Origin of the sequence: uncultured Senegalimassilia sp., assembly GCF_902464545.1 — a bacterium.
GTDB lineage: Bacteria > Actinomycetota > Coriobacteriia > Coriobacteriales > Eggerthellaceae > Senegalimassilia.
The window spans coordinates 1-57,671 of sequence record NZ_CABQJR010000013.1 but is presented as its reverse complement, the minus strand read 5'-3'; the positions used below and the strand labels follow the sequence as shown (position 1 = coordinate 57,671).

Below are 57,671 nucleotides of genomic sequence, written 5' to 3'. Positions count from 1 at the left end.
CAGGCCCTCGCCGACGCCTTCGGGCGACAGCGAAGCGTGGTGGATGTTGGCCGGGATGGCGATGCGACCGGCGGCGACGCCCTCGCGGATGAATTCCGCGCTGCGGCCTTCCTTCTCAGCGACCACGAGCATGGCGGGCGTGATCTGCCCCGCGCGGGCGAAGTCGATTTGCGTGATGAGGTTCGAGGATTCGTTACCCATAGATGCTCCCTTCGTTGGCATTACCCATGCAGGTTCGGCGGGTCGAGGCTTATGCGGGGCCTCCTCTCAGCCTGCCCGGCGCACGGCGCTAGCAAGCTCCCCCGATATACGGTTGATGTGGCCGCTATTATATCCCCGGCTGCCCAGAAGTTTCCCAAGGCAAAGGATAAAAGACATAAAGCGTGCCCGACTCCACGGCGATGGTGGCCTCTTGGCCGATGAGCTCGTTGGAAAGGCCGAGGCTGGTTCGGTTGGTGAGAGGCTCATCGTCAAGCGAGTACTCCAAGCCGCGCTCGATGACGCCCTCGGCGCGATCGTTTGCCGCGAAAACCGAGACCGTGCCCTTCTCCACGTGATCGGGGAGGGTGAACACGTCGGGGCCGGTAACGCAGCGGATGGCGAAGCCCTCGCCGATGCCGGTGACGTAGAACCCGCGCTCGGAGTACGCGGCGAACAGCTGCAGGTTTGCCAACGTATGATCGAGCCTGCCGCCGATGCCGCCGTATATGTAGATGTCGGTGTGACGATAATTCGCCGCCCTTTGAAGGGCAAGCTCCATATCCGATGCGTCCTTGTTCACGGGGTGACGGGAAACACGCTTCGCACGGGGAACGTAGCCGAGGGAATCGAAATCGCCCACGGCCATATCGGGCGCGACGCCGAGCCGATCAAGCGGGGCGAAACCGCCGTCGACGGCGATGATGAAGTCGAAAAAACCCTCGTTGTAGCGTGCCATGAAATCTTGTTCGTTGAAATATGTGGCGCCAACCAATGCGCAGGTTGTCATGATGCTCCTTGTTTCGGTTCCGATATGGTAGAATACCACACTGCGAGCGGGCCAGACGATCGCGCGCCGCCTTGAGCGGCGTGAGGAAAGTCCGGGCTCCAAAGGGCAAGATGCCAGCTAACGGCTGGGCGGGGCGACCCGACGGAAAGTGCCACAGAAAAGTAAACTCCCCCGTGCAAGCGGGAGAAAAGCTGAAACGGTGCGGTAAGAGCGCACCAGCGCGTTGGCAACAACGTGGCTTGGAAAACCCCATCTGGAGCAAGCGCAAATAGGAATGCCATACGGCCGCCCTTCCGTGCATTCGGGTTGCGTGCTTGAGACGCGCGGTGACGCGCGTTCGAGATAAATGGTCGTCCAACGACAGAACCCGGCTTATCGACTCGCTCGCGGTTTCTCAAAAGGCTCCCGTTTGGGAGCTTTTTTGCTTTGTGCTGGCGGAACGTCTTCCCATTCACACGAAAGCGGGGATCAAGCTGATGCTTGATCCCCGCTTCATCGTACGTATTGCGCGAAAGCGCTGTACAAGGGCGAACAGCCCTAGCGGTCAGGCCGGGCGAAGGCGCTCGCCTGACCGTGAACCTGCAGGCGTTTACCACTGCAGATTAGTCGAGATCGTCGATCTCGAAATCATCGGCAGCATCGCCGAAGCCGGAGAAGTCCTTCTCCACGCTGGAAGCCACGGGAGCGACCGAACCGGTGACCGCAGGCGATGCAGCGGTCACGGCAGCAGCCGGAACGGCAGCCGGGATTGCGGGCGCGTCGTCATAGGCATCGGAACCGTCAACGGTGAGCGGAGCCTGCGGCGCGGTTGCGGCGGCCTCCTTCACCACGGGCTCGGGCTCGACATGCGTGGCGTAGCGGCCATGCTGGCCGGAAGCGAGCGCGCCTGCGGCCTTCGGGGCCTTCTCGCCGATTTCAGCAAGCTTGCGAGTGGCGTCGGTGATGAAGTCGTTGAGCAGGTCGCGATAATCCTCGCGCGCCTCCTCGCGATCATCCTCGAGCTTGTGAATGGCATCGATGACCTTCTGGCGATCGTTCTCGGCCTTGTCGAGGATACGGTCGGCCTCGTCCTCAGCATCCTTGATCGTGGCGGCAGCATCGGCCTTGGCGTTGGCCAGGATCTCGTCGGCGGAGCGCTGGGCGATGATGAGCGCCTGGGCGATGGCGTTGCCGTCGGCCTTCTTGGACTCGAGCTGCTTCTCGAGCTCGGCGATGCGGGCATCGCGCTCGGCGATGGCGGCATCTTTCTCGGCCAGGATGGTCGGGTCGATGGAGTCTGCGGGCTGGTCGTCCTGCTCGGCGGCATGCTCGGGCTCGGGCTCGTCGAACGCCTCGTCGTCGAAGGTGGCCGGGCGGTCGAAGCCGGCGAACGTGTCCTCGCCGATCTGGCTTTGCAGCGAGGCGATCTGCTGATTCAGGCCGTCGATCTCATCGGCGACGTGCTCGAGGAAGACATCGACCTCGTCGACGTCGTAGCCCTTGCGATCGATGGAGAAGCTTTGGTTATGGATTTCAGCAGAGGTGATAGCCATCTTTGTATCCCTTCATCTGATGTGCGGGAATGCGCAGGTGCGCACCTAGAACAAGTTTACCAACAAACGTACACCGAATTGTAGTACAAGCAGCGCGACGATGGGCGTTACGTCCACCATACCTCCAATAGGGGGGATCAGGCGCTTGAACAGGTTCAAATACGGGTCGCATATGCGCGCGAGCACGTTGTTGATGTCTGCGAGGATGCCCCGATCGGTCGGGAACCATGACAGCATGACGTATACGAAGATGATCATGCTGTACGCATCGGAAAGCGACACGATAAGGTACTTCAAACTGAGCATGCGGGGTGTTTCGCTCCTTGCTAACGCCCCGGGCGCCAAGCCCGGGGGTCGGTTTCAATACGTACGGTTACAAGATGCCCTGAGAACGCAGGCTCGCACGCTCGGCTTCGCTGAGAGCCGCCCCGCGCGCGATGACGAAAACCTTGTCGGCGATGCAGTCGACGCTTGCATCGAGGGCGCTCGAAACGCCGAACGAGAAGTCGAGCACGCGCTTTGCCAGCGCATCGGGGGTCTCCTTGAGCGCAAGCACAACGGCGTCTCCGGCTTTAAGGGCCTTTGCGACCTTCTCGCACTCGCCGTAGCTGGCGGGCTTGACGATGGTGACCGAACGCGTGGGGCTGTGCGTGCCCGTTGCGGTGCCCTCATAGGCCTTGTACGGATCGAACGAGGAGGCGGCGGAAGCGGCCTTCGCAGCTGCCGTGAACGCGCCCTCGATAGGCTTCGCAGCCGTTTGGGCGGCCGGGGCGGCGCTGGACTCGGCAGCCTCGGCGGCGGTGGTGCTGAACAGGGCGTTCAAGCTTTCCGAACGCTCCTGGTTAGCAGCTGCCGCAGCCCTGGCGTTGGGCGTGTTGGCCGGAGCAGTGAACGCCGGGTCGACCATGGTGCGGTTGCCGAAGGATGCCGAGCTGACCTTGCGCGGAGGCAGCGGGTCGCGGTTCAGGCTGTCGGGCACGGTGGTATGCGCGCGCACGTCGTCGATGGAGACGAGCTTGGCCGGGCGATACCCGCCCGAGCCGACCGAAGTGCGGGCATGATTGCCGCGCGCGGGACGCGTGGTGACCGAATCGTACGGATCGTAGTTCGAGCTGGGGGCAGCATCGTCCTCTTCGTAGTCGTCGTCGTAATCGTCGTAGTCGCCGGAATCGTAATCGTCGTAGTCCTTGCGGCCGCGATCGTAGTAATCGCCGCCATCGGAGAACCCGAGCTTGGACTTGATGCTGTCGAGCATGCCTTCGGGCTTGTTGAACTTGGGCATTGCCATACCGCTCTCCTGCTTCGTTTCCTAAGGACGGCGGTCGACGCCGCCGCTGCATGTTCGGTATTGCGGACGCGAGCCTTATGCCCGAACGGACTCGAAGGAGTCGCTGAACAGAGCTCGGCCTATCCGCACCATGGTAGCACCCGCGCAAACGGCCTCGCGCCAGTCCTCGCTCATGCCCATGGAAAGTTCATTGAAGCGTGCGGCCTGCTCAGAGGGAAGCTGGCTGCGCAGCGCGTCGCGCAAGGCGGTCAGACCCTCGAAGCACTCGCGCGCCACATCCAGGTTACCCTGCGGGGCCATGGTCATAAGACCGCGAACGGCGATGTGGGGGAACGTCTCGGCAAGCTGCAGCGCATGAATCGCCTCATCCGGGGTGAAACCGCTTTTGCTTTCCTCCCCCGACACGTTGACCTCGAGCAAGATGTCCTGCACCTTGCCAAGGCGCTCGGCCGCTTGGTCGAATTTAGCGAAATGCTCCTCTTTGCAAACCGAGTGCACCAGCGTTGCGCAGGCGACGATCTCGGGGATCTTGCGCGACTGGACGTTTCCGATGAAATGCCAGGTTTGCTCCGGCAGCTGCGCCACCTTGGCGGCAAGCACGTCGGGGCGGTTCTCGCCGAAATCGTGGGCTCCCGCGGCGATGGCCGCAGAGATGGCAGGCACATCGACCGTCTTGGAAACGGCGATGACCTTCACTTCGCGCGGGTCACGTCCGCACGAAGCGCACACGCGGGCAAGCTCTTCGAGCGTTTGCTGATAATGCTGAGCGAATGGCATGGCTATGCTTCCTTTCGAAACGCGATGGCCCCGTGGCGGCCGCAGGTGCCGCCGGATGCCCGATAGGAGAAGTACCGCTGCGGATTGCATTGGGTGCAGATGCCCGCATCGCAGATGCGCGCAGGGTCGACGCCTACGGCCGCAAGCTGGACACGCAACGCATCGAGCATGCTGACGTGGCGCGATGGGCGAACGCAGCCCTGCCCGAACAGCTCGGCGAAGCGCTGCTCGACCTCGCTTCCCACCTCGAAGCAGCAATCGTGGATGTGAGGGCCGATGTAAACGTTGTAGCCGGCAGCGATTTCGCGCTGCCGATCAGGCGTGTTCGCGCCATCTTCGAACGCTAGGCGCTCGACGCAGGAAGCCGCTATGCCGCCGACCCCCCCGCGCCAGCCCGCAGGGGCCACGGCGAACCGCCCCGTAGGCGACACCGCGATGACGGGCGTGCAATCGGCGAAGCACAGCATAGCAGCCACGTTGGGCACGGTAACCACGAGCGCATCGGCAGCGGCTTGCGCTCGCTGCTGGGCAGCAACGACACTGGCAGCGTCGGAGTCGTGAATGCAGACGATTTCCGTGCCGTGCACCTGGTTGGGCACGACGATCGGAACGCCTTCGCCGTCGAGCGCCTGCATGGCAAGGCAACGGTTCTCCATAACATGATCGAGGTTGTCTTGCACGTGGGCACCGAGGTTCAGCGAGGCGAACGGCCCCTGGCTTGCTCCCCCATCGCGCCCGGTGAAGGCGATGCGAACGCCGCACGCCTGGAACAGCGCGTCATCGGTGAGCACCGAAATGCGACGCGCGCCGCAAGGGCGCGCGTCGAGTTTCGGTGCAGGCAATGTTTCGCACACGGTATGCAAAGCTTTTACTCCTTAGCGCTGGCGCTTCAGAAAATCGGGGATGTAATCCTCGTCGGCGAAGCGGCCGGGCGTGCTGGTGAGCGTGGAATACGTGGACGGCTGAGGCGCCGGTGCCGGCTCGGGAGCGGCCGTGGAGGCGAACAGGTCCTTGCGGTTGAAGTCCATAGCGGACTGCTGGGGCGCATTGACCTTGAAGCCGGTGGCGATGACGGTGATGCGCACGCTGTCGCCCATGCTCTCGTCGATGATCTGGCCGTAGATGATGTTGGCGTTCTCATCGGCGCAGGCCTCGACGGTGCGGGCGGCCTCGTCGACCTCGGTAAGCGTGAGGTCGGGACCGCCGGAGATGGAAAACAGCACGCGAGAGGCGCCGGCGATGGATGCCTCGAGCAGCGCCGAATTGGTGGCCTGCTGAGCGGCGTCGAGGGCGCGGTTCTCACCGGAGGACAGGCCGATGCCCATCATGGCGGTGCCGGCGTCCTTCATGACGGTGCGGATGTCGGCGAAGTCGAGGTTGATCAGACCCGGGATGGTGATCAGGTCGGTGACGCCCTGGATGCCCTGACGCAGCGTGTCGTCGGCGATGCGGAACGCATCGAGCATGCTGGTCTTCTTGTCGACGATCTCGAGGAGACGGTCGTTGGGGATGACGATGAGCGTGTCGACCTTCTGGGACAGCAGGTCGATGCCCTGCTCCGCCTGGTTGCGGCGAGTGCGACCCTCGAAGGAGAACGGCTTGGTAACGATGCCCACCGTCAGCGCGCCGATTTCCTCGCGGGCGATCTCAGCGATGATGGGAGCGGCGCCCGTGCCGGTGCCGCCGCCTTCGCCGGCGGTGACGAAGACCATGTCGGCCTCGGCCAGCGCCTCGCGAATCTCCGCACGGGACTCCTCGGCGGCCTGGCAGCCGACCTCGGGGTTCGCGCCGGCGCCCAGGCCGCGCGTGAGCTCCTCGCCGATGTGGATGGTCTTATCGGCATCCGACATCAGAAGGGCCTGACGGTCGGTGTTGACGGCGATGAACTCCACGCCCTTGACGCCCGCCTCGACCATGCGGTTAACGGCATTGGTGCCGCCGCCGCCGACGCCGACGACCTTGATGACCGCCAGATGCTCGCCCGTATTGTTTGGCATTGTATTCCTCCACACTATTACGCTTGCTTTGAGCTGCGTTTCACACACTCGTGGTTGTATTCACGTGGGATTATTTTACACAAAGAGGGTGGGTTTGCAACGCTTCGCCCCCCAACGGCAACCACATGCACATATCAGAGCGGCCCGAACGCCTGCGCGCACGGGCCGCTTGAGGTTACAAAGAACGCCACGTGGGCCTATCGGGCGTGCGCACGTTGATGTACGTGACGCCCTCGGGATGCTCCTTCATGATCTGCAGGCACACGCGCTCCTTCTCGCGGATGTTGTCCGCCGTGCCGAAGACGATGTCGGGACCGTCTTTGATGGTGAGCGTGGTGGATGCGGTTTCGGTGGCCTTCACCGAGGTGACGCGGTCGGCGAGCTCGGTGGTCATGCCAGCCACGATGGCGAGCGCGTTGTTGACGTTGGCGTCGGTGCAGTACGAGCCGACGGCGGGCTTGGTGCCGTAGGGCACGTCGGTGATGTGCAGCACCGATTCGGCGTCCTCGTACACCTTCGAGTTGGTACGGCGCCCCGCCTCGGAATCGCGATCGGGGATGGGCATGAGCCACATGCCGTCCGACGCGATGGCCCACTGCGTGGAGTTTTGCGCGTTCTCGTTGGGGACCTCCACCACCGCCGTGATCGTGCGTTCTGTGATGTCGATTTGCAAGGTGTTGGGGAACACTCGTTTGATCTTCGCATCGGCGACCCATGCGTCCTTTTTCAGGTTCTCCTTGATGCCCGCGGCGTCCACGCGCAGAAGCGTGGTGCCGGCGGGCACGCCGGCTAGCTGCTGCATGTCAGAGGCGGTAAGGTGATCGGCACCCGAAACCGAAACGCTTTCGATGGTGAACAAGCTGGAGTTGTACACGATGACGGCCGCGATGGCGAGCGCCGCCACCGCGGCGGCAAGGGCGCCGAGGCGCACCAGGTAACGCTGGTAGGTCCGTCGCGCCCGCGAGCCGTGGTCGCTCTGGGGAAGGTCGCCTACGCGCACCGATGTGAGCCGGGCGCCGGGCGCCGGGCTGTATGGACGCTGCGGGCCCCGCGGAGGACGCGACCCGCCGCGGGGCGCCTGAGCGCGCCTATGCGAACCCGAGGAAGCGGACTTCCGGTTGTAATTCGATGCCATACGCCTCGTATACCTTCGACCTTGCCATGTTAATGAGTTCCAACACGTCCTGAGCGGTAGCATTATCCCTGTTCACGATGAAGTTCGCGTGAACTTCGGATATCTGCGCGCCGCCAACGCGCTCTCCTTTGAGCCCCACCTGCTCGATGAGCCGGCCCGCAGACGACCCTTCGGGATTCTTGAATACGCTGCCGCAGCTCGGAAGCGTGAGCGGTTGCGTCTTCTTGCGACGGGCGTGGGCGGCCTCCATCTTGCCCCGCAGCAGATAGGGGTCGGCGGGCTTGACCGCAAGCTCGCACTCGACGATGACCTCGTCGGGGGCGAACGAGCTTGAGCGGTAACCCCATTGGATATCCGCCGCTTCGCGGCGCACGAGCCCCGAGCGCGGCGATAACGTGGTGACCGAGACTACCCTGTCCGCTATCCCCTGCTCGCGGGTGCCGGCGTTCATGCGCACGGCGCCGCCGACGGTGCCCGGCGTTCCCACCGCGAACTCAAGCCCCGAAAGGCTACGGCGGAACGCCTCCTGCACAACGCTTGACAGCGGCACCCCGGCGCCCACGATGAAGCTGCAGGTTTCCTCGTCGAAGCGGCATGCGCGGAAATCACGCCCGAGGGCGATGACGACGCCCGGGAAGCCCTCGTCGGAGACGAGCAGGTTCGACCCGCGGCCGACCGCAACCCACGGGATGGCGCACTCTTGGCAGGCGGCAACCAAGCGCTTGAGCGCGCCGATGGAACCGACCTGCACATAGAAGCGCGCAGGCCCGCCGATGCGGTACATGGTATGGCGGCGCATGGGCTCGTCGGGATAGACGTCGGCGTCGAAGGCGCTGTCGACGAGCAGCGCCTCAAGCGGCGAGCATGCGTGACGCGCGCACATGGCAGCCTAGCCTCGCGCCTTGAGGAGCGCGTCGATGATCTGCGGGCCCATGGCCGTCACGTCGCCGGCGCCCATGGTGATGACCAGGTCGCCCGGCTGGAGCTTATCCATGAGATGCGGGACGACGTCGACGCGATGGGCCACGAAATCGGCCTGGGGATGACCCTCGTGCTCGAGTACGACGTTGAGGAACGTCTTGCCGGAGACGCCGGGCACCGGTGCCTCGCCTGCCGGGTAGACGTCCATGAAGGTGACGCTGTCGGCCTTGTCGAAGGCGGCGCCGAATTCGTCGTGAAGCACCTGCGTGAACAAGGGCGCGCGGGAATAGCGATGCGGCTGGAAGAGCACATGGACGTGCTTATAGCCAAGCCCCGCAGCGGCGGAGATGGTGGCGGCGATCTCGGTGGGGTGATGCGCGTAATCGTCGACGACGGTGACGCCTCCCACTTCGCCGACCAGGTCGAAGCGACGGCGGACGCCGGCGAAGCCCGAAAGCGCCTGGGCGACCTTGGCCGCGTCGAAGCCGAGCGCCCACAGCAGCGTGATGACGCCCGTGGCGTTCAGGACGTTATGACGGCCGGGATTCTGCTTGATGGTGCCCTCGACCTGCGTGCCATCGGGCATGACCGCCGTGTAGCGGCTGCCGATGCCGTGGGGCTCGTAGGCGGTGATGCGCGCGTCGCAGCCCTCGTTGAAGCCGTAGGTGTACATGCGTCGACCCTCGGAGCGGGCGATATCGACCACGTGGGGATCTTCGCCGCACGCCACGATGACGCCGTCTGCGGGGACCAGGCCCATGAAGTCGTGGAACTTGTCGTAGATCTCGTCAAGGTCCTTATAGTGGTCGAGGTGATCGGCCTCGATGTTGGTGACGAGCACCGCCTTGGGAGACAGGTACGTGAAGGACTTGTCGGACTCGTCGGCCTCGACCACATAATGGTCGCCGGTGCCGGAGTGAGCGTTGGTGCCGTAGGCGCGCACGATGCCGCCGATGAGGAAGGTGGGGTCGGCGCCCAGCGCGTCGAGCGCGCTGGCGAGCATGGACGACGTGGTGGTCTTGCCGTGCGTGCCGGCCACGGCAAGCGTATCGAGGCCCACGCCGAGATGCGCGAGCATCTGGGCGCGATGCCAGATCTCAAGACCGCGACGTCGCGCCTCGATGAGCTCGGGGTTGTTCTCGAGAATGGCCGTGGAGATGACGACGACCGGGTCGCCCTCGGGGATGTTCTCCGCCTTCTGGCCGATGAACACGGTGATGCCGGCCTCGCGCAGTTGCTTGGTGTAACGGCTTTCCTTGATATCGGAGCCCGACACCTGCATGCCCTGGTCGTGGGCCACGCGGGCGATGCCGCTCATGCCCACGCCGCCGACGCCGATGAAGTGCACCTGCTTGATGCGCTCTTCGCTCATGTTGCCTGCCTCCTGAAGCCTATGCGCCGAAGCCTTAGCCGCCCGCGGCGCGATGATGTGAAACCCGGGCGCACCCGGGAAACGGGCGGCGCCAAGGCCGCCCGTGCTTGCTCAAACTCTATTATCTTACCCTATTGCGCCGACTTGGATTCGCACGCCTTAAGGACTACATCAGCGAGCAGCCCCGCCGCATCGCGCGTCTTCGCCGCGGCCGCTGCAGCCGACATGCGTTGACGGGCCTTTTCATCCTCGACGAGCGTTTTGAGGTAGTCGGTGAACTGCGCGCCCTCGACGTCGGCGTCGGCCACGAGGAAGGCCGCGCCCGCCTCCACGCATGCGCGGGCGTTCATGGTCTGATGGTCTTCGGTGGCGTACGGGAACGGCACGAGCAGCGCCGGGATATGGCGGGCCGAGATCTCGGCGAGCGACGTGGCGCCCGCGCGGCTGACGATGGCATCGGCGGCGGCCATGGCAAGGCCCATCTGGTCGGTGTAGCCCATGAGGTGCCAGCGCTTTGCCTGCTCGTCGGTCAGGGCCAGCTGCTCGGTGACGCTATCGAGCTCCTTGGGGCCCGTGACGTGCACGATATGCAGGTCGGGGTAGCCGAGCAGCATATCCTTGCGCTGAACGATGGCCGCGTTGAGATGGCGTGCACCCAAGCTTCCCCCGGTGACGAGAAGCATGCGCGCATCCTCGGGGACGCCGAACGCGGCACGGCCCTCGGCGCGCGTTGCGGCGAACACGCTTGCGCGCACGGGGTTGCCGGTGAGCACCACATGGCTTTTGTCGGAAAGCGCCCGAGCGGCATGGTCGTAGGTCAGGCACACGGCGCGGGCCCTACGAGCCAGGTACTTGTTCGCCATGCCCATGACCGAGTTCTGCTCGTGGACCACCACGGGGATGCCGCATTGCTCGGCAGCACGGGCGACCGGGATGCATACGTAGCCGCCGAAACCCACCACGCAGTCGGGATGGACTTCGGAAAACCACTTGCGCGCCAGCTTCGTGGAACGCTGGATCTTCATGACGGCCTTCGGCAACGTGAGCGGATGATTGCGGTTGAAGCCTGCGGCCTCGAAGGCTTTGTACGAGATGCCCGCCGCGGGGACGAGGCGCGACTCGATGCCGCCGGGCGTGCCGGCGAACAGCACCTCATGCCCGCGTTCGCGCAGCACGTCGGCAAGCGCGAGGGCCGGATTGATGTGGCCGGCGGTACCGCCGCCGGAAAGGACTATGCGCATGATGTCACCTCCGGGATGAAGAATGCGTTTGGCGGCGCCGCGCACCTTGCGGGGCGCGCGTGCGCGAATCTGCGCGGCCACGGCCGCGCGGTACGTTGCGGGAGCTGCCGGAATCGTCGTCGACCGCGCGCACGACGCGCAGGTTCGCACGACGTCGATCGTAAACGGTGGTGGCGTCGGCGTTTCGCGCAACGGCCATGATGATACCGACCATCATGAGCGACGCGATAAGCGACGAGCCGCCTGCGGACACGAACGGCAAAGGCTTGCCCGTGGTGGGCACGAGGCCGATGACGCAGCCCATGTTCAGAAACGCCTGGAACACGAGCATGATGGTGACGCTGCCCGCCACGATGCGCTCGTTGGGCGTTGCCGCGGCGCTCGCGATGCGCATGCCGGCGAACAGGATGCAGCAGAACAACGCGATGACCACGAGAGCACCGAGCATGCCGAACTCCTCGCCGATGATGGAGAACACGAAGTCGGTCTCGGCCTCGGGGAGGTAGTCGTACTTCTCGCTGGAGTTGCCCAAGCCCACGCCGAACAGGCCGCCCTCGGCGAACGCGTAGAACGAGTGGATGGTCTGGTAACCGTTGCCCCTGCCGCCTTCGCCGTCGTTCCAAGGGTTGTACACCACGAAGCGGTCCTGGCGATAGCCCGAGCCGAACAAGACGATGGCGATGACCGCAAGGACGGCGACGCCGGCGATGGCGAGCATGAGCTTACCGGGAGCGCCGCCGAACGACAGCACCGCGTATACGCCCACGAAGATGATGATGGTGGTTCCCAGGTCCGATTGCGTGAACAGCAGGAACAACGTGGGGGCGGCCACGTAGATCGCAGCCCTGAGCATGGTGGCGTTGAACTCAGCCCCTTCGTTGAGGTCGTCCATAAGATTGGCGGCCATGAGCACGATGGCGATCTTGGCGAACTCCGAGGGCTGCAGCGAAAACGGACCGATGACGATCCAGCGCTGGGCGCCGAGCGCCGCGGCTCCGAAGAGGAACGTGATGACGAGCAGCGCTACGCATACTCCCCAATAGCCTTTGACGATGGCGCCCTTCCAACCGCTGCGCGGGAGCATGAACCAGATGGCCACGGCGATGAAGATACCGGCCAGGGAGTAGATGAACTGGCTGATGAGCTTCGCCGAAGGGTTTTGCTGTGCGATGTAGTCCGAATATGAAATGGTATCGCGCAGGTACTGGCCCGCCTCGGTGTCGGCATAGTAGTTCGTGGCGGCCTCGGAAAGGATGGTCACCTGCGAGGCCGAGTAAATCATGACGAAGCCGATGAGCGTGAGGGCCACCACGGCCACCACAAGCAGCACCTGGGGCCAGATGACCGATTCTGCATCGGAGCGCCTATTGCGCGCGGAAACCATGTAAAACCGCCCTTACACGCCAAGCTTGGCCGCGCGAGCGGCCACGAGCTTCTTGAAGACCTCGCCGCGCTCCTCGAAGGAGTGGAACTCATCGAACGATGCGCAGGCGGGCGAAAGCAGCACCACTTCCCCGGCCTTCGCCTGTTCAAGGGCGACATCGAGCGCGGATTCCATGTTCTTCGCCGAAAGCAGCTGGAAATCTGCCGGCGCTTGCTCCCCGCGCTCCTGGAACGCCTGGAAGAAGCGAGCGCCTGCCGCGCCGAAGCACACCACGGCGCGCGTGTGGGCATGGGCCGCCGCGACCAGGTCGGCCAGATCGGTGCCCTTGTCGTCGCCGCCGAGCAGCACGATGGGACGGGTATGAGGGAACGCCGCCAGCGCCTTGAGCGTGGCGTCGACGTTGGTGGCCTTCGAATCGTTATAGCATTCGACGCCGCGCACGGTGCCGCAAGGCTCGATGCGATGCTCGAGCGGGCTGAACGTGGCAAGCGCCTCGCACACGGCCTTGTCGGAAGCGCCGGCGGCCAGCGCCGCCGCGGCGGCGGCAAGCGCGTTGCCGGCGTTGTGCGCACCCTTGATCTTGAGGCGATCGGCGTTGATGAGGGCATGCTCCTGCCCCTTGAGGGCCACGACGAGCTCGCCTTCGCCGCTGATGAACGCAGCGTTGTCGGCACCGCAACGGGCGCGCATGTCGCCCTGCAAGCCCTCTGCCGTGCCCATGGGCACGATGGCGAAACCGCATCCGCCATCAATGCTGCGCAGACGGCGGACCTCGGCGCGGACGACGTCGTTGGAGGCGTCCATGACCGCGACCGAGCCGGGGACCTGAGCAAGGTTGTCGAGCACCTTCATCTTGGCGGCGGCGTAGTTTTCCAGCGTATGGTGCCAATGCAGATGGTCGGGCGTGATGTTGAGCAGCACGGCCACATTGGGCGCGAACAGCTTCGTGGATGCGAGCTGATACGACGACACCTCGGCCACGTAGACGTCGGTTTCGCCGGCGGCCACGGCGGAGATGCACGTGTCGCCGATGTTGCCGACGGCGGCGCTTGCCATGCCCGCGGCGCGAAGCAGATGGTTGGTCAAAGCGGTGACGGTGGTCTTGCCGTTGGTTCCCGTGACGGCGACCCATGTGCTGGAGCTATCGGACTCGCGCCATGCGAGCTCGACTTCGCTGACGACCTCGTCGCTTACGGCAGCGGCCGAGCGGTACAGGTCGGAGAACTCGGAGATGCCCGGGCTTGCGATGCACAGCTCGAAACGCCCTCCGCACGCTTGCGCCAAGCGATCGACCGCGCCCTCGCCGAACTCGACGATGGCGCCGCGGTCGCGCGCCTTGCCCGCATACGCATCGGAAGCGGCATTGGGCTGCCCGCCGAACACGGCCAGCTGGGCCACGCGGCCGCCGAGCTGCGCCATGAGGTAATCGACGGCATCATGGCCGGACTTGCCCAGGCCGAGCACGAGGACGCGGCCCAAGCTTTCGGGAGCATGTTTCTTGCCTGCAAGCATCTTCTGGTTCTCCATAGCCTATGCCACCGCCATCAAGGTTTCTGCGAAGTACACGGCGAATCCGAGCGCGGCCAGCACGCCGGAGACGATCCAGAAGCGCACGACGACCTTCGTCTCGGACCAGCCCTTCTTCTCGAAATGATGATGAAGCGGGGCCATCAGGAAGATGCGCTTATGGGTTTTCTTGTAGTAGAACACCTGGATCATGACCGACAGGGCCTCGGCCACGAACAGGCCGCCGATGACGAGCACGATGAACTCGGACTTGGTGAACACCGCAAGGCAGCCGAGCGCCATGCCGAGGGCAAGGGAGCCCGTGTCGCCCATGAAGATGTCGGCGGGAAACGAGTTGAACCAGAGAAAGCCCACGCAGGCGCCGGCGAGGGCGGCGGCGAAGATGGCGGAGTCGAGCATGTCGGAGCGATATGCGATGGCCGCCATGACGATCATGACGATCATGACCGTGCCTGCAGCCAGGCCGTCAAGGCCGTCGGTGAGGTTGACGGCGTTGCACATACCCATGAGCAGGATGTCCACGAACAGGATGTAGAGCCACGGCACCTCCACGGCGCCGAAATGCGTGGTGAGCACGCCAAGGTCGAACGTGTAGACGAACGGGATCTCGACCGTGGGGGCGATGCCCATCACGTTGACGGCCACCAGGCCGAACACCGTGGCGATGACGAACTGGCCCACCAGCTTGGCTTTCGGGGTAAGGCCCAGGCTGCGCTCCTTGACCACCTTCTCCGCATCGTCGATAAGGCCCAGGCAGCCCGTGAGGACGGTGGCGATGAGCAGCGCGAACGTTTCAGGCGTGGGATGGCCCACCACGAGCGCCGTGAGGATGACGGAGACGAGCATGATGACGCCGCCCATGGTGGGCGTGCCCTGCTTCACCAAGTGGCTTTCAGGGCCGTCGGCGCGGACCTGCTGGCCGATATGGCTAGATTTGAGGAACTTGATCCACGCAGGCATGAGCACCATGGTGACCGCGATGGCGACCACGATGGCCACGAACACCAAAAACGTGGGGTATGACTCGAAGATATCCAACATAGCTATTCAACCAATCCTTCTACCACTTTCTCAAGGGCCATGAAATGCGAGGCCTTCACGAGCACCGCGCTGCCGGAGGTGACGTGTTCGCGAACGTCCGCAAGGGCGGCGGCGCCGTCGGCGACCATCGCGATGCGGTCAGCCGGCATGCCGGCCTTTTGCGCGCCGGCCGCGATGCCCTGGGCAAGCTGCCCGACGCACACAAGGCGGTCAAGGCCGCATTCGGCGGCGAAGGAGCCCACTTCCTCGTGAAGCTGCGGCGCGAACGAGCCGAGCTCGCCCATGTCGCCGAGCACCGCGATGCGCGCTCCGGCGACATCGAGCGCGGCGAACGTGGAAAGCGACGCGCGCATGGAATCGGGGTTCGCATTGTAGGCGTCGTTGATGACGGTGAAGCCGCCCGGAGCCTCGATGACCTCTTGGCGTCCCGCCTCGGGCTTGGCGCCCGAAAGCGCCGCTGCAACCTGCGCGGCCTCCATGCCGGCGGCGAATCCGACGGCGGCGGCGGAGCAGGCGTTGGACACGTTGTGCATGCCGCGCAACTCAAGGGCGCATTCCACGCGCACGGGCTCGGGCATACCGTCGAACCCGCAGGCGCACAGCGCAAAACGCGGGCAGCCCGACGCATCGAGACGCACATCCTCGGACCACACGGCAGGACGCGCCGCGTCGGCGGCGGAAAGGGCCGCACGACGCTCGGCGGCCTGAGCGGTGCCATCGTAGAGCACGCACGTGACGCCACGGGAGCCTAGGTTGGCGAACTCGAGCAGCTTCGGGGTCATATCGTTCGCGGCGTTGACGAACGCCATGCCGCCTGCGGGCAACGCCTCGAGCAGCTCGGCTTTGGCGCGCGCGATGTTCTCGCGGCTGCCCAGAAGCTCGATGTGGCTTTCGCCGACGTTGGTGACAAGGCCCCATTGCGGGCGCACGAACCCGCACAGCTCCTCGAGCTGATGAAGGCCGCGCATGCCCATCTCGACGATGACGTTTCGCGTGTCGGCCTGAGCGGCCAGCACGGTGTTGGGGACGCCGAGCTCGTTGTTCTGGTTGCCCTTCGTGGCGCACACGCTGCCGGCGGCGGCGAGCACGTCGCGCACGAGGTTCTTCGTGGTGGTCTTGCCCGTGGACCCGGTGATGCCGATGACGCGGCCCTCGAGGCGATCGCGCCATGCACGCGCAAGCGCCGTGACGGCGGCCTGGGTATCGGGGACCTGGATAACGGCGGCCCCGGCGGCCGCGATTTTGTCGTCCGAAGCCTGGTCGAGCGCGTGCTGCGCGAGCACGCACACCGCGCCCGCCGCCACGGAGGAGGCGGCGAAAGTATGCCCGTCCACCCGCTCACCGGGCAGCGCAACGTAGAGCGCCCCAGGTTCGACGTTGCGGGAATCCCAGGTCAAGCTGGTGATCTCCGTCTGATCGTTTACAGGGTCGATGGAAAAGGAGCCGCCCGTGGCACGGGCGGCTTCGTCGATGGTGAAACGCATTGGTTACTCACAAGCTCCTTCGCCGAATGCACGTTCAAGCTCCTCGCGGGCGACGACGCGGTCGTCGAAGGAGAGCACTTCCTTGCCTACCAGCTGATAGTCCTCGTGGCCCTTGCCGGCCACCAGGATGGAATCGCCCGGCTTTGCAAGCTGGATGGCGTGCGCGATAGCGGCGCGGCGATCGGGCTGCACGTCGAAGCGGCCCTCGCCCTGCCCCATACCCGCCACGATATCGGCGATGATGGCATCGGGATCCTCGGTGCGGGGGTTGTCGGACGTGACCACGGCATGGTCGGCCGCAAGCGCGGCGCGGCCCATGATGGGGCGCTTGGATGCATCGCGGTCGCCGCCGCAGCCGAACACGCAGATGGTGCGACCGGGCGTGAGCGCCATGATGGACCCGAGGGCCTTCTCCAAAGCATCGGGGGTGTGCGCGTAGTCCACGAACACCGACACGCCGCCGTCATGCGGCGTATGCACGCGCTCGAGGCGGCCCGGGATCTGCGGGGCCTCGCGAAGCGCATCGATGATGGTGGACACGCCGATGCCCAGCTGGATGCCGATGCCGAACGCGCACATGATGTTCTCGACGTTGAACTTGCCGACGAGCGGGTAGTCGAACTCATAGTAGGAGCCGCGCACGTTGAGCGTGATGGAGGTGTGCGTGGGATAGTACTGGACATCCTTGGGATGGATGAGCGCCGAGCGGTCAAAGCCCGTGGTGACCACGCTGTCGCCGGCCTCCGAGCAGCGGCGCAGCAGCTCCTTGCCCCACTTGTCATCGATGCAGATGACGCGGCGGGCAGGGTAATCCTTGCTGAACAGGCGCGCCTTCGCCTCGAAGTAGGCCTCGAAGGTGTGATGGTAGTCAAGGTGGTCCTGCGTCAGGTTGGAGAACGCCGTGACCGCGAACGACGAAGCGTACGTGCGCTCAAGGTCGAGCGCGTGGCTGGAAACCTCCATGGCCACCACGTCGCAGCGCGCGTCGCGCATGCGGGCGAGCAGATGCTGCAGGTCGGGCGATTCCGGCGTGGTGCGCGAAGATTTCTCATGCACATCGCCGATGACGGTGCCCACGGTGCCGATGACGCCCGTTCGCTTGCCCGCCACGCGGGCGATATGCTCCACCAGGTAGGTGGTAGTGGTTTTGCCGTTCGTGCCCGTGACGCCCACCAGCGAAAGCGCGCGCGACGGATCGTCGTAGAAGCGCGCCGACGCCTCGGCCATGGCCTTACGCGTGTCGGAAACGACCACTTCCGTGACGTCGGTGGCGTCGGCCAGGTAGACCTTGCGCTCCACCACGAGCACCTTCGCGCCATGGTCGATGGCGTCCTGGGCGAAGGTGTGGCCGTCGGTTTTCATGCCGACGATGCAGAAGAACGCGTCGCCGGGCTTGACTTTATCACTTCGATAGGCGATGCCCTCAACCTCATCTTGCGCGTTGCCGATGATGGTGCAGTCCATGCCTTCAAACAGTTCGGTGCAGGTCTTACCCATTTGGATACCTCACTCAGACGTAATCCCGAATCGATCGATTGCTGCAGTCATTATATCCTTAAAGATAGGCGTGACGACGCCGTCCCCAGGAACCTCATTTGCGCCCACAAAGCACACCAGTTTGCTTGACGAATCCGCCAAAAAGCCCGTGAACGCCAAGTTGTACACGTTCTTGCGGTAGCCGCCGTTCTCCTCATCGTAGATCTCGGCCGTGGAGGTCTTGCCGGCCACGTTGAACCCGTCGATGGCGGCCTTTGCGCCCGTGCCATCGGTGACGACGGTCTTGAGCATCGACTGCATGTCCCCGAGGGCGTCGGTGTTCTCGATGACCTGGGTGGTGCCGTAGGCGGGCGTGGTGCCGCTTTGCGGCATGCCGATGAGGAAGTGCGGCACGCACTCGACGCCGTTGTTGACGATAGCGCCGTAGAAGCGCGTCATCTGCAGCGGGGTGACCGACACGCCCTGGCCGAACGAGACGTTGTACGCCTGGACCGCCGACCACTGGTCGTAGGGCGCGAGCATGCCGAGCACGTCGGTGCCCTCCTCCCCTTCGCCGGGATAATCCACGCCGGTGTCCGAGTGCAGGTTGTAGCGGACGATGTGGTTGTACAGCTCCTCGAAGCCCATCTTCTCCGTGGCAAGCGAAATGCCGACGTTGGAGGACTGGTCGAGGATCTGGCGCAGCGTGAACGTGGCGTCGCCGCGCTCGTGGGCGTCGGAGATGGTATAGCCGTCCGCGGTGATCGAAGCCGGGCAGAACAGCTCGGAATCGGGTGTGAGCGTGCCCGTCTCCAAGATGGCCATGGCCGAGACCGACTTGAAGATGGAGCCGGGCTCGAACAGGTCGGTGACGCACTTGAGCTGCATGGCGCCTTCCTTGACCTCGCTTCGGTCGGCGGGATTGAACAGCGGAAGGGATGCGGCGGCATAGATCTCGCCGGTGGAGCCGTCCATGAGCACGGCAGAGCCGCCCGTGGCGTTGAGGCCCTTGCAGCCCGATGTCAGCGAATCCTCCACCTGGCGCTGCAGCTCGATATCGATGGACACGACGATGTCCTGCCCGTCGATGGCGTCCACCTTCTCGTGCGTGCCGCTGGGGATGAGCTGGCCGGTCTGACCGTATTCCTGCTCCATGTAGCCCGGCGTTCCGGACAGCACGTCGTTGTACTGCGCCTCAAGGCCGCAGATGCCGTAATAGTATTCGCGGTTCGTGTCCGAATCCACGCCGATGCTGCACGCGCCGACCACCTGGCCGCCCACCTGGGCGTTGGGATACTCGCGGCGGCTTTCGGAGACATAGTGGATGCCAGAGGCGATGGTTTCGGCTTTGCGACCCGCCGCCTTGGCGTCGGCCGTCTCCTTGTTCTGCGCCTCCTCGACGCGCTCGGAGGCCAGCTGCTTGACCTCGTCGCCGACTGAGGTGTCAGCCTTGCGCTTGATGATCGAATAGTACGTGTCGCTGGCGGTGACCTTTTCCAGGTAGTCCTTCGCCTCGCCGCCGAGAACCTGCGCCAGGATGCCCGCGGTCAGGTTGGGGTCGCTCACCTCGACGGGGTTGACGTAGATGGTGGTCGCGTCGACGCTGGTGGCGAGCACTACGCCGTTGCGGTCGTATATGGTGCCGCGGCGCGGCTCGAGCACGATCTTGGACGTGCGCTGCGCCTGGGACTGCTCGGTGAACTCGGGGGCCTTGATGACCTGCAGCCACACGAGCTTGCCGAAGAACAGCGCCACGACAAGGCCGAACAGGAACAGGGGCGCAAGCGCGCGCTCGGCATTGAGGAACGCGATGAAGCCCGCAATGCCCGATTTGGGCTGGGCGGGCTGACGGCGGGATTCGCCGTTTCGCGAGCGGGACGTGCGCGCATCGCGCTCGGAGCGCGCGTTGCGGGAACGGCTCTGCCCCGAAGCGCCGTGACGCCCGGAGCGGTATGCGCTGCGGGCGTCGGTGCGGCTTGCGTGTTGGCCTGACGAACGGCCGGATCTGCTGTTGTTCGCGCGACGCTGGGCATCGCGGGCGCCGCCGTCGTTGCGAGGCGGGCGGTTTCGATTCTGCATAACGGGCTACTCCCCGGCGTTGGTGGCGGTCTCCACGCTGCGGGACAGGGAAAGCGACCCATCGTCGTTGGTGGAAACCACGTCTTCGGGCATGTTGATGGTACCCACTTCCGCAGGCGCCGCCATGCCGAGCTTCTCGGCCTGCATGCGCACGCGGGTGGAGTTGGAAAGCAGGCTTTGCGTGACCTCGAGCGAGCTGCCCTGCGCACGGGCGTCGTCGATCTGGCTGGAAAGCGCCTGGGATTGCATGGAGGTGGTCACAGTGGCCGCCGAAAGGGTGAGGCTTGCGATGCCCACCAGGGCCAAAACCGCCATGACGATGATCGCCGCCTTCAGCACGAGGCCGGGCGTGACGGTGGAGGCGGGAGCGGCGGAGCGGGTGCGCTGACCGGGCACGACGGAGATGCGCGTGCGCGGGGCGCGCTCGACGGCGCGTTCGGGATACAGGGAATACGCAGGCTGGGCGCTCATGCTCCACCTCCTTTCGTGTTTCTGCTTCGTTTACGGTGGCACGTTGCGCGAACGGGTTCGCTCGGTTGTCGTGTTGTTGCTATCGTCGTGCTGCGCTACAGCTTCTGCGCCACGCGCAGCTTGGCGCTGCGGGCGCGGGGGTTGCGCGCTATCTCATCGGCCGTGGGAACGATGGGCTTTCGGGTAAGCACCTTGAGTATCGGCTCCTTGCCGCACATGCACACCGGAAGATCGGGCGGGCAGGTGCAACGGTTCGCGAAGCTTTGGAACATATCCTTGACGATGCGGTCCTCAAGCGAGTGGTAGCTGATCACGCAAATGCGCCCGCCGGGGTTCGCCCAGCGGATGGCAGCTTCCAAGCCGCTTTTCAGAACGTCAAGCTCGCCGTTGACTTCGATGCGCAGGGCCTGGAACGTGCGCTTGGCGGGGTGTCCGCCGGCGCGGCGCGCGCTTGCCGGGATGGCCGCCTTGATGACGTCGACCAGCTGCGCGCTCGTTTCAAGCGGGGCCTTCTCGCGGGCGCGGACGATGAAATCCGCGATGCGGCTGGCCCACCGCTCATCGGAGTAGGAGCGGATGATCCGAGTGAGGTCTGCTGCGTTGTAGGTGTTCACGACCTCTGCTGCGGTTAGGGTGTTTTTCCCCGGATCCATCCTCATATCAAGCGGGCCGTCCTCCTTGAAGGAGAAGCCCCGTGATGGCGTGTCGATCTGAACGGAGGATACGCCGATGTCGAACAAGAACGCGTCCACACCGGGAACATCCACGCTCAGAAGCGCTTCGTCCATGTTGCCGAAGTTGTTGCGCACCAGTTCCAGATGCGGGCGCAGCTCATCAGGCAGCGAGCCGAGTTTGCGGGCGGCCGCGGCAAGCGCCACGTCGTCCTGATCGATGCCGATGAGGGTGCCCCCGCATCCGATGCGCTGGGCAACTTCGAAGGAATGCCCTGCCCCGCCGAGCGTTGCGTCCACGAACGTCTGCTGCGGTTTGAGGTTCAAGTGCTCGAGGCACTCGGGGAGCAGGACCGGTATATGCCGAAACTCTTGGTTTGCCAATTCGCTCACGCCTTCCGATTAGCTGAACAACACGCTCAAGTCGATGTCGTCATCCTGCTCATCGAAGCGCTTTGCGTCCCAGATCTCGAAGTAGCCCGTGTTGCCCAATGCGACGACGTCCTTGTCGATGCCGGCCTTCTGGCGCAGCTCGGCGGGGATGCCGATGCGCCCGGCGTTGTCGACGCTGACGTTGTTGGCGCGGCTCTTCAGCTTGCGGCGCAAGCCGACATGGGCCTTGGACGTGGGGTCGTAACCGCCGAACTTGCTATCGAACAGCGACACGATCCAGTCCTCGAACGCCTGAGGCTCGAATGCGTACAGGCACTCGTCATCGGGGCTGAGGGTTACCACCAGATCTTCCGAAAGGACCTTGCGAAACGCGGCGGGCAGGGACATACGGCCCTTGGCGTCTACCTTGTGTCGGTAGGAGCCGTTCATGTCGATCGGCTTGTCGACGCCTTCTGCCATGCCTTCCTTCCGCTGCTTTCCGTTTGTTCCGTTCGGTGTTTGGGATTCTACCCCACTTCATCCCACTTCGCAACATCTTGCGGCACGTTTTGGGCGGTTTTGCACAGGCGTTGACCCCTTGTAACCTGCCTGATTCATTCGTAAAACAGGTGTTTTCAGGGGTGGTTTCCATATGGTGCGCAAGGTGGTTCGCCAACCACAATATATAGATTTGCGCTTGGGCAAAAATGGGGTGGGATGAAGTGGGATTGCATTTGTGCGGATTCGGTGGCGTGGGGCGATGTGGGGCGAGTGGGACGAAGTGGGAGGCGTTGGCACGACGGCTGCCGCCGCGCTGCGGGAGACGCTGCCCGTTGTCCGCCGGTTCATTGTGAAAGATGGTACCGGTTACCGTCTTTAACCGATAGCGGGACCGGTTGAAGACGGTTGCGAACGCTTTCGCTCCCCAACCTTTACGCGCGCGGGTGCGCGTGCAGGTACTCCTCGCGCAGGTGGCTGCGATCGACGTGGGTGTAGACCTGCGTGGTCGAGATGTCGGAATGCCCCAGGATGTCCTGAATGACGCGCAAGTCCGCCCCGCCCTGCAGCATATGCGTGGCGAACGAATGGCGCAGCGTGTGCGGATGCAGGTTGTCCACGCCGATGGCAAGGCCCGCGCGCGCCACCACCTTGAACACGCTTTGACGCGTCAGGCGGCCGCCGCGGGCGTTCAAGAACACGGCGTCGGTGGGTTTGGCGTAAGGCTTGGTCAGCTGCGGGCGCGCATTCTCCAGGTAGTCGGCCAAGGCGGTTGCCGCCGCACCTGATATCGGGGAGATGCGCTGCTTGCCGCCCTTGCCGAGCACGAGCAGATACCCTTGGTCGAGCACCACGTCGGGCAGGTCGAGGCCGCACAGCTCGCTGACGCGCAGACCGCATCCGTAAAGCACCTCGAGCATGGCGCGGTTGCGCACGGCCGCGGGACCGCCCTCCTGCCCCTCAAGCTCTTCGAACAAGCGTTGCACCTGGTCGATGGACAGAACGTCGGGCAGGCGCTCCGGGGTTTTCGGCAGCGGCAGCCCTGCCGCAGGGTTGCTTTCGGTGTAATCCTCGGCCACGCAAAACCGGTGAAAACCCTTCACCACCGACACTCTTCGGCACACCGTCGAGGCGGCATAGCCCTGCGCGAACAGATGCTCCTGATACGCCACGATGGACTCGCGCGACACCTGCGAGAGCTTCTCGATGTCCTGCGAAGACAGGAAATCCCGGTAGGTTTCCAGGTCAGCCTCGTAGGCCTCGATGGTGCGCGGCGAGCTGCCGCGCTCGATGCGCAGGTAGGCGATGTACTCCGCCGCCAAATCGATCAAATCGTCGGTATCGATGCTCTCGTCCACTAGCGCTTCCTTCCCTATCGGTCCATCTTTATATACCCCACCACGCGGAAAAGGCCGCCCAATACGGCGACCTTTTCGCAACAACAACATTATGTAAACCTTCAACCGGTTTAGTCCGAACCCCGGAACCTGCCGGATTACTCGCGATGATCCAGCGCCGCGGCGACGAAGTCGCGGAACAAGGGGTGTGGCCTGGTCGGACGGCTTTTGAACTCAGGGTGGCCCTGGCTTGCCACGAACCACGGATGATCAGACAGCTCGATCATCTCAACCAGGCGACCATCAGGGGAAACACCCGAGATGACCAGGCCCGCCTCCGCCAAGCGGTCGCGGAACGCGTTGTTCACCTCGTAGCGATGGCGATGGCGTTCGTAGATGAGCTCCTCACCGTAAGCTTTGAAAGCCATGGATGCAGGGGCGACTTTGCACGGGTAGGCGCCCAATCGCATGGTGCCGCCCTTGTCCTCGACGTCCTCCTGCTCGGGCATCAGGTCGATCACGGGGAACTCGGCGTTCTCGTCGAACTCCGCAGACGTCGCGCCGGGCATGCCCGCCACATCGCGCGCGAACTCGCACACCGCCGCCTGCATGCCCAGGCAGATACCCAAAAACGGCACGTCATGCGTGCGGGCGTAGCGTACCGCGCAGATCTTGCCCTCGAAGGCGCGCTGGCCGAAGCCGCCGGGCACCAGAATGCCGTCCATGGACCCCAGCACCTCTTCGACGTTGCCGTCGTTGAGCTCTTCGCCATCGATAAGATGCACGTTAACCTGGGTGTTGTTGTATACACCTGCATGATGCAGCGCCTCGATGACCGAAAGATACGCGTCGGGCAGGCTCGTGTACTTGCCGACGATAGCCACGTCGCAGTCATGCTCCACATGGGCGGCCGCGTCCACGAACGAGCGCAGCGGACTCAAGTCGATTTGGCGCTCGGGAAGGCCCAGGCGTTCGAGCACCTTCACGTCGAAATGCTGGTCGTACAGGCCGAACGGCACCTCGTAGATGGACGGGCTGTCAGTGCACGCAAGCACCTCGTCGGGCCGTACGTCGCAGAACAAGGCGATCTTCTCGCGCACCTTGTCCGAGATCTCGTGGTCGCTGCGGCATACGATGAAGTCGGGCTGCACGCCGATGGAGCGCAGCTCCTTGACGGAATGCTGCGTGGGCTTGGTCTTCACCTCGTGGGCTGCGGCGATGTACGGGACCAGCGTGACGTGAATGAACAGCACGTCGCCGCGCTCCTTTTCCTTCCTGAACTGACGCGCGGCCTCGATGAAGGGCTGGGACTCGATGTCGCCGATGGTGCCGCCGATCTCGGAGATGACGATGTCGGCGCCGGACTGGTCGGCGATGCGGCGCAGGCGCTCCTTGATGGCCTCGGTAACATGCGGGATCACCTGCACAGTGCCGCCGAGGAAGTCGCCGCGACGCTCGCGGGCGATAAGGGTTTTGTAAATGGAACCCTGCGTGAAGTTCGATTCGCGGGACAGGTTCTCATCGATGAATCGCTCGTAATGTCCCAAGTCAAGGTCGCCTTCGTGACCGTCTTCGGTAACGAAGACCTCACCATGCTGAAACGGGCTCATGGTGCCCGGGTCCACGTTGAGGTACGGATCCATCTTCTGCATGGTCACCTTGTAGCCGCGGGCCTTCAGCAAATGCCCCAGGGAGGCTGCCGTGATGCCCTTGCCCAAAGACGACACGACGCCGCCGGTTACGAAAATATGCTTGGCCATAGTTCTCCTTCGCGCTTAGAAACCGGTGTATTCCCCACCGCCGATCGCGCTGCGCCCAGGCCGATACGCCTGCAGCACGCCAACGGCAAAACTCCAAACGTTGGTTTATTGTACGCGCCGCGCAACTTCTCCCCCAGCGCCACGCGAGCCTTTTAACAGAGGGGAAACGAAACCGAAACGAGATGGACGGCAAGGACGACGGTGCCGCATTTCCGGCTTTTGCGGAACCGGCCCAGCGGAGCCGAACGGCGACATGCCGGGGCCAAGGACGAGCCGTTGCGCTTTCCTTCGCCCTCTTCGTCGGGCGCAGTCGATAGGACTTCGTTCGCTTTTCGCGTGATGATGTGCGCTTGTCTTCATGCTTTCGCGCGCGAGCCTTATACTGGTTCGGTTAAACCTACCGTCATGGAAAGGGGTTGCGCCCATGCGCATCGGTTTCGACAACGATAAATACCTGGCTTTGCAGGCCGAGCATATTCGAGAGAGGATCGGCCAGTTCGGCGGCAAGCTGTATCTGGAGTTCGGCGGCAAGCTGTTCGACGACTACCATGCCTCGCGCGTACTGCCGGGCTTCCAGCCAGACAGCAAGATCCGCATGCTGCAGCAGATGGCCGAAGACGTTGAGATCATCATCGCCATCAACGCCAACGATATCGAGAAGAACAAGGTGCGCGGCGATCTGGGCATCACCTACGACGAGGACGTGCTGCGTCTGCTGGACATCTTCCGGTCCATGGGCTTCGCCACGGCCGGCGTGGTGATTACCCGCTTCGAGAACCAGCCTAACGCGCTGGCGTTCCGCCATCGCCTGGACAGCCTCGGCATCAAGAGCTACCTGCACTACCCCATCGCCGGGTATCCCTACGACACGGCGCGCATCGTGTCATCGGAGGGCTACGGCAAGAACGAGTTCGTGGAGACCACGCATCCCTTGGTAGTGGTCACCGCCCCCGGCCCCGGTTCGGGCAAGATGGCCACGTGCCTCTCCCAGCTCTACCATGAGCACGAGCGCGGTGTCGAGGCGGGCTATGCGAAGTACGAGACCTTCCCCATTTGGAACCTCCCGCTAAAACATCCGGTGAACGTGGCGTACGAGGCTGCAACCGTCGACTTGGACGACGCCAACACCATCGATCCCTTCCATCTTGAGGCGTATGGGGAAACCACCGTCAACTACAACCGCGACGTTGAAATCTTCCCGGTGCTCAAGGCTATGATGGAGCGCATCCTGGGCACGAGCCCCTACCAGTCTCCCACTGACATGGGCGTGAACATGGCAGGTATGGCCATTGTTGACGACGACGCGTGCCGCGAGGCCGCGAAGATGGAGATCGTGCGCCGCTATTTCCAGGCCGCGGTCGACGAGCGCCGCACCGGTTTGCATCACGAGTATGTTGAGCACCTTGAGCTGCTGATGAACCAGGTTGGCGTGGACACGAACTTCTCGCCCGCACGCTCGGCCGCCTTGCTTAAGGCCGAGGCAACCGGCGCACCCGCCGGCGCCATGGTGCTGCCCGATGGCCGTGTGGTCACCGGCAAGACGTCGGACCTGCTGGGCGCTGCCTCCTCGCTGCTCATGAACGCGCTCAAGGGCGTGGCGGGCGTCGACGAGGACCTGTTCGTCATCTCCGACGAAGTTATCGAGCCCATCTGCGACCTGAAGACGTCCACGCTGCACGCGAAGAACCCGCGTCTGCATTCCGACGAGACGCTGCTGGCGCTTTCCGTGTCCAGCGCTACCGATCCGGTTGCCAAGCAGCTGGTAGATGCAGCCGACCAGCTGCGCGGCTGCGATGCGTTCTTCAGCGTGATTTTGAGCCCCACCGACGAGAAGCTCTACCGCACGCTCGGCATCAACACCTGCTGCGAGCCGAAATATGAGCAGCGTAGGTACTTCCACAAGTAAGCCTTAGCTACATAGTTGCTTGGCGTTCATCGCCAAAGTACTCACGCCCCGCGAGGTTGCTCGCGGGGCGTTTTTGTTTGAGCAAGCGCTCGCGCGCAATGAAATGCTTCCGGATAAGGGTGCATAAGGATGCGTTCGAGGGCTTTTGCGGCATTGTATGCAACGCAAGCGATTTTAGCCGATTGCTTACCGAACCTGTGCTTTACCTGGCGCGTATCGGTTATTCCTTTTGTAGACATCTACACATCGGTTCCTCCTATTTGTGCAGATTAATGGCTAGTTTGTTTGGAAATACCCTTGCAGCGGGTCCCATAGAGCCCTCAAAGCAAACAGGCGAATGCAAAGGGATGACGACACCGTGTACCGGCAACCAACAAGGCATGCAGAAACTAGCACGCACGATGATGCGAGGACGTGATGATAGGTCGCAACATGACCTACATGAAGGTATGCACCGCCAATCGAATACAGCGGTAAGGACAACCAGCAACAAGAAAGGATTGGAGTAGAGGCTGCACAGCACATCCGTTTGACCGACTCGCTCAAAGAGTGCCTGAACGCATACAGCGCACGGCAGAAGCCGTGCAGATAAAAGCCCGCAAAGGTTTCGCAACAACCCATAACGAGCATCAAGCCGAATGCAAGAAGAATGGGCGACCAACCCCAGAGCCCAAAAAAAACGTGCCCTGCGCTCTTCAAACAGCGCAGGGCACGTCAGGAATCACGGGAATCAGAAACCGGAAAGCAAAGCGCACCGCCCTATCGAAGGCGGAACGACTACCGACCCAGCTTCCCGCCGATCTTGCGAACGATGGTGTTGATGAAGGCGGCCTCGGGCACCTTGAGCTTGCAAGCCGGCACGAACGTGACGGCCAAGGCAACCAGCCCACCCGCCATGACATACGCTAGAGCCTGCACGATAGAACCGGACAGCGGGGAAATCAGCGTCTGCAGCAACCACAGCACAGCAGCGCCGGCAGCGGCACCGGCACCGCCGAGCAACACGGCCGTAGCCAAGGCACGTGCCACGGAACGCAGACCGAACGGGCCCAGGGTTCGTCGCAGATACCCGAACAAGCACACGTCCAAAACCAAGTAGAACAGCGCCTCGGCAACGGCGATGGAACTAATGGGCATAACATCGGAATGGCTTGCGGCGAACATGGTCAGGCCGATCTGCACGGCACCCGCAACGAAATTGAAGCCGGCGAACACGCCCATACGACGAAGGCTGGAGAACGTCTTCTGCAAGTAAGTGTTCACGCCGTACAGGGGCAAGGCAACGGCCCACACTGCCAGATACGTGGCGATAGCGGAGACGTTCTCCATGGTGAAGGCACCGGCATGATACAGGGTAACCAGCGGCATGCTGAACACAGCCAGGTACATAGCGAACGGGATCATGAAAAACAGAATCTGATTGGTGCCCGACACAATGCCGCGTTTCACGCCCTCCATGTTCCCTTCCGCTTGCATATCCGAAAGCTCGGTGAACATGGCAGTGGTGATGGGCACGGCGAGGAACGAATACGGCAGCGTGAACCACAGTCGCGCGTAGGCTAGGATGGAAGGACCGTTGTCGGCGAAGTTGTAAGAAGCGGCGTTTTGCACCGACACGATGGCGAAAGAGCACAGCATGACGAGAACCGCGGGAACGCCGATGCCCAACGTCTCGCGAAGCGCTGGGTCGCGCAGGTTCACACGCGGGCGGATGCGGATGCCGTTACGTTTGAGCGCAGGCAGCTGGATAGCCATCTGGACGAACACGCCGGCAGGATTGCCGATGGAGATGATATACAACGCAAGCTGCTGGTCGTACGGGGCCACGAACGAGTACGCCAAGAACGTGACGATGACGATCAGGTTGTTGGCCACCGGCGCTATGGAAGACCACAAGTAATCACGGCTTGCGTTAAGCAAACCCGACACAATAGCCGAACAGCCATAGAACACGATCTGTATCGCGAAGAACTGGAAGAAGAACACCGAAGTGGCCATCTGCGACTGATCGGAGTAGAAGCTTTGCGTATAGATGACCGCAGAGGGGAACAACATGCACAGAAGCGAAACCGCTCCGAGCAGCAGCACCACCAACGTAAGCAAGTTCGAAGCGTATTCGTTACCGGCGCGCTGCCCCAGCTTCTTCTTCACCGAAACGTACACCGGCAAAAACGCGGTGACGATCATGCCACCGCACACCAGCTCGTAGAGCTGGTTGGGAAGGTTGTTCGCCACTTGATAGGAACTTGACAGCAGCGTGGAGCCGAGCGCGAAGGCCATGGCCCAGGTGCGGGCGAAACCGGTGATACGGGAGACGATGGTGCAGATGCTGATAAGGGCCGCAGACCCGCCGATGGCAGCAGTGGAGCCTTGGTCGGCGCCACCCTGAGAGGGGCAAGATTCACCAGATGCGGGATCCGTCACATGCGTGTCGGGCTGGGTTTGCGGGGAAGCGGCCGAAGCCGCGAGATCGGCAGAACGAGTGTGTCGAGCTCGTGCGAGCTTGTCGGACATGAAAATGCGCTTTCTCGTGATGGTATGATTGCTCATCATAGCAAACACGGAAAGAGGCCCCGCATGCACATCCTCATCGTGCGTAATAACTCCAACTCGCAGGCGATCGATGCATCGTTGCTGCTGGTAACGTACCTGGCCACACAGGGAATCGACTACACCGTGGTGGACTCCTCGAACCTCGCCGCCCCCCTGGCGGCCCCCGAGCTTTCCGAGCTGTTCGAGCACGGCGTGGACATGGCGGTGGCCTTGGGCGGGGACGGGACCATCCTGCGAACGGCGCGTCAGGTGGGCTTCCACGGCACGCCTATCCTGGGCATCAACTACGGCCGTCTGGGCTTTTTGGCGAACCCGAATGAATCGGGAGTCATGGAACCGCTGGTTGCGGCGCTTTCCGGCGACGCGGCCCATGAAGTGCGCACGAACCTGGATATACGGGTGGTGTGCGAAGGCGAGGCCGACCCCTACGCCGATGACGGCGCCGGCGCCGAACCCGACGAGCCGCGTGAGTTCTTCGCGTTGAACGAGGTTGCCGTCACCCGCGGCGCCAACGGCCGCATCATCGATTTCGGGTTGGGCGTTTCGGGATCGCACCTGGCGAACATGCGCGGCGACGGCTTGGTGGTGGCAAGCGCCACGGGCTCCACAGCCTATGCGCTGTCGGCAGGCGGACCGCTGATGGCACCGGGCTTCACGGGCCTAGTAGCCGTTCCCATAGCGCCGCACACGCTGCACTCCCGCGCCGTGGTCACTGCACCGTCCGATGTGGTTGAAATGGACCTGTCCGAAAACCAGGACGATCGCGACGCCACCCTGTTCATAGACGGCGAGCTGGTGGAGCTCGACAGACCCCTTCGACGCCTGTACGTACGCCGGGGCGACGTACCTACCACCCTGCTGCGTTATAAGGACGAAGGGTTCTATAACCACGCAGCGAAGGTGTTCTTCTAGGAAGCGCGTCCCATAGAAAGGACAAAGGGCTCGCAGGCCTCGAATAGGCTTGCGAGCCCTTTGCAATAGAATTCGGAAACGCAAGAAGCGAACCACATACCGTTGACGGATCCCGTGAAAAGGCTTTTCCAATAGCGCACGGAAACATCCTGAGCAGGCATATGCAGAAGAGCGCGCAATCGAACATCCGCGATTTCGGTGGCAACCAACCTGCTGGCACGATGCATCCAATCGCTTTACTAGGGAAGACGGCAAGAGCGCTTGACCAAACAGGAAAACGAACCCGAAACCTTACAGTTCAACTCGCTCGAAGAACTCTTTGCCAACGCCGCAGACGGGGCAAACGAAGTCATCGGGCAGTTCGTCGACGTACTCCATATGCCCGCAGATAGTGCAACGCCAGGCAATTTTGGGCTGCTCGGCACCATTCGACTCGGCCGGCGCGGCAGCGGGTTGTTCATCACCCAGATAGCTAGAAGCCTTCGGAGGCGTCTTGCCGCCCTTGACCTGATGATAGAACGCATACGTCATCGGGGAACCCGCATCGGCGATCTTGGCGCACTCCTGCACCTCCCCCACGAACAGCACGTGCGTGCCCAAATCAAGCTCGGAGACCACCTTCGCGGAAAACCAAGCGCAGCATTGCTCGGCCACATAAGGCATGCCGGCTTCATCGCGCGCGCTTGCATGCTGGGCAAACTTGTCAAGCTCGGTGGAAGTATGGAATCCGAACGTACCGATCAGCTGCATGTCGGCCTGCTCGGACAAGCAAGACGCCGTGAACCGACCGGCCTGGCGCACGGCGGCCGTGGTGGCGTTTTCCTTGTTCAGTGCCACGCTCACCTGCAAGGGAGATGAAGTGACCTGGGCGAACGTGTTAGCTACGCATCCGTAGTCCTTGTCGCCGAAACGCGTGCCGATGACATACATGCCGTAACTGAGCGAATGGAACGCCTGCTTATCGAACATAGGAGCCTCCTTAGTCCCGCTTTGCTCGTTCGAGTATAAATAATAATGGTTCCTAATAGTGTTAGCTTATCACTCCTGCGCCAATAACAGGAAGGGCGGAATGACGAAAATCGGAAGGTTGAAACGCCCAGAGACAATGCCACTAAATAGAAGAGCCGAAAGCAACCAGAAACGCAAAGCGATCTGATGCGGCACGGCCCCAGCCGCGCCGTCGGCTGCACGCCGCACAGCGCGCTTCATCCTCCGTATCTTCGACTATACGCCGCTCAGCACCCCGATTGCGGCGCAACAGCAAAGCGTTACCGACATGCTGCATACGTGCAACGCCACCGAAATGCAGGAAGACCCGCTTTCGCGGGCCTTCCTGTTGCTTTTTGTGCAGTGCTTTTTGTGCTTGGTGCTGTGGTGCTATTCGGCAGCGGTCTCGGCAGCAGCCTCAACCTCGGCCTCTGCGGGAGCCTCGACGGCCTCGGCAGCGGCGGTAGCGGCCTCGATCTCGGCAGCCTTCTCAGCCTCAGCAGCGGCCTTCTTGGCGAACTCCTCGGCACGCTTTGCCTTAGCGGCGGCCTTAGCCTCGCGCTCGGCCTTCTTTGCAGCCTCGATCTCGGCGGCCTTAGCGGCGCGCTCGGCCTTCTTGGCAGCCTCGCGAGCAGCCACCTGCTCCTTGGCGGAACCGAACTTGTCGGCGAAGCGCTGGACGCGTCCGCCGGTGTCGACGAAGCGCTGCTGGCCGGTGTAGAACGGATGGCACACGTTGCAGATGTCGACCTTCAGCTCGGACTTCGTCGAGCGGGTGGTGAAGGTGTTGCCGCAGCTGCACTTGACGGTGCACTCCACGTACTCCGGATGGATTCCTTGTTTCATAGTCTGGTACTCCTTTTACCGTGCCTTGGTTTCCGACCAAGGCGGAAGACAAGCCTTTGCATTATAGCACGGAAAACGCCGCACGCGATGATGTTTGCGCGCGGCGTTCACATGTTTTCCGCGAATGAGAGCCCCGGGAAAGATTGCCCATGCCAATCGCAAGCCGGCACCAGGCCAACGCTCCCCCGCATAGCCTCGCCCGTGACCGATGTTGCGCCCTATTCGGCCTTCTCGGCGGCAGGCTCCTCGGACACGGTGATGTCGGCATGCTCGAGCAGCCAGCGGTTTGCCTTCAAGCGGCCCGCGGTCTCACGCAGCACGAAGGCCTGACCGTTGCCCTCCATCTGACGGCGCGCCGTGGTGGGGTCGGCAGGGTTCATGGCACGGCAGGCTGCCATGATGTCCTCGTCGTCGAGCGTCATCTTCTCGTGGCGGAACACCGCGTCGAGCGCGTAGCCCTGCACGAGCATCTGACGGGCCTGTATCATGAGCATCATGCCGAACTGCTGGTCTCCGCCCTGGGCCTCGACGAACTGCTCGAACGGGATGCCCTGCTGGGCAAGGGAGCCGCGCACGTTCTGCATGAGCGTGTCGCGCATGGACTCATATACCTCGTCGGAGATGGTGCCCTGGAAGCGGCGGGAAAGCTCGTCGGCCACCATGGTCAGCTGCATCTCCTGGTACTGGGCGCGCTGCTCGGCCTGCAGGCGCTCGGAAACAACCTGACGCAGGGATTCCACGTCGCGGGCCATGGGCATGTTCTTCTCGATGAACTCCTGGTCCACCTCCGGCACGCGCTTCTCCTGGCACTCGATCACCGTGACCTTGCAATCAAGCGGCGCCTCACCCTCGGGCGCGCCGGGCATATCGAAAGCGAACTCCTTGACGTCGCCCTCGTTCATGCCGATGAGGCTCTTCTCGAACTCGTCAGGCATAAGGCCCATGCCCAGGATGTAGGTGCGCCCGTCGGTGCACAGGTTGTCCAGGCGCTTGCCGCCCTGGGAGACCTCGAGGGCGATCTTCGCGGCGCCGGAAGCGTCGAGCGGCTTGGCGTCGCACTTCTCGTAAGTGGCGAAGCTCTCAGCGAGCTGCTGGATCTGCTGATCGACCAGCGACTCGTCGAAATTCAGCGGCGGGACGGTGATGGACACCGGCTCGTAGCTGGTCAGCTCGTAATCGGGCTTGGGGGTCACCTGCACCTTGAACTCGAAGACCTGGCCGCGCTTGATGGGCTGGTCGACGATGGGCGTGGGCGGGAACGCCGGGCACAGATTGCGCTTGTCCACGGCAAACGGCACGAGGTAGTCGATGGCCATCTGCTGGGAAACGGAATCCAGGTCCTTGATGCCGAGCTTGTCCTCAGCGGCCTGGGCCGGCGTCTGACCCTGCGGCACTTCCACGCCCATGCTCGCGCAGAACGAATAGTGCGCCACGTTGAACGCCTGCGCCACCTCGGCGGTTGCGGCGGCGGCGGTGAGCTCGATAAGGCCGTCCTCGAGCTTCTTCTCGGTAACCTTCATGGGATCCCCTTCTGATTGATGATGAAACGCTCACATTGTAGCGCAACCCGACGCGGCGCCAGCCGCTACTCGTTGGACTTCAGGCTTTCCACCATGTCGATGCGACGCAGCTTTCCGCGCATGGCAAGGGCCACGATGCCCGAGAACACCATGGTGAGCGCGAACGCGATGGCGAAGCTTGCCGCATGGATGTCGCGGCCGAACATGACCTGGTCTACCTCTGCAGTGGTGATGACGAAACCTTCCATGAAGATGCCGAGCACCAAGCCGATCGCGGCGCCAATGACCGACAGCAGGATGGTTTCGCGGAAGATGTACGCATCCACCTCGCGCGAGGTGAAGCCGAGCACCTTGAGCGTGGCGATCTCGCGAGCGCGTTCGGTGATGTTGATGTTCGTGAGGTTATACAGCACCACGAATGCCAGCAGCGCCGCGGCGACCACGAGCACCACCACCACGCTATTGACCGACTTGAGCATGGTGCGATAGCTGTCGATGGTCTCGTCGCTGTAGGTGACGGTTTTCACGCCGTCCATGGAAAGCAGCTGGTCGGAGAACGCATCACGGTCGACGCCGTTCCCAAGATCGACGTAGACGGTGGCGAACTCGGCCGGCTGGCCCATAGCCTGCTTGTATACATCGGCGGTGACGTAGACGTACTGCGCCACGTAGTTCTCCATAATGCCTGCGACGGTCACCGCGCGCCCATCCCCCACCAGGTTGCCGATGTCGTCCTCGTCATAGAACGTCAGGGTATCGCCAACGGAAACCCCCAGCTGGCTGGCAAGTTTCTCGCTGATGACAGCACCGCTCCCGTCGAGCGTGAGGGCCTTGCCCCCGACGCGCTCGCGCATCTGCACGAAGCGCTGCAGCTGCTCGGGATCCTGAGCGCATACCAGCTCAAAGCGATGCTCCGCACCGTCATCAGGGGCGCACGCGATCTTGTTCTCGGTGGAAACCCAGGCAAATTCCTGCCCATCCGAGCCCACCGCATTCGAAACCGCATCCTTTGCTTTCTGGTCGGCCTCGTCGGCATCCATGCGCACGATGGTGTTGAAACTGTACACTTCGCCGTACTGCTTGTCGATGATGTCGTTGATGGCGTTTTGCAGCCCCAGGCCCGTGAGCAACAGCGCAGTGCAGCCGGCGATGCCGATGATGGCCATGAAGAAGCGACGCTTGTAGCGGAACAGGTTTCGCGCCGTCACCTTCCAGCTGAACGTCATCCTGCTCCACAGCGGGCGGATTCGCTCAAGCAGGATGCGCTTGCCGGCCTTCGGCGCACGCGGCAACATGAGCGACGCCGGGCACTCGCGCAAGGTGGCCGCCGCTGCGAACCACGTTGCAGCAACGGTGATGCCCACACCCAAGGCGGCGGCGCTTGCGGCCACGCCCGGGTTCACGGGAGTAGGCATGCAAGGCACCATGTACATGATGGAATACGCTTTCATGATGAACCATGGCAGGAACTGTGAAAGCAGCACGATGCCCACAGCCGCGCCCACGCCCGATGCCACCACCGCATAAACGAGGTACTTCGACGTGATGCGGGCGTTGGAGTAACCCAACGCCTTGTATGTGCCGATGAGCACGCGCTCCTCCTCCACCATGCGGGTCATGGTGGTAAGCGACACCAACGCCGCCACCAGGAAGAACATGAGCGGGAACACCGCGGCGATCTGGTCCATGCGGCCCGCATCGCTGCGGAAGCTCTCGGCACCCAGGTTCTTCGAGCGGTCAAGCACGTACACGTTGGCGTCCTTGTCGGCGATGGCGTCGATCTCGGCCTGCGCATCAGCCAGCTGCTGCTCGGCATCGGCGAAGCGCTGCTGCGCCTCGGCGCGCTTCCCGTCAAGCTCGGATTGCCCGCTTCGCTGCTCTGCCAGACCGCTTTCGTACTCGGCGCGACCCTGCTCGTAGCTTTGCTGGCCAGCAGCATATTGCGCACGACCGGTCGCCAGACGCGCCTCGGCGTCGTCAAGCTGGGATTGCGCGCTATCAAGCTGAGCCTGTGCCGCGGACAGCTGCGCTGCGGCCTGCTCGCGCTGCGCATCAAGCTCGGCCCGTCCCGCGGCCAGCTGATCGGGTGCGCCCGCGGTTTGCGCGTCGATTTGCGCGATGGCGGCCTCCAGCTGCGCTGCCACGTCGGCAAGCTGAGCCGCGCGCGCCAGCTCGAGCTGGGCCTCGAGCTGGCTGCGCTGCGCCATAGCCTGATCGTACTGCGATTGCGCGGCGTCAAGCTGAGCCTGGGCCTGCGCTATGGCCGACTGAGCCTGTTCGCGCTGCTCGGCAAGCTGGGCCGCGCCGCTGTCATGCTGCGCCCGGCCGCTGGCAAGCTCCGCCTCGCCCTGGGCAAGCTGCGCCTGGCTGCTGGAGAGCTGTGCCGCCGCGGAGGAAAGCTGCGCCGAAGCGCTATCAAGCTGGGCGCTCGCATCGTCGAGCTTCGCTTGGGCGTCGTCCATCTGCGCGACGGCGTCGGCCTTTTCGCGCTCGAACTCCGCACGTTTATCATCGAGCTCGGCCTGCGCATCGCGCTGCAGCTGCTCGATGCGCGATGCTGAGAGCTGCGGGGAAAGGTCGTTCAACCGCTGGGCCACTGCGTCGATGCGCTGCTGATAAGCGTCCTCAGGCCACGCTTCCCCAACCGCCCCGTCGACGGTGAGGAACGCTTCCGTATAGGGATAATCAGCCGCAAAGGCCCCTTCGGGCACGAAGACGAAGGACGAAAGCTCGCCCGACCCAAGGGATGTGGCGCCGGTATTGGTGGTGCACGTGTAATACGAGGACCGCACAAAACCCGTCACAGTGAAGGTTCGCGTGGTGAACACGCCGTCCAGGTCCTGCGTGCCCTCGAGCAACTCGACGGTGTCGCCGATCTGCACCGGCGACGTCCATACGTTGTCGGCGGAAAGCAGGCACTCGTCGTCCGATTCCGGCCAGCTACCCTCAACCAAAATAAGCCGGTTCACGTAATCGGCATTGTCGGACTCCACGCGCAGGCCATCCGAGCAGCTGCTCGCCTTCGCAGCGTCCATGTCAAGCGAGTGGTAACGAAGCGTGTACTGCGTTCCCGCCAGCTGCGATATGGCATCCGCCTCGTAGGCGGGCATGACTCCCGAAACGCCCTCGACGCCGCGCAGCATATCGACCTGTACATCGGACATGCCCAAAGACGACACCACGCGAAGGTCGCACAGCTCGGTAGCATCATAATATTCATCACCTGCCAAACGCATATCGGGGCCGGTCATGCGCAAGCCCGCGTAGAAACCGCAGCCGAGCGCCGCCATCACGGCGATGGCAAGGAACCTCCCCCACGAATGCGTGATGGAGCGCAGGACCTCTTTGCGAAAGGCTCCCATGGCTACCACTCCAAATCTTCGGCGTTGCCCGGGTTCGGATTGATGAAGCAGCTGGCGACACGGCCTTCGCGCACATGGATGACGCGATCGGCGATATCGGCGAATGCGGAGTTGTGGGTGATGAGGACCACCGTCTTGCCGGTGTTGCGGCACGTGTCCTGCAGCAACTTCAAGATGGCCTTGCCCGTTTTGTAATCCAAAGCGCCGGTAGGTTCGTCGCACAGGAGCAGCTTAGGGTTCTTGGCAAGCGCGCGAGCGATTGCTACGCGCTGCTGCTCGCCGCCGGAAAGCTGCGCAGGGAAGTTATCCATGCGATGCGCAAGGCCCACCTGGGCAAGCACCTGCGCCGCATCAAGCGGATGTGGGCAGATCTGGCTGGCAAGCTCGACATTTTCAAGAGCGGTGAGATTCTGAACCAGGTTGTAGAACTGGAACACGAAGCCGATGTCCAAGCGGCGGTACTGCGTGAGTTGACGCTCGGAGAAACGGCTGATGTCGCGCCCATCAAGCATGATGGTGCCGGATGTGCACGAATCCATGCCTCCGAGCATGTTGAGCAGCGTGGTCTTGCCGGCGCCCGAAGGGCCCACCACCACCACGAACTCACCGGCTTCAGCGGTGAAGGTCATGCCATCGGCAGCGGCAACCTTCACCTCGCCCATCTTATACACCTTGCGAACATCGTTGAATTCCACGAACGCCATGTCCCCACCTTGCTCTTCGGGTGCTTTCCTTCCCCTGATTATACAAAAGAGCGCCCCGGCATAGATGCCGGGGCGCTCTAAGCGGTTCAAGCGTTAGCTTGGTGTAACGTCAACCTTAGTTGGCGCCGAACAGCTCGATGGTATCGCCTTCCTTCAGCGTGACCATGGCCTTCTTCCACGTGCGGGTCTGACCGACCTGGTAACGCACGCGCTTGGGCTTCGGCTTGACGTTCAGGGTGTTCACCTTGACCACGGAGACGTTGAAGATAGCCTCGATGGCCTGGCGGATCTCAACCTTGTTGGAGTCCTTGGCCACCTCGAAGGTGTACACGTTGTTCTCCATCTGGTCGTAGCTGTGCTCCGTCACGATAGGACGGATGATGACCTCGCGGGGATCCTTCATTATGCGAGCACCTCCTCGATGCGCTTCAGGGCCTCAGCGGTGAACACCAGCTGCTTGTTGTCGAGCAGCTCGTAGGTGTTGGCCTCGGCGACGGGCAGGATGTTGACCTTCTCCAGGTTGCGGAAGGACAGCCACGTGGTGACGTCGTCGTTGCCGATGACCAGCGTGGTGCGCTGGCCCTCGAAACCCATGGCCTTGATGAACGCCTTGGCGTCCTTGGTGCAGGGCTTCTCGAACTTGAACTCGTCGACAACGGTGAACTGACCGTCGGCCACCTTAGCGGACAGAGCGGAGCGCATGGCAAGCTTGACTTCCTTGTTGTTCACGCGGAAGGCGTAGCTGCGCGGATGCGGACCGAACACGGTACCGCCGCCAGCCCACTGAGGGGAGCGGATGGAGCCCTGGCGGGCACGGCCGGTGCCCTTCTGGCGCCACGGCTTCTTGCCGCCGCCGCGGACCTGGCCGCGGGTGAGGGTGTTGCTGGTGCCGGCACGCCAAGACGCACGCTGAGCGCGCACAACCTGGTGCATGACGGGCACGTTCGGCTCGATGCCGAACACGGAAGCGGAAAGCTCGGCGTCGCCGGCCTTCTTACCGCTTGCGTCCTTGATCTCGATAGTCGTCATGGTAGTGAAAACTCCTTATAGATAGTCCAGGTTACGCCATGCGCACGCGCACGATGCCGTTCTTGCCGCCGGGGATGGCGCCCTTGACCAGGATCAGGTTCTGCTCCTCGTCGACGCGCATCACGGTCAGGTTCTTGACGGTGACGGTGTCGCAGCCCATGTGACCAGGCAGGCGCATGCCCTTGAGCACGCGGGAAGGCGTGGCGCACATGCCCACCGAACCGGGAGCGCGGTGGAAGTGAGCACCATGGCCGCCCGGACCGCCGGCGAAGCCGTAGCGCTTCATGACGCCGGCGAAGCCCTTACCCTTGGAGGTACCGGTGACGTCGACCTTCTTGACCTCGGCGAAAGCCGCCACGGTCTGCTGGTCGCCGGCCTTGTACTCGGCGGCGTCCTCGACGCGCACCTCGCGCAGGTAGCGGGTAGGCTCGATGCCCTGCTTGGCGAAATGGCCGCCCATGGGCTTGTTGACCTTCTTGGCCTTGATCTCGCCGAAGCCCAGCTGCACGGCCTCATAGCCGTCGGTGGCCTTCGTCTTGACCTGGCACACCGTGTTCGGCTCAGCCTGGATCACGGTCACGGGGATGAGCTTGTCCTCCTCGTTGAAGATCTGGGTCATGCCGATCTTCTTACCAAAAATAGCGTTAATCATGCTAATTGACACCCCTTACAGCTTGATCTCGATGTCGACGCCGGCAGGGAGGTCCAGACGCATCAGGGAATCCACCGTGTTGGGGGTGGGCTCCAGGATGTCGATCAGGCGCTTATGGGTGCGCATCTCGAACTGCTCGCGCGAATCCTTGTCCACATGGGGGCCCTTGACGACGGTGAACAGGTTGCGCTCCGTCGGCAGCGGGATGGGACCGGACACCTTGGCACCCGTCTTCTGAGCGGTATCGACGATGAGCTTCGTGGACTGGTCCACGATCTCATGATCGTATCCCTTGAGGCGGATGCGAATCTTCTGATTAGCCACTTTCATTTCCTCCGTTAAGCTTTCGGACGTTCAACGCTTAAGCGTTGCCGCCGGCCTTGCTGATAATCTCTGCAGCGACGTTCTTGGGAACCGGCTCGTAAGAGTCGAACTGCATGGTGTAGGTTGCGCGACCCTGCGTACCGGAACGCAGATCGGTAGCGTAGCCGAACATCATGCCCAGCGGCACCTTCGCGGAGATGGCGACGGCGCCGTTGCGCTGCTCCTGGCCCTGGATCATGCCACGGCGAGACGGGATGTCGCCCATGACGAAGCCCGTGTACTCCTCCGGGGTCTCGACCTCGACGGCCATGACAGGCTCGAGGATGACCGGGTCGGACTTGCGCAGAGCTTCCTTGATGGCCATTGAGCCGGCAACCTTGAAGGCAGCTTCCGAAGAGTCGACGTCGTGGTAAGAACCATCGATGAGCTCGACGCGGACGTCCTCGACGGGGTAACCGGCCAGAACGCCCGTGTTGAGGGCTTCCTGGATACCCTTGTCGATGGAAGGAATGTATTCCTTCGGCACGACGCCGCCGACGATCTTGTTCTCGAACTCGTAGCCCTTGCCCGGCTCCTGCGGGTACATGTTGATGACCGCATGGCCGTACTGGCCGCGACCACCGGACTGGCGGACGAACTTGCCCTCGGCGGAGAGGACCTCGTGGCCCGGACGCTCGCGGTAGGCAACCTGCGGCTTGCCGACGTTTGCCTCGACCTTGAACTCGCGCATCAGGCGGTCGACGATGATCTCCAGGTGCAGCTCGCCCATGCCGGCGATGATGGTCTGGCCGGTCTCATGGTTGGTGGACACGCGGAAGGTCGGGTCCTCCTCGGCCAGCTTCTGCAGGGCGATCTCCATCTTGGTCTGGTCGGCCTTGGTCTTCGGCTCGACGGCGATGTCGATAACCGGGTCGGCGAACTCCATGGACTCCAGGATGATCGGAGCGTTGTCATCGGCCAGGGTGTCACCGGTGGTGGTGTTCTTCAGGCCGACGACGGCGACGATGTCGCCAGCGGAGCAGGAATCGATGTCGACGCGCTGGTTGGAGTGCATCTGCAGCAGACGGCCGACGCGCTCCTTCTTGTCCTTCGTGGCGTTGGTCACGTAGGAACCGGCGTCAAGGGAGCCCGAGTACACACGCAGGTAGGTCAGCTTACCCACGAACGGGTCGGTCATGATCTTGAACGCCAGGGCGCTGAACGGGGCCTTCGGGTCGGAAGGACGCTCGTCCTCCTCGTCGGTGCCGGGGATGGTGCCCTTGATGGCGGGAACGTCGACGGGAGCCGGCAGGTAGTCGACGACGGCGTCGAGCAGCTCCTGGACGCCCTTGTTCTTGTAGGCGGAGCCCACGAACACGGGATTGATCTTGCAGGCGATGACGCCCTTGCGCAGAGCAGCCTTCAGCTCCTCGACGGAGATTTCCTCCTCCATGAGGACCTTCTCCATAAGCTCATCATCGCAGTCGGCGGCAGCCTCGACCAGCTCCTGGTGAGCCAGCTCGGCCTCGTCGGCGAACTCTGCGGGGATGGCATCCATGGGCTCAGGGTAGGTCATGCCCTTGTCGTCGGCCTTGAAGTCCCAAGCGGTCATGGTGACCAGGTCGATGACGCCCCAGAAGTTGTCCTCGGCGCCCATGGGCAGCTGAGCGGCGACGGCGTTGGCATGCAGACGATCCTTCATGGTCTGGATAGCATGCTCGAAGTCTGCGCCGACGCGGTCGTACTTGTTAATGAACGCGATGCGCGGCACGCCGTAGTTCTCGGCCTGACGCCACACGGTCTCGGACTGCGGCTGCACACCTGCAACAGCGTCGAAGACGGCGACGGTGCCGTCGAGGACGCGCAGGGAGCGCTCGACCTCTGCGGTGAAGTCCACGTGGCCGGGGGTGTCGATGATCTGGAAGCGGTATGTCTCGTCGTCCTTCTTCCAGAAGCACGTGGTGGCGGCAGCGGTGATGGTCACGCCGCGCTCCTGCTCCTGGACCATCCAGTCCATGGTAGCGGCGCCGTCGTGCACCTCGCCGATCTTGTGCGTCTTGCCCGTGTAGTACAGGATACGCTCGGTAGTGGTGGTCTTACCGGCATCGATGTGGGCCATGATGCCGAAGTTACGCGTGAGTTTCAGATCATTAGCTTTAGCCATGTTAGGTCACGCCCTAGAAGCGATAGTGCGAGAACGCACGGTTGGACTCGGCCATCTTGTACAGGTCCTCGCGCTTCTTAACGGAGGCGCCGGTGTTCTCGGCGGCGTCCATGATCTCAGCAGCCAGGCGCTGCTTCATGGTGTGCTCCTTGCGCTTACGGGAGAAGTCCACGATCCAGCGAATGGCCAGCGTGGTGGCGCGGCGGGAGTTGACCTCCATCGGCACCTGGTAGGTGGCGCCGCCGACACGCTTCGGCTTGACCTCGAGGGTGGGGCGGACATTGTCCATGGCCTTCTTGAAGATAGCCAGCGGATCCTCGCCCGTCTTGGCCTGAACCAGCTCGAAAGCACCGTAGACGATGCCCTCGGCGGTGGACTTCTTGCCGTCCAGCAGGATCTTGTTGATCAACTGGGTGACAAGGCGGTTGTTGTAGACGGCGTCCGGCTGAACTTCACGGCGGACTGCTGCTGCACGACGCGGCATGTAAAACTCCTTCTGATTCCTGCGCGCTTCGGGGAAGCTTTCTCCTTCCCATTAGGTTGCCGCCTTCCCGACCCTTTCGGGAGAGGCGCTTTCATACAACCCGCGCGTCTTAACGGTTACTTATTTCGGGCGCTTGGCACCGTAGCGGCTGCGAGCCTGCTTGCGGTTGTCCACGGCGGCGCAGTCCAGCGCGGCGCGGATGACCTTGTAGCGCACACCGGGGAGGTCCTTAACACGACCGCCGCGGATGAGCACCATGGAGTGCTCCTGCAGGTTGTGGCCGATGCCGGGGATGTAGGCCGTGACCTCCATGCCGTTGACCAGGCGCACACGGCAGACCTTACGCAGAGCCGAGTTCGGCTTCTTGGGGGTGGTGGTGTACACGCGGGTGCACACGCCACGCTTCTGCGGGTTGCCCTTCAGAGCCGGCGTCTTCTTCTTGTCGACCGACTTCTTGCGGCCCTTGCGGACCAGCTGGTTGATGGTAGGCAAAATCTTCTCCTTCTGTATTTGCCTCCGGCGGTGTACGAGACCACCGCCGCATTACTCGCGGGTTTCCAAGTGCGTTCAGCTGATACGCACGCGAAAACCCTGCCCCTTTCGGAGCGCGAGTTGGAACTTTATCACCGGGTATAGGGGCTGTCAAACGCCACGCACCCGGGCGTATCTATTGGTATTGTACCTTGTTTTGGCAGGTCATGCAACGTTTTGTTGTTCCGCGATGCACGTTTTGCACACAAATTCGCAAAAAGTTGTTGCAAAAGTTGCGAAACGGTGCGCGGCCCTGATCGGCATGGTCGTCGCGCATCCCGGCAAGCGCTGCAACGGGCGTGAAACCGACGTTTCAAGGACGCCGGCAGCGCCTCCCTGGGCCCTTCCCCGTCGGCGAAACCGCTCTCGGCGCGGCAGAGCCGCTATTCGCGAGCCTCGAGCACGAGCTGCTCGATTAGGCGCGCGCAGCCGTTCAGATCGTCCACGGTGATGTATTCGTCGCAGGAATGGTAGTTGGCCATACCCGTGGCAAGCGTGATCGCCGAGACTCCACGTCCCGCCAAGATGTTGGCATCCGCTCCTCCGCCGGATGCGGCAAGGCGGGGACGCAGCCCGGCCGCCAGGGCCGCGCGCATGACGCCTTCGACCAACGGGTGGTCGGAGGCGTAGGAGACAGGAAGGTAGTCGGTGCGCCACTCGATGTCGACGCTGCCGCCGGCCTGCGCCGCGGCCGCGCGCATGGCCTCGTCCATGGCGCTGCGCTCGGCACGGGCGCGCTCAAGGGAGGTGGAACGGCATTCGCCTGACAGCCAGCAAGTGCCGGGCACCACATTCGTGGCCCCATCGCACTCGATGACGCCTACGTTGGACGTGGTATGCGCGGAAATGCGCCCCAAGGGCATATGGCAGACCGCCTGCGCCGCCATGGCAAGCGCCGAGACGCCGCGCTCGGGCTCGACGCCGGCATGCGCCGACTTTCCGCGGAAGGTTGCGGTGAACGTGCAATGGCACGGTGCCTGGTTGATGATGGTGCCCGGATCGCCGTCGGCGTCCAATACGTAGCACGGCGTGCCTTCCGGCAAAAACGACGTATCGAGCGCGCCGGCGCCCAGCAGGTGCATCTCTTCGCACGTGGTCAGGACGACATGCACATCCGGAAGCGCCTCACCCGCTTCGATGAGGCTGCGAACGCCCTCGAAAATGGCGGCTACGCCAGCCTTATCGTCGGCAGAGAGGATGGTATCCCCCGCGCTGCGGATCACGCCGTCCTCCACCACGGGTTCGATCCCCTTGCATGGGCGCACGGTATCCATATGCCCGCACAACGACACGGCGCCGGGAGCGCTGCCGGCGCGGAAAGCGATCAGGTTGCCCGTGTCGGAACCGGTCCGTTCCGCGGAATCATCGAAGCGGACGGTGAAGCCCAGGCCCTCCAGCTCGGCCTTGCACCGTTTCGCCATAAGGGCCTCACGACGCGACGGGCTTTCGATGCGCGCAAGTTCGCAGAACAAATCGAGCAGGCGGTCGGGCTTCACAGGATCCCCTTTCAGTCAGGATGTCGGTTCATCGGGATGTCGATTCACCGGGATACGCGGAAAGCCGCGCTCAGGCGGCTTTCCGAAATGGTTCATATATAGATATAGGCCAGCGCCCGCGCGAACGCAAGGACTGCTTGAAACGACCACGCGGCGCGAGGGGGTGCCTTTATCGCGCGGCGCGCGCTTGCGCCATGGCGTCCTGCGCGTCCTCCTCTTTGCGCAGTCGATCGCGTTCACGGTCGATGGCGCAGTTACGGAAGTACACAACCCAATTTGCGGCGATGCAGACGACGTTGATGAAATACACGGCAAGCACCCAGTTGATGGTGCCGGACACGAACTTCGCGGCGATGCCGGCGAAATAGCCGAGCGTGATCAGCAAGATGAACTGCCAACTAGTTCCCGCAGCCGTACGGGCCTTGAAGTTCTTGTACGCGTTCATAGGCCACGAAAGCCCGAAGCAAATGAGCATGATCGCCTCAAGCGCCTCTGCCATTTCCGTCATCTCCCTTGGTGGAATTCTGCAGGTTCGCCGCGGGCGCATGCCCTCGGCGATTTGCTATGGTAAAACTGTCAACGTTATAGGTTAAGCGTTTTCCATAATCTGCGCGTTATCGTCACATTGAGGCTGAAGGAGGTGCGCATGGAGCTGTTGCAGCTGCGCTATTTTCACGAGGTGGCGCAAACCCAGCATATGACGAACTCGGCGAAGCGCCTTGGCGTGGCTCAGCCGGCGCTGACGCAGGCCATCCGCCGTCTTGAGGGCGAGTTGGATGCGAAGCTGTTCGAGCGCGCCGGGCGCAACATACGCCTCACCCCCTGCGGCGAGGCGCTTGAGAGCAAGGTGACGCCGTTGCTTGCCGCGTTCGACGAGATTCCCCAGGTCATTGCCCAGGCAAAGGGCCAGGAGCGCAACACGGTGCGTATCGACGTCGAGGCCGCCACGTCCATGACCGTCGACGCCATCGCGGCGTTTCGCGCGACGGTTCCGCAGGCCGCCTTCGTCATCAACCAGGCGAACAGCGAGGCCCGCTGGGACGTGCGGGTGCGCACGGAGGCCCGCGGGGCCGCGGCAAAACCGGATGCGCGTACATCCCAGGTGTTTCGCGAGCGCATATGCCTGGCCATCCCCAAGGAGCAGGCGAAGGGTAACGCGGCGTCTTTGGCGGATTTCGCCGACGCGCCGTTCGTATGTCTGGCGGGGACGCGCGGATTCCGCGGGGTGTGCGACGAACTGTGCCTGAAGGCGGGGTTCGCACCGAACGTGGTGTTCGAGTCGGACAGCCCCGATGTGGTCCGCAAGTTCATCGCGCTGGGGCTTGGCGTGGGGTTTTGGCCTGAACGCAGCTGGGGTGCGCTAGAGGGATCGGATGTGGTGCTGGCGCCGATCGCATATGCGGGGTTCGAACGCGATATCGTGGTGGAGACGGCCAAACACCCGCTCGGCCAGAAAGCCGCCGAGTTCCACGCGTTCTTACTCGACTTCATACGGCGGCGCATGGGCGAAGCGGACGCGTAAGGCGGAATGGGGCTTCGCAAGAAGAAGCGGGCGCGGGATACGCAAATCGCGCAGCAAGATATAAACAGCCGGCTGGCGAAGACCGAACGGGACGAGGCCTGACAGATAGTGCTACGTCCCCGAAACGTCAGTGCGCGGACGCGAGGAGACGACGCTGCTTCGGTTCGCCATGTCGACGCGGGCAATGTGACAGATAGTGCTACGTCCCCGAAGCGTCCTGAAACGAAAGGAAGCCCTCGCGCGTTTGCGCGGGGGCTTTCTTATGCGATGACGTTTGCTAACGCAAGGTTACAGCGCCAGGATGGGTGCGGCCACCTGCTTCTTGCGGGAGAGCACGCCGGGCATCCAAACGGACTTGTCGGTGCAGTCGATGTCGAAGGCGCGGTTGACGAAATCGGTGTCGCCCTCGCAGATGAACTGGCTGCCCTCGGCCAGGATGTCGGTGGCGAAGAACAGAACGAACTGGTAGCCCTTGTCCGCGACCAGGCCCTTGATGGCCTCGCGGATCTCGGCCTCGCGGCCGAGCACGGCCCGCAGGTCGACCGTTTCGTACTGGCCGATGTAGACCTTGTTGCCGTTGGACAGCTCGAACTCCTTGGCGTCGGCGTTGACCAGCTTGTCGACGGGCAGCTCGGCGGGATTGGAGCGGCACTTGAAGATGGACATGCCGTACTCGACCGGGTCGACGCCCACGGCAGCGGCCGTGCGGGCGATGATGTCGCGATCGAAGTCGGTGGTGGTGGGCGACTTCATGATGACGGTGTCGGTGAGCATGGCGCCGAGCAGCAGCGCGGCGATGCCCTTCGGCAGCTCCACGCCCTCGATCTCGAACTCGCGCGCCACGATGGCGGCGGTGGAGCCGACGGGCTTGGCGTTGAAGCGCAGCGGCTGCGCGGTGACCAGGCCTCCCAGACGGTGATGGTCGACGATCTCGACGATCTCGGCGGCGTCAAGGCCGTCGGCGGATTGCAGCGCCTCGTTGTGGTCGACGAGGATGACCTGCTGGCCCTCGGAAAGAGACTCGATCAGACGCGGCGCCTCGATGCCGTTCTCGCCCAGGATCCACTCGGTCTCCGGCGGAAGGCCGCCCAGACGGCATGCCTCGTAGACGGCGTCGGAACCAGCGCGCTTGGCCAGCTCGTTTTTCAGGTACGCATAGCCAACAGCTGCGCTGATGGCATCGTTGTCGGGGTTCTTGTGACCGAACACCAGGATGGGTGCCGCCATGTGATCGCTCCTTCGCTAGCCGGGTTACGCCCGGCCCTTCATCGTCCTACCCTTTTCGGCGCAGCGTTCGCAAATAGACGCAACGCCGACCACTCATTATAACCTCGCTTGCAGCACATGTTCAAAACCCTAGGGAACTGCCACGAACCGGGCGCAAACGGGAGATGCAAGCGGTGTTCGGGCGTAGCATCCGCCACCCCTCCGTGTCGCCGACACAGCATCGAGCGCGACGGCCGCCACCATGTAGGCGGCCCGGCGCCGAGCACGGTTCCTCCACGTGTTGGAACCGTTAACCGTGCGTAAACCGCTACGCGCGCCGGCGGCAAGCCGGTATAGTGTACGGAAACGGAAACGACCGCATAAGGCGGCGATGCGCGAAGGAGCGAACATGGAGACGATTGGGTTGACCGATATCATCGGGCCGGTGATGGTGGGGCCTTCGAGCAGCCACACCGCCGGCGCGCTGCGCATCGCGTACATGGCGCGCAAACTGGCCGGCGAACTGCCGGCGCACGTGGAGTTCCGCCTGCTCGGCAGCTTCGCGCATACGCTAACCGGCCACGGCACCGATAAGGCCCTAGTCGCCGGCATGCTCGGCTTCGCGCCCGACGACCTGCGCATCCGCAACTCGTTCGCGCACGCCCGCGAAGCGGGGCTCGACTTCACGTTCATCCCCCTGCCCGACTGCGACGACTACGAGCACCCCAACACCATCGACATCGTCATCGACACCGCCGAGGGTGGGCGCATGGAGGTGCGCGGCGAAAGCGTGGGCGGCGGCGCGGCCGTCATCCGCAAGATAGACGGGGTGGACGTCTACATCACCGGCGAGAGCCACTCGATCGTGGTGCAGCAGCGCGACCTGCCGGGCGTGCTCGCGCATATCGCCACCAGCCTTTCGGCGCACGGCGTCAACATCGCCACAGCCCGCCTGTACCGCGAGCAGCGCGGCGACACGGCATGGACCGTGCTCGAGACCGACCAGCGTATCAACGACGATGCGCAGGCGACCATCTTGGAAAACCCCTTGATCCGCGGCGTACGCGTCATCCCCGCCGCCTCGCTCGGCCAGACCCAGGCAACCATCGGGGAAGCCGAGCAGGCAGCGGCGCTCGAAAGCCTGCGCACGCTTGATTTCGCGAACGGGACGCAGCTGCTCGCGCTTTGCGCCGCACAGAAGGCCGCCATCTCCGAGGTGTTCCTGCGCCGCGAGGCGGCCGTGCAGCAGGCCGGCGGGCACGTCGACGGCACGGGCGCATACCTTGCCTACGCGCTGCGCGTCATGAAAGACGCCGCGTTCCTGCCGCTCGACGCGCCGGCCGCATCCATGGGCGGGCTTTTAGGCGGAGAGGCGCAACGCATGGCGAAGGTGCGCGATTCGGGCGCCGACGTGCTCGGCGAGCCCATAGCCAGCGCCTGCGCCTACGCGATGGCCGTGTTGGAGACCAATGCTTCCATGGGCCGCATCGTGGCGGCCCCCACCGCCGGATCGGCCGGCGTGATCCCCGGCGTGCTGCTTGCGCTGCAGAAGGCGAAGGGGTATTCCGACGAGCAGCTGCAGCGCGCGCTGGCCTGCGCCGCCGCCGTAGGCTACCTGATCACCCGCAACGCCACGGTCTCCGGCGCCGAGGGCGGCTGCCAGGCTGAGATCGGGTCGGCAGCGGCGATGGCCGCGGCGGCGTGCGTGGAGCTTGAGGGCGGCACGCCCGAGCAATGCCTCAACGCCGCCGGCAACGCGCTCACCAACATGATGGGCCTGGTATGCGACCCGGTTGCGGGCCTGGTGGAGGTGCCGTGCCAGAAGCGCAACGCCTCGGGCGCGGCAACAGCGCTGGTGAGCGCTCAGACCTCGCTTGCCGGCATCGGCAACCTGGTGGGCTTCGACCAAACGGTTGAGGCCATGTACAAGGTGGGCCGCAGCCTTCCCTTCGAGCTGCGTGAATCGGCCCTGGGCGGCCTGGCGGCAACCCCCGACGCCTGCGCTTGGTGCGAATCGCACATGTGCGGGAAATAGGAGGCCGCGTCGCCGGCCTTCCGCGCCCATACGCAAAACCAGCGCGAACAAGACGCCGTTGCGAACCATCAAGGCTCGCAACGTGAACACACCTCCGTCCCCTGTTCGCATAGCGCTACCGGCCGCTTGCCCGGCCACGCCGAGCGTGAACACACCTCCGTCCCCTGTTCAACAAGCGAAGCGCCCCGCAAACCGCCGAGGTTTGCGGGGCGCTTCTGTATGCAGGCCGCAGCGTGACGGCATCGTACCGTCGCTTTCGCCCTACCCTATTTTGACGATGGGCGCGTAGTCTTTCAGCAGCTTCTTCGTTTGGCCGGACTTGGAGAAACGGACGTAGAGCGTGTCGCCGTCCACCTTCGTCACCTTGCCGCGGCCAAACGTCTTGTGGTCGACGGTGTCGCCGGCGGCGAAGGTCATCTTAGCTGCCGCCTTCTTCTCCGCGCCGGGGCGCACGTAGGCGCCCGATACCGAACGACCTGCGCCGATGCGGTTCGTACGCACCTCGCGGCGTTCGCGCTCGGACCTGCCGCCGGGGGCGCTGGCGCTCGAGCGGCCGAACACGCGGCCGCCGCCCGCCTCCACGCCGCTGCCGGAGATGCCCTTGCGGCTGCCGCGCTTCTCCCAACCGGTGCCGGAGAAGCCCTGGCTGCCCACGCCCATGGTCTGGCGAAGCTCGCCGGGAATCTCATGGATGAAGCGCGACACCGGGTTAGCCTGCGTCTGGCCGAAGATCTGACGCGTGTAGGCACAGGTGAGGAACAGCACCTTGCGGGCGCGTGTGATGGCGACGTATGCCAGGCGGCGCTCCTCCTCGATGCCGGCGGCGTCGCCGACGCTGTTCATGTGCGGGAACAGCGTCTCCTCCATGCCCGCCACGAACACGCAGTCGAATTCCAGGCCCTTCGAGGCGTGCACCGTCATCATGGTGACCGCCTGACCGTCCTCGTCCATGGTGTCGAGGTCGGTGCGCAGGCGCACCCACTCCAAAAAGTCGGCCAGAGAATCGCCGCGCAGCACGCGCACGGGCTCGGCGGCTTCATCTTCCCCGCCCTGCTCGCCTACCGTGGGGGCGGCGTAATCGGCGTCCTCTTCGTCGTGGGTGTCCACGAACTCGTCGACTACGGACAGGAACTCCTGGATGTTCTCCACGCGCCCGCGCGCTTCGTCGGTGTTCTCCGCTTGCAAGGCGCTGATCAAGCCGGACTTGTCGATGACGGCCTCGATGCACTTGCGCAGATCGCCCGAGTAGGATTGCGCATCCTTGATGATCTGCACGAACTCCCCCACGCTGCGGCGCGTGGCGGCGCGCAGCTCGGGGTCGGCGATGGCGATTTCGGCGCCCTCCATGAACGTCATGTCCATCTCGCGCGCGAACTGCTCGATGCGCTCCACCGTGGACTTGCCGATGCCGCGGCGCGGCGTGTTGATGACGCGCTTGGCCGCGATGTCGTCGGCGGGGTTGACCACCAACGCGAGGTAGGCCATGACGTCGCGGATCTCGGCGCGGTCGAAGAATCGCGTGCCGCCGACGATGCGGTACGGAACGCCGGCGCGCAGCAGCATATCTTCAAGCATGCGCGACTGGGCGTTGGTGCGATAGAACACCGCCACCTGGTTGTAGGACAGCCCCTTCTGGCGCTGCTTCTCGATCTCGCCGGCGATCCAGCGGCCCTCGTCGCGCTCGTCGGAGGCCATGTACACGTGGATTTTCTCGCCATCTTCCTGGTCGGTGAACAGCTTCTTCACCTTGCGATGCTGGTTGTTCGCGATGACGGCGTTGGCCGCCGCCAGCACGTTGCCCACGCTGCGGTAGTTCTGCTCCAGCTTCACCGTGGTGCACTGGGGGTAATCCTTCTCGAACTCCAGGATGTTGCGGATATCGGCGCCACGCCAGCTGTAAATGGACTGGTCGTCGTCGCCCACCACCATGATGTTGCCGTGCTGCTCGGCCAGAAGGCGTGTGATCTCGTACTGTGCATGGTTGGTGTCCTGATACTCGTCCACCATGATGTAGCGGAAACGCAGCTGATAGGCCTCGAGCACGTCGGGATGGTTCTTCAGCAGCAGGTACGCGTACAGCAGAAGGTCGTCGAAGTCGAAGGCGTTAGCCTGCTTCAGGCGTTCCTGCAGCTTCTCGTAGACGCGCGCGGCCACCTTGCCCACCGGGTCGTTGGCCTCCTTGGCGAAGTTGCCGGGCACCTTCAGCTCGTTTTTCGCCGTGGAAATGCGGTTCATCAGGGCGTTTATGGGAAAGCGCTTCGGGTCGATGTCCAGCTCGGCCATGATCTCCTTGTACAGGCGCTTCTGGTCGTCGGTGTCGTAGATGGTGAAGCTCTTCGAGAATCCCAGGCGCTCGGCGTCGGCACGCAGCATGCGCACGCACATGCTGTGGAAGGTGGACACCCACATGCCGCGGCTGCGCGGGCCGACCAAGCCCTGCAAGCGCTCGCGCATCTCGGCGGCCGCCTTGTTGGTGAACGTGATGGCCAAGATCTCCCACGGCGCCACGTTCAGATCCTCCAGGATGTGCGCGATGCGGTACGTGAGCACGCGCGTTTTGCCTGATCCAGCACCAGCCAAGACCAAAAGCGGGCCTTCGGTGCATTCGACGGCCTGACGCTGGGGGCCGTTGAGCGTGGTGATGTCGACGGGCATAGGGCTTCCTAACATGATGTTCACGTGCGGTTGCAAGTTCAAAGCGCCCAAAGGCGCGACTGATGATTGTACCGCTTCCGAGCGGCGCGCGCCCTATCCGCGCCAAGCATGCACAGCATGGCCAGAGGATGTTCGATTCCGCGCACGAAAAAAGGCGGACCGGTTTCCCGATCCGCCTTCGCCATGCTATGCAAAACGCTTTGCGAGCGCTAGACGATCTTCTTCCCAAACACCGCGGCGATCTCGCGCAGCTCTTCGACCAAGACGCGGAACTGCGCCGGGGTCAGCTGCTGCGGGCCGTCGGAAAGCGCCGCCGGCGGGTTGGGATGCACCTCGATCATGATGGAGTCGGCGCCCACGGCCACCGCAGCGCGCGCCAGGCTGGGCACCAGGTCGCGAACGCCTGCCGGATGGGAAACGTCCACGCAGATGGGCAGCAGGCTTTGCTTGTGGATGACGGGCACGGCCGAGATGTCGAGCGTGAAACGCGTGGCCGTCTCGAACGTGCGCAGGCCGCGCTCGCACAGCACCACGTTGTCGTTGCCCTCCATGGTGATGTAGTCCGTTGCCGCCAGCCACTCGGCAATGGTGCCCGCGAAGCCGCGCTTGAACAGCACCATCTTGTGGGAGTCCTTCGTGACCTTGCCGATGTTTTTCAGCAAGCTGAAGTTCTGGAAGTTGCGGGCGCCCACCTGCAAGCCGTCCACATAGGAATGCACCAGCTCGCAATGCTCGGAGTCCATGACTTCCGTAAGGGTTTTCAGGCCGTACTTCTCGCCGCCGGCCTTCATGATCTTAAGGGCTTCCTCGCCAAGACCCTGGAAGCTATGCGGGTTGGTACGCGGTTTGTACGCGCCGCCGCGGATCCAGGTCAGGCCAAGGTCGCTGATGCACTCGGCCACTTCGAAGAACTGCTCCTCGCTTTCGACCGAGCAAGGGCCGGCATAGATGGTTATCTCGTCGGTACGAGTGCCGTAATCCGGCAGTTTCGCTTCGATTCTCTGCTCGCTCATGCTGACGGGGTCTCCTTCATGACTTTCAGGATAGTACCGTAGATCTCGCGGAGGTTATCGTTATAGAGCGGGCCCTCGTTATAGCTGTCCACCTTCTCGAAGATCTCCTCTTCGCGTTTGGGGTCGTACAGACCCAGGTGCGCACCGGGCTTCAGGCCGCGGATGACCAGCGAATGACCGGCGCGCTTGTTGAGCAGCGCGACGATCTGGCGGTCAAGCTCGTCGATCTTTGCACGATGTTCCTGGATCTGCTCGAACGAGCTGTTCTGATCAGACATCGGCGTTCCTTCCTGTTCTTGAGCGGTAACGAGCATGGCCGCGCGGCGCGTCGAGTACCAGACGCGCGCCGTGCAGGACGAAAGCGGCCCTCGTGTGCGCATCATGATAGCAAAACCACGGGCCGATTCCGGAAATTCTGAGGAATAAAGTAGGTAAATGGGGACAGCGCACCGACCCGGTTACAAAACAGCCGAGAAGGTAGCCAGCAACGGGATGGTGACCAGCGCCAAGATGGTGGTGATGAAGGTGCCCTGCGCCATGGTCTTGGCGTCGCCGCCGTACTGGTAGCAGAACATGGTGCCGTTGGTTGCCACAGGCATGGCCGCCAACACCACGACCACCCCCAGCAGCGCGCCGCCGGCAAGAGGGCGCATGACAGCGAAGATGAGCAGCGGGGTGGCCACCATGCGCACCAGGCACGCAATCCACAGGCGAGGGGTGCCCATAAGCTTGGCGGCGGGAAGGTTCGCCAGCGACGATCCCACGATGAGCAGCGTGGCGGGCGTGGTGAAGCTGCCGATGGTGGAAAGCGCGGGGCCGACCACGGGCACGGCATGCACGCCGCAAAACGCCAATGCCATGGTGATAAGCGTGGCGATGTTGCAGGGCGTAACGAAATCGCGCCAGCTCATGCGCACCTTGACGCCATATTCGTTGTCCGATGCGATAAGCCATGCGCCGAAGGTGAACGACAGCAGGTTGAACACGATGTTGTACACAACCGCGTATACGACCGTCTGCGGACCGAAGATGGCGGACAGCACAGGATAGCCGATGAAGCCCGTGTTGCCGAAGATGAGCATGAAGCGGTATACGCCGCGCCGGCCGTCGGGGATGCGCAACGCATAGGTGACCAGGTAGGCGATGGGGATGAACAGCGCGTAGCTGAGCATGGAAAGCCCGATGATCTGCCCCATAAGCATAGGGTCGGGCAAGCTGTCCACGTTGAGCACCGATGCCAAGATCAGCGCCGGCAACGTGGCGCTCAGGACAAGCCCCGAGAGCTTCTTGTCGAAATCGGCGTCCATAACGCCCGTTTTCTTGCAGATATAGCCGACGCCAATGGCGGCGAACAGGGCCACCATCTGCGTGAAGATGCTGCTGAACTGGCTAAGCACCGCTTCCCTTCCCTTTCCCCGTGCATTGCATGAGCTCACGGAGCAGGGCGGGAAAGCGCCGGGCGCGGACCGTTACGCCAAGATGCCCGCGGTTTGCAGCGCGAAGACGCCGAGCACGAGCGCGCCCACCACGATGCGGTACCAACCGAACGCCGTGAAGTCGTTCTTCTTAATGTACCCCATCAGGAACTTGATGGACACCATGGACATGACGAACGCCGAAACCACGCCCACCTCGAGAACGACCGCCTCGGTTGCCGTCATAGCAAGGCCCGCGGCCGCGAACTTGATGCATTTCACCAGGCCCCAGCCGAACATGATGGGGATGGCCAGGAAGAACGTGAACTCCGCCGCGGCGGTCCTGCTGCAGCCGCACAGCATGCCGCCGATGATGGTGGCACCCGAACGAGAGGTGCCGGGGATGATGGCGAGCACCTGGAAACAGCCGATCTTCAGAGCCGTCCTCCAATCGATGTCGTCGACATCCGCGATGCGGAAGATGCTGCACTCGGCGGCCGCGTCAAGGTCGGCGGCGCAGGCATGTGCGGGCGCGAGGTGCGCCGGAACCTGCACGCGGGCATGACGGCCGCGCGGGGTCGAAGGCCACTCGGCACGGGCGTGTGCCTGGTTTTGCACGACGGCGCGGGCGCGGCGCATGCGGCGGCGGTTGCGACGTTCCATGACGATGAACACCACGCCGTACAAAATGAGCATGGCGGCAACGGTGACCTTGTTGTAGAAATGGGCGTTCACCCAGTCGTCGAGCAGGATGCCCACGATGGCGGCAGGGATGCATCCGATGGCCACCATCCCCCACAAACGCCAGGTCGCGCGCTTCTCGTCGGCGTTTTTGCGCGGGCTCAACGGGTTGAGCTTATGGAAGTACAGCGTGAGCACAGCCAAGATGGCGCCGATCTGGATGACCACCAGAAACAACGCAAGGAACTCCGAGGATACCTGGAGCTGCACGAAATCGTCGACGAGGATCATGTGGCCCGTCGAGGAGATGGGCAGCCATTCGGTGACGCCCTCGACGATGCCGATCAATAGGGATTTCAACGCTTCGATGATCATGTTCCGCCTTTCGGTGAGCCGTACGCGTGCGGGCGCGGGTCCGATGAGCCTACGATGCCGCACGGATTCGAAATTGTAGAAGGCGGCCATGCGACGCGCGCGCCACGCCCGATAAACCAGAGCGGGCGCACGATTTCTTTACCTGCCCTTGATGTTTGAGGAGCAAAACGCAGGCCGTAACGTGGACCTTGCGTAGCGTTGTGTTGAAGATACGCAGCCGACAAGTATGGATTAGCGCAGCTTAATGTACAATCGCCGATACGAAAACGCAGAGAACAGTGCAGCCGCAAGCGCGGCCGGGCAGCGTGATACAACCGAAGAAGGAGCCTCTAGTGAGCACCGCATCGTCCAGTTCCACCAACCAGAAAGTCGTCGTGTTCGACTTCGGCGCGCAGTACGGGCAGCTGATCGCCCGCCGCGTGCGCGATTTGAACGTGTACTCGGAAATCGTCCCGTGCGACATCACCGCCGACGAGGTGCGCGAGATGGCGCCGGCCGCCATCATCCTGTCCGGCGGCCCGGCATCCGTCAACGCCGAGGACGCGCCGCGCGTCGACCCCGCCATCTACGAACTGGGCGTGCCGATCCTGGGCTTCTGCTACGGCCATCAGGTCACCTCCGTCACCTTGGGCGGCAGCGTGTACCACCCCGAGGTGGGCGAATACGGCCCGGCCACGCTGCACGTCTCCGGCGGCGACCTGTTCGCGGGCACGCCCGCCGATCAGACCGTGTGGATGAGCCACTTCGACGCCGTGAAGGACATCCCCGAGGGCTTCACCGTGGTCGCCTCCACCGATGTGTGCCCCGTCGCCGCCATGGAGTGCCCCGAGCGCAAGATCTACACCACGCAGTTCCATCCCGAGGTCAAGCACACCGAGTTCGGCAACCAGATGCTGAAGAACTTCCTGTTCGACATCTGCGGGCTTGAGCCGAACTGGACCATGGACAACCTGGTGGACACCCTGACCGCCGACTTCCGCGAGAAGGTCGGCTCCGACCGCGTCATCCTGGCCCTTTCGGGCGGCGTCGACTCCTCCGTGGTGGCCGCGCTGGGCGCTCGTGCCGTCGGCAAGCAGATGACCTGCGTGTTCGTCAACCACGGCCTGCTGCGCAAGGGCGAGCCCGAGCAGGTCGAGGACGTGTTCACCAAGCAGTTCGACGTCGACTTCATCCATGTTCACGCCGAGGAGCGCTACGCCAAGCTGCTCGACGGCGTCACCGATCCCGAGCAGAAGCGCCGCATCATCGGCACGCAGTTCTGGGAGGAGTTCTTCACCGTGGCCCAGCAGCTCGACGGCGTGAAGTACCTGGCCCAGGGCACCATCTACCCCGACATCATCGAATCCGGCGCGCGCAAGACGGGCGGCAAGGCGGCAACCATCAAAAGCCACCACAACCTCATCCCGTTCCCCGAGGGCGTGCACTTCGACCTGATCGAGCCGCTCGACCACTTCTTTAAAGACGAGGTCCGCGCGCTCGGCACGGCGCTGGGGCTTCCCGACCACATCGTGCATCGCCAGCCCTTCCCCGGCCCGGGTCTTGCCATCCGCATCATCGGCGCGGTTTCCCCCGAGAAGCTTGAGATCCTGAAGAACGCCGACGCCATCGTGCGCGAGGAGCTTGACGCGTACAACCAGCGCCTGTTCGAGGAGACCGGCGAGCGCAACAGCGAGCACAGCTGCTGGCAGTACTTCGCCGTGCTGCCCGACATCAAGTCGGTAGGCGTCATGGGCGACGAGCGCACCTACCAGCGCCCCATCATCCTGCGCGCCGTGGAAAGCTCCGACGCCATGACCGCCGACTGGGCGAAGCTGCCCTACGAGCTGCTGGCGAAGATCTCGAGCCGCATCGTGGCCGAGGTGCCGGGCGCCAACCGCGTGTGCTACGACATCACCCCCAAGCCCCCCGCGACGATCGAGTGGGAGTAGGCTGATAGGGTTCTGACCTGCACTTTTGAGTGCCGTACTGT

Annotated in this window: 49 protein-coding genes, 1 other RNA gene and 1 riboswitch (1 of these 51 running past the window's edge); of the genes, 6 read left to right on the top strand and 44 right to left on the bottom strand. The window is 63.4% G+C overall.

Features of this window, described 5'->3' with window-relative positions; translation table 11 throughout:
• Positions 1 to 201 carry the start of a phosphomethylpyrimidine synthase ThiC gene (thiC, locus tag RDW26_RS05160; RefSeq protein WP_307982775.1) on the bottom strand. 1,122 nt of this gene lie to the left of the window's left edge, so 201 of the gene's 1,323 nt are visible here — the first part of the coding sequence; its start codon is at positions 199 to 201; its stop codon lies off the left edge, out of view.
• A riboswitch (TPP riboswitch) is annotated at positions 190 to 314 on the bottom strand. Its footprint overlaps the gene before it by 12 nt.
• A 14-nt stretch (positions 315 to 328) precedes the next feature.
• Positions 329 to 937 (bottom strand): thiamine diphosphokinase, encoded by a 609-nt coding sequence (locus RDW26_RS05155; RefSeq protein WP_307982774.1) that lies wholly within the window; start codon positions 935 to 937, stop codon positions 329 to 331.
• Between the two features lie 94 nt (positions 938 to 1,031).
• Here RDW26_RS05155 and rnpB point away from each other — a divergent pair.
• Positions 1,032 to 1,379, top strand: an RNA gene (gene rnpB, locus RDW26_RS05150) — RNase P RNA component class A.
• A 211-nt stretch (positions 1,380 to 1,590) separates the two neighbouring features.
• On the opposite strand, the gene RDW26_RS05145 is transcribed toward rnpB, so the two are convergent.
• The 21 genes from RDW26_RS05145 to RDW26_RS05045 all read right to left on the bottom strand — a co-directional run bounded on the left by RDW26_RS05145 (position 1,591) and on the right by RDW26_RS05045 (position 25,351).
• Entirely contained in the window at positions 1,591 to 2,520 is a 930-nt protein-coding gene (locus tag RDW26_RS05145; protein WP_307982773.1) for a DivIVA domain-containing protein, read from the bottom strand.
• 45 nt (positions 2,521 to 2,565) lie between these two features.
• Positions 2,566 to 2,826 (bottom strand): YggT family protein, encoded by a 261-nt coding sequence (locus RDW26_RS05140; protein ID WP_042433343.1) that lies wholly within the window; start codon positions 2,824 to 2,826, stop codon positions 2,566 to 2,568.
• A 67-nt stretch (positions 2,827 to 2,893) separates the two neighbouring features.
• The gene (gene sepF / locus RDW26_RS05135; protein WP_307982772.1) at positions 2,894 to 3,808 is read right to left on the bottom strand and encodes a cell division protein SepF; all 915 of its coding nucleotides are present in this window, start codon (positions 3,806 to 3,808) and stop codon (positions 2,894 to 2,896) included.
• A 75-nt stretch (positions 3,809 to 3,883) separates the two neighbouring features.
• Positions 3,884 to 4,585 (bottom strand): YggS family pyridoxal phosphate-dependent enzyme, encoded by a 702-nt coding sequence (locus RDW26_RS05130; RefSeq protein ID WP_307982771.1) that lies wholly within the window; start codon positions 4,583 to 4,585, stop codon positions 3,884 to 3,886.
• Between the two features lie 2 nt (positions 4,586 to 4,587).
• Positions 4,588 to 5,439, bottom strand: coding sequence for a polyphenol oxidase family protein (locus RDW26_RS05125; protein WP_307982778.1), 852 nt, complete (start codon positions 5,437 to 5,439; stop codon positions 4,588 to 4,590).
• A 21-nt stretch (positions 5,440 to 5,460) separates the two neighbouring features.
• On the bottom strand, positions 5,461 to 6,582 hold the full coding sequence (gene ftsZ / locus RDW26_RS05120; protein ID WP_294416265.1) for a cell division protein FtsZ: 1,122 nt from the start codon (positions 6,580 to 6,582) through the stop codon (positions 5,461 to 5,463).
• 175 nt (positions 6,583 to 6,757) lie between these two features.
• Entirely contained in the window at positions 6,758 to 7,717 is a 960-nt protein-coding gene (locus RDW26_RS05115) for a cell division protein FtsQ/DivIB (RefSeq protein ID WP_081468900.1), read from the bottom strand.
• The gene (gene murB, locus RDW26_RS05110; protein WP_307982769.1) at positions 7,671 to 8,600 is read right to left on the bottom strand and encodes a UDP-N-acetylmuramate dehydrogenase; all 930 of its coding nucleotides are present in this window, start codon (positions 8,598 to 8,600) and stop codon (positions 7,671 to 7,673) included. Before murB ends, RDW26_RS05115 begins: the two co-directional genes overlap by 47 nt.
• Before the next feature lie 6 nt (positions 8,601 to 8,606).
• Positions 8,607 to 10,010 (bottom strand): UDP-N-acetylmuramate--L-alanine ligase, encoded by a 1,404-nt coding sequence (gene murC, locus RDW26_RS05105; protein WP_307982768.1) that lies wholly within the window; start codon positions 10,008 to 10,010, stop codon positions 8,607 to 8,609.
• Between the two features lie 131 nt (positions 10,011 to 10,141).
• Entirely contained in the window at positions 10,142 to 11,251 is a 1,110-nt protein-coding gene (murG, locus tag RDW26_RS05100; protein WP_307982767.1) for an undecaprenyldiphospho-muramoylpentapeptide beta-N-acetylglucosaminyltransferase, read from the bottom strand.
• Between the two features lie 4 nt (positions 11,252 to 11,255).
• The gene (locus tag RDW26_RS05095; RefSeq protein ID WP_307982766.1) at positions 11,256 to 12,635 is read right to left on the bottom strand and encodes a putative peptidoglycan glycosyltransferase FtsW; all 1,380 of its coding nucleotides are present in this window, start codon (positions 12,633 to 12,635) and stop codon (positions 11,256 to 11,258) included.
• A gap of 12 nt (positions 12,636 to 12,647) precedes the next feature.
• Positions 12,648 to 14,162 (bottom strand): UDP-N-acetylmuramoyl-L-alanine--D-glutamate ligase, encoded by a 1,515-nt coding sequence (gene murD / locus RDW26_RS05090; RefSeq protein ID WP_307982765.1) that lies wholly within the window; start codon positions 14,160 to 14,162, stop codon positions 12,648 to 12,650.
• 3 nt (positions 14,163 to 14,165) lie between these two features.
• On the bottom strand, positions 14,166 to 15,203 hold the full coding sequence (gene mraY / locus RDW26_RS05085; RefSeq protein ID WP_042433317.1) for a phospho-N-acetylmuramoyl-pentapeptide-transferase: 1,038 nt from the start codon (positions 15,201 to 15,203) through the stop codon (positions 14,166 to 14,168).
• A gap of 2 nt (positions 15,204 to 15,205) precedes the next feature.
• Positions 15,206 to 16,687 carry a UDP-N-acetylmuramoyl-tripeptide--D-alanyl-D-alanine ligase gene (murF, locus tag RDW26_RS05080; RefSeq protein ID WP_307982764.1) on the bottom strand — a complete coding sequence of 494 codons (1,482 nt, stop codon included), beginning with the start codon at positions 16,685 to 16,687 and terminating at the stop codon, positions 15,206 to 15,208.
• A 3-nt stretch (positions 16,688 to 16,690) separates the two neighbouring features.
• A complete protein-coding gene (locus RDW26_RS05075) occupies positions 16,691 to 18,184 on the bottom strand; it encodes a UDP-N-acetylmuramoyl-L-alanyl-D-glutamate--2,6-diaminopimelate ligase (RefSeq protein WP_307982763.1) in 1,494 nt (497 codons plus the stop codon).
• Between the two features lie 9 nt (positions 18,185 to 18,193).
• The gene (locus tag RDW26_RS05070; protein WP_307982762.1) at positions 18,194 to 20,242 is read right to left on the bottom strand and encodes a penicillin-binding protein 2; all 2,049 of its coding nucleotides are present in this window, start codon (positions 20,240 to 20,242) and stop codon (positions 18,194 to 18,196) included.
• A 6-nt stretch (positions 20,243 to 20,248) separates the two neighbouring features.
• Complete coding sequence (locus tag RDW26_RS05065) at positions 20,249 to 20,713, bottom strand: cell division protein FtsL (protein WP_042433310.1); 465 nt, start codon at positions 20,711 to 20,713, stop codon at positions 20,249 to 20,251.
• 95 nt (positions 20,714 to 20,808) lie between these two features.
• A complete protein-coding gene (rsmH, locus tag RDW26_RS05060) occupies positions 20,809 to 21,768 on the bottom strand; it encodes a 16S rRNA (cytosine(1402)-N(4))-methyltransferase RsmH (RefSeq protein WP_202898054.1) in 960 nt (319 codons plus the stop codon).
• A gap of 18 nt (positions 21,769 to 21,786) precedes the next feature.
• Complete coding sequence (locus RDW26_RS05055; RefSeq protein ID WP_114620302.1) at positions 21,787 to 22,236, bottom strand: division/cell wall cluster transcriptional repressor MraZ; 450 nt, start codon at positions 22,234 to 22,236, stop codon at positions 21,787 to 21,789.
• A gap of 452 nt (positions 22,237 to 22,688) precedes the next feature.
• Positions 22,689 to 23,612, bottom strand: a complete 924-nt coding sequence (gene xerD / locus RDW26_RS05050) for a site-specific tyrosine recombinase XerD (RefSeq protein ID WP_307982761.1) — start codon at positions 23,610 to 23,612, stop codon at positions 22,689 to 22,691.
• Positions 23,613 to 23,749: 137 nt separating this feature from the next.
• On the bottom strand, positions 23,750 to 25,351 hold the full coding sequence (locus tag RDW26_RS05045) for a CTP synthase (RefSeq protein WP_307982760.1): 1,602 nt from the start codon (positions 25,349 to 25,351) through the stop codon (positions 23,750 to 23,752).
• Positions 25,352 to 25,775: 424 nt separating this feature from the next.
• On the opposite strand from RDW26_RS05045, the gene RDW26_RS05040 reads away from it, so the two are divergent.
• Positions 25,776 to 27,257 (top strand): DUF1846 domain-containing protein, encoded by a 1,482-nt coding sequence (locus tag RDW26_RS05040; RefSeq protein WP_307982759.1) that lies wholly within the window; start codon positions 25,776 to 25,778, stop codon positions 27,255 to 27,257.
• Positions 27,258 to 28,034: 777 nt separating this feature from the next.
• On the opposite strand, the gene murJ is transcribed toward RDW26_RS05040, so the two are convergent.
• Positions 28,035 to 29,771 (bottom strand): murein biosynthesis integral membrane protein MurJ, encoded by a 1,737-nt coding sequence (gene murJ / locus RDW26_RS05035; protein ID WP_307982758.1) that lies wholly within the window; start codon positions 29,769 to 29,771, stop codon positions 28,035 to 28,037.
• Between the two features lie 63 nt (positions 29,772 to 29,834).
• On the opposite strand from murJ, the gene RDW26_RS05030 reads away from it, so the two are divergent.
• Positions 29,835 to 30,722 carry an NAD(+)/NADH kinase gene (locus RDW26_RS05030; RefSeq protein WP_307982757.1) on the top strand — a complete coding sequence of 296 codons (888 nt, stop codon included), beginning with the start codon at positions 29,835 to 29,837 and terminating at the stop codon, positions 30,720 to 30,722.
• 291 nt (positions 30,723 to 31,013) lie between these two features.
• On the opposite strand, the gene RDW26_RS05025 is transcribed toward RDW26_RS05030, so the two are convergent.
• The 14 genes from RDW26_RS05025 to RDW26_RS04960 form a co-directional block, all read right to left on the bottom strand.
• Complete coding sequence (locus tag RDW26_RS05025) at positions 31,014 to 31,691, bottom strand: flavin reductase (protein ID WP_307982756.1); 678 nt, start codon at positions 31,689 to 31,691, stop codon at positions 31,014 to 31,016.
• Between the two features lie 408 nt (positions 31,692 to 32,099).
• Entirely contained in the window at positions 32,100 to 32,555 is a 456-nt protein-coding gene (gene rpmE, locus RDW26_RS05020) for a 50S ribosomal protein L31 (protein WP_042433290.1), read from the bottom strand.
• Between the two features lie 218 nt (positions 32,556 to 32,773).
• Positions 32,774 to 34,075: a trigger factor gene (locus RDW26_RS05015; protein ID WP_307982755.1), complete on the bottom strand. Its 1,302-nt coding sequence runs from the start codon at positions 34,073 to 34,075 to the stop codon at positions 32,774 to 32,776.
• A gap of 65 nt (positions 34,076 to 34,140) precedes the next feature.
• Positions 34,141 to 37,437 (bottom strand): FtsX-like permease family protein, encoded by a 3,297-nt coding sequence (locus RDW26_RS05010; protein ID WP_307982754.1) that lies wholly within the window; start codon positions 37,435 to 37,437, stop codon positions 34,141 to 34,143.
• Positions 37,438 to 37,439: 2 nt separating this feature from the next.
• Entirely contained in the window at positions 37,440 to 38,141 is a 702-nt protein-coding gene (locus RDW26_RS05005; protein ID WP_307982753.1) for an ABC transporter ATP-binding protein, read from the bottom strand.
• A gap of 115 nt (positions 38,142 to 38,256) precedes the next feature.
• Positions 38,257 to 38,544, bottom strand: coding sequence for a 50S ribosomal protein L23 (gene rplW / locus RDW26_RS05000; RefSeq protein WP_042433278.1), 288 nt, complete (start codon positions 38,542 to 38,544; stop codon positions 38,257 to 38,259).
• Positions 38,544 to 39,170, bottom strand: coding sequence for a 50S ribosomal protein L4 (gene rplD, locus RDW26_RS04995; RefSeq protein ID WP_042433275.1), 627 nt, complete (start codon positions 39,168 to 39,170; stop codon positions 38,544 to 38,546). The genes rplW and rplD overlap by 1 nt, the downstream gene beginning before the upstream one ends.
• A 31-nt stretch (positions 39,171 to 39,201) precedes the next feature.
• Positions 39,202 to 39,822: a 50S ribosomal protein L3 gene (gene rplC, locus RDW26_RS04990; RefSeq protein ID WP_042433272.1), complete on the bottom strand. Its 621-nt coding sequence runs from the start codon at positions 39,820 to 39,822 to the stop codon at positions 39,202 to 39,204.
• A 15-nt stretch (positions 39,823 to 39,837) separates the two neighbouring features.
• Positions 39,838 to 40,146, bottom strand: a complete 309-nt coding sequence (gene rpsJ, locus RDW26_RS04985) for a 30S ribosomal protein S10 (RefSeq protein WP_042433704.1) — start codon at positions 40,144 to 40,146, stop codon at positions 39,838 to 39,840.
• 37 nt (positions 40,147 to 40,183) lie between these two features.
• The gene (fusA, locus tag RDW26_RS04980) at positions 40,184 to 42,289 is read right to left on the bottom strand and encodes an elongation factor G (RefSeq protein WP_307980100.1); all 2,106 of its coding nucleotides are present in this window, start codon (positions 42,287 to 42,289) and stop codon (positions 40,184 to 40,186) included.
• Positions 42,290 to 42,302: 13 nt separating this feature from the next.
• The gene (rpsG, locus tag RDW26_RS04975; protein WP_042433267.1) at positions 42,303 to 42,773 is read right to left on the bottom strand and encodes a 30S ribosomal protein S7; all 471 of its coding nucleotides are present in this window, start codon (positions 42,771 to 42,773) and stop codon (positions 42,303 to 42,305) included.
• A gap of 120 nt (positions 42,774 to 42,893) precedes the next feature.
• Positions 42,894 to 43,265 (bottom strand): 30S ribosomal protein S12, encoded by a 372-nt coding sequence (rpsL, locus tag RDW26_RS04970; protein ID WP_042433264.1) that lies wholly within the window; start codon positions 43,263 to 43,265, stop codon positions 42,894 to 42,896.
• Positions 43,266 to 43,687: 422 nt separating this feature from the next.
• Positions 43,688 to 44,800: a M20/M25/M40 family metallo-hydrolase gene (locus RDW26_RS04965; protein WP_307982752.1), complete on the bottom strand. Its 1,113-nt coding sequence runs from the start codon at positions 44,798 to 44,800 to the stop codon at positions 43,688 to 43,690.
• 169 nt (positions 44,801 to 44,969) lie between these two features.
• Positions 44,970 to 45,299 carry a hypothetical protein gene (locus RDW26_RS04960; protein WP_118350167.1) on the bottom strand — a complete coding sequence of 110 codons (330 nt, stop codon included), beginning with the start codon at positions 45,297 to 45,299 and terminating at the stop codon, positions 44,970 to 44,972.
• Positions 45,300 to 45,446: 147 nt separating this feature from the next.
• On the opposite strand from RDW26_RS04960, the gene RDW26_RS04955 reads away from it, so the two are divergent.
• A complete protein-coding gene (locus tag RDW26_RS04955; RefSeq protein ID WP_307982751.1) occupies positions 45,447 to 46,322 on the top strand; it encodes a LysR family transcriptional regulator in 876 nt (291 codons plus the stop codon).
• A 288-nt stretch (positions 46,323 to 46,610) separates the two neighbouring features.
• Here the strand turns inward: RDW26_RS04955 and RDW26_RS04950 are convergent, their stop codons facing one another.
• A complete protein-coding gene (locus RDW26_RS04950) occupies positions 46,611 to 47,549 on the bottom strand; it encodes a manganese-dependent inorganic pyrophosphatase (RefSeq protein ID WP_307982750.1) in 939 nt (312 codons plus the stop codon).
• Between the two features lie 388 nt (positions 47,550 to 47,937).
• Between RDW26_RS04950 and sdaAA the strand changes: the two genes are divergently transcribed.
• Positions 47,938 to 49,563 carry an L-serine ammonia-lyase, iron-sulfur-dependent, subunit alpha gene (gene sdaAA / locus RDW26_RS04945; protein ID WP_307982749.1) on the top strand — a complete coding sequence of 542 codons (1,626 nt, stop codon included), beginning with the start codon at positions 47,938 to 47,940 and terminating at the stop codon, positions 49,561 to 49,563.
• Between the two features lie 261 nt (positions 49,564 to 49,824).
• Here the strand turns inward: sdaAA and RDW26_RS04940 are convergent, their stop codons facing one another.
• The 5 genes from RDW26_RS04940 to RDW26_RS04920 form a co-directional block, all read right to left on the bottom strand.
• Entirely contained in the window at positions 49,825 to 52,218 is a 2,394-nt protein-coding gene (locus RDW26_RS04940; protein ID WP_307982748.1) for a UvrD-helicase domain-containing protein, read from the bottom strand.
• Positions 52,219 to 52,427: 209 nt separating this feature from the next.
• Positions 52,428 to 53,231, bottom strand: a complete 804-nt coding sequence (aroF, locus tag RDW26_RS04935) for a 3-deoxy-7-phosphoheptulonate synthase (RefSeq protein WP_052297781.1) — start codon at positions 53,229 to 53,231, stop codon at positions 52,428 to 52,430.
• Positions 53,228 to 53,509: a chorismate mutase gene (locus tag RDW26_RS04930; protein ID WP_042433231.1), complete on the bottom strand. Its 282-nt coding sequence runs from the start codon at positions 53,507 to 53,509 to the stop codon at positions 53,228 to 53,230. Before RDW26_RS04930 ends, aroF begins: the two co-directional genes overlap by 4 nt.
• Positions 53,510 to 53,689: 180 nt before the next feature.
• On the bottom strand, positions 53,690 to 54,628 hold the full coding sequence (locus RDW26_RS04925; protein WP_307982747.1) for an AEC family transporter: 939 nt from the start codon (positions 54,626 to 54,628) through the stop codon (positions 53,690 to 53,692).
• Positions 54,629 to 54,700: 72 nt separating this feature from the next.
• The gene (locus RDW26_RS04920; RefSeq protein WP_307982746.1) at positions 54,701 to 55,702 is read right to left on the bottom strand and encodes an undecaprenyl-diphosphate phosphatase; all 1,002 of its coding nucleotides are present in this window, start codon (positions 55,700 to 55,702) and stop codon (positions 54,701 to 54,703) included.
• Between the two features lie 332 nt (positions 55,703 to 56,034).
• Here RDW26_RS04920 and guaA point away from each other — a divergent pair, with 332 nt between their 5' ends.
• Positions 56,035 to 57,630, top strand: a complete 1,596-nt coding sequence (gene guaA / locus RDW26_RS04915) for a glutamine-hydrolyzing GMP synthase (RefSeq protein ID WP_307982745.1) — start codon at positions 56,035 to 56,037, stop codon at positions 57,628 to 57,630.
• Positions 57,631 to 57,671 lie beyond the last annotated feature (41 nt).

Coding starts and splice junctions, on each gene's coding strand:
- RDW26_RS05155 (WP_307982774.1), bottom strand. CDS start 937: ATGGCACGCTACAACGAGGGTTTTTTCGACTTCATCATCGCCGTCGAC.
- RDW26_RS05145 (WP_307982773.1), bottom strand. CDS start 2,520: ATGGCTATCACCTCTGCTGAAATCCATAACCAAAGCTTCTCCATCGAT.
- RDW26_RS05140 (WP_042433343.1), bottom strand. CDS start 2,826: ATGCTCAGTTTGAAGTACCTTATCGTGTCGCTTTCCGATGCGTACAGC.
- sepF (WP_307982772.1), bottom strand. CDS start 3,808: ATGGCAATGCCCAAGTTCAACAAGCCCGAAGGCATGCTCGACAGCATC.
- RDW26_RS05130 (WP_307982771.1), bottom strand. CDS start 4,585: ATGCCATTCGCTCAGCATTATCAGCAAACGCTCGAAGAGCTTGCCCGC.
- ftsZ (WP_294416265.1), bottom strand. CDS start 6,582: ATGCCAAACAATACGGGCGAGCATCTGGCGGTCATCAAGGTCGTCGGC.
- RDW26_RS05115 (WP_081468900.1), bottom strand. CDS start 7,717: ATGGCATCGAATTACAACCGGAAGTCCGCTTCCTCGGGTTCGCATAGG.
- murB (WP_307982769.1), bottom strand. CDS start 8,600: ATGTGCGCGCGTCACGCATGCTCGCCGCTTGAGGCGCTGCTCGTCGAC.
- murC (WP_307982768.1), bottom strand. CDS start 10,010: ATGAGCGAAGAGCGCATCAAGCAGGTGCACTTCATCGGCGTCGGCGGC.
- murG (WP_307982767.1), bottom strand. CDS start 11,251: ATGCGCATAGTCCTTTCCGGCGGCGGTACCGCCGGCCACATCAATCCG.
- RDW26_RS05095 (WP_307982766.1), bottom strand. CDS start 12,635: ATGGTTTCCGCGCGCAATAGGCGCTCCGATGCAGAATCGGTCATCTGG.
- murD (WP_307982765.1), bottom strand. CDS start 14,162: ATGGAGAACCAGAAGATGCTTGCAGGCAAGAAACATGCTCCCGAAAGC.
- mraY (WP_042433317.1), bottom strand. CDS start 15,203: ATGTTGGATATCTTCGAGTCATACCCCACGTTTTTGGTGTTCGTGGCC.
- murF (WP_307982764.1), bottom strand. CDS start 16,687: ATGCGTTTCACCATCGACGAAGCCGCCCGTGCCACGGGCGGCTCCTTT.
- RDW26_RS05075 (WP_307982763.1), bottom strand. CDS start 18,184: ATGGGTAAGACCTGCACCGAACTGTTTGAAGGCATGGACTGCACCATC.
- RDW26_RS05070 (WP_307982762.1), bottom strand. CDS start 20,242: ATGCAGAATCGAAACCGCCCGCCTCGCAACGACGGCGGCGCCCGCGAT.
- RDW26_RS05065 (WP_042433310.1), bottom strand. CDS start 20,713: ATGAGCGCCCAGCCTGCGTATTCCCTGTATCCCGAACGCGCCGTCGAG.
- RDW26_RS05055 (WP_114620302.1), bottom strand. CDS start 22,236: ATGGCAGAAGGCGTCGACAAGCCGATCGACATGAACGGCTCCTACCGA.
- RDW26_RS05045 (WP_307982760.1), bottom strand. CDS start 25,351: ATGGCCAAGCATATTTTCGTAACCGGCGGCGTCGTGTCGTCTTTGGGC.
- RDW26_RS05040 (WP_307982759.1), top strand. CDS start 25,776: ATGCGCATCGGTTTCGACAACGATAAATACCTGGCTTTGCAGGCCGAG.
- murJ (WP_307982758.1), bottom strand. CDS start 29,771: ATGTCCGACAAGCTCGCACGAGCTCGACACACTCGTTCTGCCGATCTC.
- RDW26_RS05030 (WP_307982757.1), top strand. CDS start 29,835: ATGCACATCCTCATCGTGCGTAATAACTCCAACTCGCAGGCGATCGAT.
- RDW26_RS05025 (WP_307982756.1), bottom strand. CDS start 31,691: ATGTTCGATAAGCAGGCGTTCCATTCGCTCAGTTACGGCATGTATGTC.
- rpmE (WP_042433290.1), bottom strand. CDS start 32,555: ATGAAACAAGGAATCCATCCGGAGTACGTGGAGTGCACCGTCAAGTGC.
- RDW26_RS05015 (WP_307982755.1), bottom strand. CDS start 34,075: ATGAAGGTTACCGAGAAGAAGCTCGAGGACGGCCTTATCGAGCTCACC.
- RDW26_RS05010 (WP_307982754.1), bottom strand. CDS start 37,437: ATGGGAGCCTTTCGCAAAGAGGTCCTGCGCTCCATCACGCATTCGTGG.
- RDW26_RS05005 (WP_307982753.1), bottom strand. CDS start 38,141: ATGGCGTTCGTGGAATTCAACGATGTTCGCAAGGTGTATAAGATGGGC.
- rplW (WP_042433278.1), bottom strand. CDS start 38,544: ATGAAGGATCCCCGCGAGGTCATCATCCGTCCTATCGTGACGGAGCAC.
- rplD (WP_042433275.1), bottom strand. CDS start 39,170: ATGACGACTATCGAGATCAAGGACGCAAGCGGTAAGAAGGCCGGCGAC.
- rplC (WP_042433272.1), bottom strand. CDS start 39,822: ATGATTAACGCTATTTTTGGTAAGAAGATCGGCATGACCCAGATCTTC.
- fusA (WP_307980100.1), bottom strand. CDS start 42,289: ATGGCTAAAGCTAATGATCTGAAACTCACGCGTAACTTCGGCATCATG.
- rpsG (WP_042433267.1), bottom strand. CDS start 42,773: ATGCCGCGTCGTGCAGCAGCAGTCCGCCGTGAAGTTCAGCCGGACGCC.
- RDW26_RS04960 (WP_118350167.1), bottom strand. CDS start 45,299: ATGGCAGAGGCGCTTGAGGCGATCATGCTCATTTGCTTCGGGCTTTCG.
- RDW26_RS04955 (WP_307982751.1), top strand. CDS start 45,447: ATGGAGCTGTTGCAGCTGCGCTATTTTCACGAGGTGGCGCAAACCCAG.
- RDW26_RS04950 (WP_307982750.1), bottom strand. CDS start 47,549: ATGGCGGCACCCATCCTGGTGTTCGGTCACAAGAACCCCGACAACGAT.
- sdaAA (WP_307982749.1), top strand. CDS start 47,938: ATGGAGACGATTGGGTTGACCGATATCATCGGGCCGGTGATGGTGGGG.
- RDW26_RS04940 (WP_307982748.1), bottom strand. CDS start 52,218: ATGCCCGTCGACATCACCACGCTCAACGGCCCCCAGCGTCAGGCCGTC.
- aroF (WP_052297781.1), bottom strand. CDS start 53,231: ATGAGCGAGCAGAGAATCGAAGCGAAACTGCCGGATTACGGCACTCGT.
- RDW26_RS04930 (WP_042433231.1), bottom strand. CDS start 53,509: ATGTCTGATCAGAACAGCTCGTTCGAGCAGATCCAGGAACATCGTGCA.
- RDW26_RS04920 (WP_307982746.1), bottom strand. CDS start 55,702: ATGATCATCGAAGCGTTGAAATCCCTATTGATCGGCATCGTCGAGGGC.